We start from the raw sequence: 56,803 nt of genomic DNA, 5'->3' as shown, positions 1-56,803 counted from the left end.
TAACGTAAATCGCTAACCTGGGTAGGAACGAAGAGGGGAAGGCAGGAGAGTGAAGAAACGCCCCGGGCGGGGCGTCTAAGGCAAAATACTAGCCGATGTGACCGTGGTTAATTTTAGTTAACGGTTCATTGATATCGAAGATTTTGAACGTCACGTCTTCCACACCCAGATGCTTCAGACGGGCGGTATGCTTTTTGATATAGGCCTGAGCGGTGTCTTCGTCCCGGAACAGGTAGATGCCACCCGCTTCGTGATTTGCTTCGTTCTCGGTCCAGATTTTCCAGATAAACCCCGGCTCCTGGTTGATTGATTCGGCCAGTTCAACGAGCTGACTCGACATCTCAGCCCCAAACGGACCATGAAAATCAAAGTGTATCTGCACGAGTTTGTTCGACATAAATCCTCCATGGATTGGTTATTTCGGGTAAGGCTGCTAGCGCAGCAGCACTTTACCGGTCAGATAAGTTATTGCCTGTCCACTGATATAAACACGCGTTCCTGCTAACTGACAGCGTAAATCCCCGCCGCGCTCAGAGACCTGGCGCGCCAGCATCTGTGTTTTATTCAGTTTTGCAGCCCAGTAAGGGATCAGCATGCTATGTGCCGAGCCTGTGACCGGGTCTTCAGCGACGGCTTCACCCGGGCAGAAGAAACGGCTGACAAAATCGTATTCCCCGTCACCCGGCGCGGTGATGCACACCATTTTCCCCAGCGGAAGCATGGCGTGGATGTTTGGGCGAACAGCCTCAACCTGCTGTTGATTTTCCAACACCACCATGTAATCGCGTGCCACGCGCATCTCCTTGTATTCGGTGATGCCTAATGTTTCCAGCAGTAAAGTGGGCGGCATGGCAGATTCGCTTTGCCAGGCTGGAAAATCGAGCGTCAGCCATTCACCGCTGCGCGTGACCGTCAGCGGTCCCACAAAGCGGGTAGCAAAATGGATTTTTGTATCCGGGTAATCCAGATGTTCAAAGATGACATGCGCGGCGGCAAGCGTGGCATGCCCACACAGATTGATTTCACCCTGAGTGGTAAACCAACGCAGCTCAAAACCATTCTCATTGGCGACAAAAAAAGCGGTTTCTGACTGGTTATGCTGCTGCGCCATCTTTAATAATGTTTCATCGGGCAACCAGTCCGTGAGCGAACAGACTGCTGCGGCATTACCGCCAAACGTCGTGGTGGTAAAAGCATCCACCATGTAAAAATCGATTTGTTGCACAGAATAACCCTCTCATCGCACTCAGGATAAATCACACTCTACCATGCCAGCCATTGGGTCAGCGCTCCGATTCGCCACTGCGGTGAAAATTCGTTATCATCCGTCCCCACACCTCATTCTGGCCGCCTGATGTCTACGATCCTCGATACCTTTATTGCCCCGCCTTGTCATGACGAGATAGAGATCCTCTATCGGGACGAGCATCTGGTGCTAATCAATAAACCCAGCGGGTTACTTAGCTTGTCGGGCAAAAATCCGCAGAATCTCGATTCGGTACATCATCGGCTGGTACAGATTTACCCTGGCTGCACGCTGGTACATCGGCTTGATTTCGGCACTTCTGGACTGATGGTGGTCGCCCGTAACAAGGCTATCAACGCTGCGCTTTGCCAGCAGTTCAACCAGCGTACGGTCACTAAGGTGTACAGCGCACTGTTATGCGGGCATCTGGAAAACGACGAAGGAGTTATCGATGCAGCGATTGCCAAAGACCCGGCGCTGTTTCCATTAATGTCAATTTGTGCTCTCAACGGCAAACCCGCACGTTCGCGCTATCAGGTTGTCGAGCGCTTTTATCATCGTCAGGAAAAGGGGGCGTTGCTCCCCTTGACGCGGGTACAACTAATGCCTGAAACCGGGCGAACCCACCAACTGCGGATCCACTGTCAGCTGTTGGGACATCCGATTTTAGGCTGTGATTTGTATGGCGGGCGTCTGCTGCCTGGCACTGAAAGGGTGCCGCGACTGATGCTGCATGCCAGTGAACTGCATTTCAGGCATCCCACTAGTGAAGCGTGGATGAACGCCCAAAACGCCAGCCCGTTCTGAGGATGTAAAAAAAGCCGCCAGACGGCGGCTATTTGGGCATTATCGTGCAGCTCGTTGCAATATAACCGCTGACGGCTGGCGTTGCAGAAAGCGCATCCGCAGCATCATCAGCACCGCCGCAGAGGTCAGGCCGATAATAAAGCCCATCCAGAATCCTGCTGGCCCCATTCGGTCAACCACCAGATCGGTCAGCGCCAGAATATAGCCGCTCGGCAGACCCAGCACCCAGTAGGCTGTAAAGGTTATAAAGAAAATGGAACGCGTATCTTTATAACCACGCAGGATCCCGCTGCCAATAACCTGGATAGAGTCCGATATTTGATACACTGCGGCCAGTAACATGAGCTGCGCGGCCAGGGCGACGACTTCCGGATTATTGTTGTAGAGCAGGGCAATATGCTCGCGGAATGTCACGGTGAAAATCGCCGTTACGACCGCCATGCAGACACCGACACCCAGACCCGTTCTGGCTGCAGTTTGTGCATCCAGCGTGGAGCCCTGGCCCAGACGATAACCGACACGAATGGTGACGGCAGCAGCCAGAGACATCGGCAGGACGAACATTAACGAACTGAAGTTCAGTGCGATCTGGTGTCCGGCCACGTCGACAATCCCCAGCGGGGAAACCAGCAGAGCGACCACCGCAAACAGCGTTACCTCGAAAAATAACGCCAGCGCGATAGGTAAACCCAGTTGCACCAGACGCTTCATTACTGCGGTGTCAGGTTTCTGGAAACCACGCTCATTACGGATATCGCGCATTGAGCGCGCACGTTTGATGTAAGAGAGCATGGCGATAAACATCACCCAGTAAACAGCCGCCGTAGCCACGCCGCAGCCTACGCCGCCCAGTTCCGGCATGCCTAAATGTCCATAAATGAATACGTAGTTCACCGGAATGTTCACCAGCAGGCCGAGAAAGCCCATCACCATCGCTGGTTTAGTTTTGGCTAATCCTTCGCACTGGTTACGGGCTACCTGGAAGAACAAATACCCCGGAGCGCCCCACAGCAAGGCACGCAGGTAGCCAACGGCTTTATCCGCCAGCGCCGGGTCAATGTTATGCATAGAGCGAATAATGTACCCTGCGTTCCATAGCACAACCATAATCAGCACGGAGACGCTGCCCGCCAGCCAGAATCCCTGACGTATTTGATGGGCGATACGGTCGCGGCGTCCGGAACCATTGAGTTGCGCAATGACAGGCGTCAAAGCCAGCAGTAGTCCATGACCAAACAGAATGGCAGGTAACCAGATGGAGGTACCAATGGCGACTGCCGCCATATCAGTAGCGCTGTATCCGCCCGCCATGACGGTATCAACGAATCCCATTGCGGTTTGAGCGATTTGCGCAAGAATCACCGGTATTGCCAGAGCTAATAACTGACGCGCTTCACTTACATACTTTTGCACGTGTACACCACTATATTGTTGTTATTTGAGAGACTAAAAAAGCCGCCTTATATGGCAGCAAGGAGAAAAAGCAGGGGAAATTTCAGTCTATTGTAGCGAGGAATACGTAATTCTCCAGTGAAAAAACAGGCGCTGGTGGCGCATTGCTGGCAACCTGAATTTCCACCTGCTATTGTGCTGTGCAGAGATGTCTTAATTGAGTTCAGGAGTAGGAAGTATGTTTACGGGTATTGTGCAGGGCACCGCAAAATTGGTGTCCATTGATGAAAAACCAAATTTTCGTACGCATGTTGTGGAGTTGCCTGAATATATGCTGGATGCGCTGGAGACCGGCGCATCGGTTGCCCACAATGGGTGCTGCCTGACGGTCACCCAAATTAACGGTAACCAGATAAGCTTTGACCTGATGAAAGAAACGCTGCGTATCACCAATCTGGGCGATCTGAAGGTCGGTGATTTGGTTAACGTTGAGCGTGCGGCAAAATTCAGTGATGAGATTGGCGGACATTTAATGTCGGGCCATATTATGACCACTGCCGAAGTGTCGAAAATTCTTACCTCGGAGAATAACCGTCAGGTGTGGTTTAAAGTCCAGGACCCGTCGCTGATGAAATATATCCTGTACAAAGGATTTATTGGTATTGACGGTATCAGTCTGACGGTCGGTGAAGTGACGCCGACGCGTTTCTGTGTGCACTTGATCCCGGAAACGCTGGAGCGTACGACGCTTGGCAAGAAAAAGCTGGGCGCAAGGGTTAATATCGAAATCGATCCCCAAACGCAGGCGGTGGTTGATACTGTTGAGCGTGTACTGGCGGCGCGTGAAAGCGCCATCAGCAACATAACGGGCGAAGCGGGAGCCTAAGCCTGAGAGTTAAGCCCTCGTTGATACGGGGGCGATAACGATTAACGGGGAACGCGCAGGCCGTGTTCAACGCCGCGAGAAAATACCACCTGCCATAACTGAATATCGCGAGCTCGAAACGCTCCGGCACAAGCGTTCAGATAATAGCTGAACATCCGTTTGAAACGTTCGGTATAGTTATCGGCGATTTCAGGCCAGGAGTTAATGAAACGTTCGTGCCAGGCCATCAGCGTCGTGTCGTAATCCGCGCCAAAATTATGCCAGTCTTCCATTACAAAATGTGGCTCGCTGGCGTTGGCAATCTGGCGAACTGATGGTAAACAGCCGTTCGGGAAGATATATTTATTGATCCACGGATCAACGTTATTGTCGGTCTTTTTGGAGCCGATGCTATGCAGTAAAAAGAGACCATCCGGTTTTAAATTGCGATCGACCACGTCAAAATAGGTGGCGTAGTTTTTCGGCCCTACATGCTCAAACATGCCGACGGAAACAATACGATCGAATTTGTCATTCAGGTCACGATAATCCTGCAGCAAAATTGTGACATCAAGCCCCGCACACCGTGACTGCGCCATTTTCTGCTGTTCTGCCGAAATGGTTACACCCACCACGCTTACGCCATATTGCGATGCCATAAACTGGGATAAGCCGCCCCAGCCGCAGCCTATATCGAGCACCCGCATCCCTGGCTTCAACTGCAATTTTTCAGCAATCATTTTTAGCTTCGCCTGCTGGGCAGATTCCAGGGTGTCGGCATCTTTCCAGTAGGCGCAGGAATACTGCATATAGGGGTCCAACATGCGAGTAAAGAGATCGTTGCCTAAATCGTAATGTTCTTTGCCGACAACCCATGCACGCTTTTTGGTCTGCAAATTGAACAAGCGAGCAGCGGCAATTCGTAACGTATCTTTGAAGTGGCGGGGGAGTTGGTTTTCAAGACCGGCGCGCAGGACTTTACTAAAAAACATATCCAGCCGGTCACATTCCCACCAGCCATCCATATAACTTTCACCCAACCCTAACGATCCTTCCTGCAATACTCGTTTGAAAAAATCGGGGTTCTTTACGCGAATATCCGCCGGTGCCGGACCATTAATGGTAATGCCTGCACGGCTCAATAATTCATTGGTGATGCGGTACCAGTCATCATCCGGTACGCTGACGTCTTCTATACACGATGAACTCATAGCTTCTCCATCACTGGTCGGTGATCAGAACCTTAAAACAGCGTAGACGCTTTTTTGGGCTTTGTGAGAAATCTCACGGAATTAATCCGTGAATCTATAATCCGACGTAGAACAGAGGAAGGGAGGAACCCTTGCCGAAAAGACCATCCGTGGGAATACGGGAACATTCTTGTCCCCGTTAACACATAAAAATTATCGTTTTTTTAACATCCGGAAATCAGTATAGGCCTGAATTTTTGACGATTCAACCGATAATTCTTAGCGGGCTAATTAATTGCCCGCGACAATTATTAGTGAGACTCTCCGTGGGCAATTTGCGCGCGGTCATCTGTTTGCGGGGCGTCAGTTTTCTGCGATTGCATTTTGTAACCCACAGCAGCCAGCAATACCGTGGTCAGCATAACGCTGGTAGTGGTGAGCAGCGGGGTAGCAATCAACCAGGAAACGACAAGGCTTGCCAGGAAGCATAAACCCAGTTGCAGCGTATTCTGCAATGCGGCAGCGCGTCCAGTGGCCTGTGGGAAAGGGCGTAATGCCTGCGCGACAACGATAGGGTAGATTGCGCCGTTCGCAATCGCCATAACGCAGAATGGGATCAGGATTTCAGCCAATGCGACATGATGAATAAAGCCGGTCGCCCAGGTGCCCACAACGCTGAAGGCATACAGAATGAGTAACCAGGGCAGCAGCTGACGACCCTGCCATTTTTGCAGCGCAGCACGACAGCCGTAACCACCGATTAAAAAGGCGATAGTTTGCGGAACATAGCTCAGACCAATTACCGCTGGGCTATAACCCATTTCGCTAAGGATGAACGGGGAACCCGTCAGCCATGCAAAAAAGCTCGCGGAGCAGGCGGCATAAATCAGCACGTTTCCACGGTAAGTTTTCGAGCGCAGCAAGGTGGCGAAAGTCAGTTTATCCTGGCTGTCATCGCGTGCTTTAGCTGTAGGCTTTAAACGCAGCGCCGGAAGCATCAGAATCAGAGTAATGGCGAACAGGGTGGCAAAAATGGCCTGCCAGGAAAAATGTACCAGGATCCAACTACCTAATAACGGGGCGAGGGCAGGTGATAACCCGACCAGCGGCATAATGGTGGCAAAGATGCGGTTTACTTTTTGTGAAGGATAATAGTCGGTAACCAGCGCTTGCCAGATAACCGATGCTGCACAGACGCCAACGGCCTGAACAAATCGCAGTACCAGCAGGCCTGTGGCGTTTTCAACCCACAGCATGCCCAGACTGCCCAGTGCGAAGATAGATAAACCCAGCAGCAAAATAGGCTTGCGACCATAGTGGTCAGAGAGCGGTCCCCACAGCAGTTGTGCGACGGCAAAACCGGCTAAGAACAAGCTCAGGCTAGCGCTGACGGCAGATGCAGGCGTTTGCAGATCGGACTGAATTGCGGCGAAGGCGGGCAGATACATATCTGTTGCCAGAAAGCCGAGCACGCTAAGGCCCGCCAGCCAGACTAAAAACCCTTTCCCAGGTTGCATCATCATTTCTCTTTTTTTAGCAGTAGAACAATGCCGCTGAGTGTAGTGAGTGTAATTCTCGCTGTGAAACGCTAATATTTGCTTACTGATTTCAAAATTTTTGCAGGCAGAATATGTGGTCGGAATATTCACTTGAAGTGGTTGATGCGGTTGCGCGTAACGGTAGCTTTAGTTCGGCCGCGCAGGAGTTACACCGTGTACCTTCGGCGGTAAGCTACACTGTGCGCCAACTGGAAGAGTGGCTGGCGGTACCACTTTTTGAGCGACGCCATCGGGATGTGGAATTAACGCCTGCCGGGGCATGGTTTTTAAAAGAAGGTCGCTCTGTTATCAAAAAAATGCAGATCACGCGCCAGCAATGCCAGCAAATTGCCAACGGCTGGCGCGGGCAGCTGGCGATCGCAGTCGATAACATTGTCCGCCCGGATCGTACCCGACAGATGATCGTGGATTTCTACCGTCACTTTGATGATGTGGAGTTGTTAGTTTTTCAGGAAGTGTTTAACGGCGTATGGGACGCGCTGTCCGATGGACGCGTGGAGCTGGCCATCGGCGCCACACAGGCGATTCCGGTAGGGGGACGCTATACCTTCCGCGATATGGGAATGCTGAGCTGGAGTTGCGTGGTAGCCAGCCATCATCCACTGGCATCAATGCCCGGACCGCTAAGTGATGATACGTTGCGCAACTGGCCGTCACTGGTACGCGAAGATACCTCCCGTACGCTGCCAAAGCGTATTACCTGGCTGCTGGATAACCAAAAACGCGTCGTCGTGCCCGACTGGGAATCTTCTGCGACCTGTTTGTCCGCGGGATTATGCGTGGGCATGGTACCGACGCATTTTGCCAAGCCGTGGATCGATAGCGGCAAGTGGGTTGCGCTGCAACTGGAGAACCCCTTTCCTGATGCTGCATGCTGTCTGACATGGCAGCAGAACGATACGTCACCGGCATTGAGTTGGCTGCTGGACTATTTAGGGGATAGTGAAACGTTGAACAAGGAATGGCTGCGGGAGCCAGATGAGACTCCCGCACAACAGGCTTAACGGCGGTAATCGCGGAACGGACCGTCGGCAACGGAGCGACGCTCAACCAGACGTGGATGCACCTCGATAGACTGTGACTCTTCACGTTTATTCACGATACGGTCTAACAGCATGTTGAAGGCCGTTTCACCTAGTGAATCCTTCGGCTGGTGAATGGTCGTTAAGGCCGGCGTGAAGAAGCGGGCGTTGCGCACGTTGTCGTAGCCGATGAGTGAGACATCCTGTGGTACGCGCAGACCCATTTCGTCAGCGGCGCACAGCGCACCCATCGCCATAATATCGCCACCGCAGAATACAGCGGTCGGACGATGCGATTGCGAAAGAATTTGCTGCATGGCGCGATAGCCGGACTCAGGCTCGAAATCGCCCTGGACAATCCAGTTATCAGGCACTTTAATCAGCGCTTCTTCCATCGCTTTCATAAAGCCCGCCAGACGCCCGGCCCCGGTGTTACGTTCCATTGGACCTGGGATCACGCCAATTTCACGATGACCGCGTTCTACCAGATACCGACCCGCCATGTAACCACCTTCGAAGGCGTTATCAATGACCGTATCGGTAAAGTCGGCTTTAGCTTCGCCCCAGTCCATGACGACCATCGGAATATGGCGATACTCTTCGAGCATTGAAAGCAGCGACTCCGGATACTCAGAACACATCACCAGCAGACCATCAACGCGCTTTTGCGCCATCATCGACAGATAGGCCTGCTGCTTTTCGAGACTGTTCCATGCGTTACCCAGAATCAGCGTATAGCCTTTCTGGAAACAGTTTTTCTCCACGGCTTCGATAATTTCTGCGAAATAGGCCGCTTCGCTGCTGGTCGCCAGCAAGCCAATAGACTTGGTGTGATTCACCTTCAGGCTGCGGGCAACTGCGCTCGGAGAATAGTGCAGTTCTTTGATCGCTGCCCAGACAGCATTACGCGTTTCTTCCGCGACAAAGCGCGTCTTGTTAATTACGTGTGATACGGTTGTAGTGGAAACGTTTGCTCGCTTCGCTACATCTTTAATTGTTGCCATTACATCTCACTCCAGACCATATCCTAAGTTCCTGAGAATACTCCAGGTAAACGTTTGCCTTTACACACCCTTAGCGCAACGTAAGGGTTGCGGCACGCCGGGAAAACGACACGGAACGTCAGGAAGGGGTCAATGGCCGGTACGCTAATCAAGTAAGCGTGGAATTTTGTCTGATCTTAACGAAAAGGGGAAGAGTTAAAAGCAGTTATCAATATAAATCGTGAGAGATTTTTGCTTTCAAGTGTGTAAAAATGCGCAATATCACTTTTTGTGTGGGAATAAAAAGGAGAAAACTTGATGAGCACCGATCTGAAATTTTCGTTAGTGACTACCATTATTGTTCTGGGTTTGATCGTCGCGGGTGGCCTGACCGCAGCGCTGCATTGATTTCCCCGAGGGAGTTAGCTCTCCCTCACTCTTTCCGCTCGTCTATCTCTTCTATTGTTTGCGAATAAGCAAAAGTCTTTTGCAATTTTGTTAACTTTATTAATTTTGCGATCAATGTCATGCTTTTGACTCTTATTTTATGTCGCGCCACGGCTCGACGTTACGGAGTCGCAATATGAAACTCAATTATCCTTTACTGGCGCTGGCGATCGGAGCGTTTGGCATTGGCACCACCGAATTTTCGCCAATGGGATTATTGCCCGTCATAGCCAAAGGTGTGGATGTCTCGATTCCGGCGGCCGGCATGCTGATCAGCGCCTATGCGGTAGGTGTGATGATAGGTGCACCGCTGATGACATTGCTGCTGTCTCATCGCGCGCGACGTAATGCTTTGATATTCCTGATGGCAATTTTCACGCTGGGTAATGTGCTTTCGGCTATCTCGCCGGATTACACCACGCTAATGCTATCGCGTATTTTGACCAGTCTTAACCATGGCGCCTTTTTTGGTCTCGGTTCAGTGGTTGCTGCCAGTGTTGTACCCAAACATAAGCAGGCCAGCGCCGTAGCAACGATGTTTATGGGGTTAACCATCGCCAATATTGGCGGCGTTCCGGCGGCGACATGGCTTGGTGAAACCATCGGCTGGCGCATGTCATTTATGGCCACTGCGGGTCTGGGCGTCATTGCTATGGTCAGCCTGTTCTTCTCCTTACCCAAGGGTGGAGCCGGAGAGCGCCCGGATGTTCGCAGCGAACTGGCGGTACTTATGCGCCCACAGGTGTTGTCGGCATTACTGACTACCGTACTGGGTGCTGGGGCGATGTTCACGCTTTATACCTACATCTCGCCAGTTCTGCATACTATCACTCATGCCACTCCGGCATTTGTTACCGGGATGCTGGTGTTGATAGGCATTGGTTTCTCGATCGGTAACTACTTTGGTGGCAAGTTTGCTGACCGTTCAGTCAACGGTACGTTGAAAGGCTTTTTACTGCTGCTGATGGTTATTATGCTGGCCATTCCTTTCCTTGCGCGTAATGAGCTGGGTGCGGCGATCAGTATGGTGGTCTGGGGCGCGGCGACGTTCGCGGTCGTTCCACCGTTGCAGATGCGTGTGATGCGCGTTGCCAGTGAAGCGCCAGGATTATCATCGTCAGTCAATATTGGCGCGTTTAATCTGGGGAACGCTCTGGGTGCAGCGGCCGGTGGGGCGGTGATATCAGGCGGCCTGGGCTACAGTTTTGTACCAGTGATGGGGGCGATTGTGGCAGGTCTTGCGCTGCTGCTGGTGTTTATTTCCGCAAGAAGACAGTCAGAAGAGGCTTTCACGACCGCGAATTAATGCAAAAACGCAGAAGGAAGCCCTTCTGCGTTATCTTTTTTATGCTGCGAAGTTCTTCGCAACAAATTCCCAGTTCACCAGCGCCCAGAAATGTTCCAGGTAGCCAGGACGGGCATTGCGATAGTCGATGTAGTAGGCGTGTTCCCATACGTCAACGGTCATCAGCGGAGTCGCGTCGGTAGTCAGCGGAGTACCTGCGTTGGAGGTGGAGACGATAGCCAGTTTGCCATCAGTTCCTTTAACCAGCCAGGTCCAGCCAGAACCGAAGTTTTTGATAGCGGCATCGGTGAACTGCGCTTTGAAATCTGCAAAGCTGCCAAAGGAGGCGGCAATTGCATCGGCCAGTTTACCGGTTGGTTCGCCACCTGCGTTCGGTGCCAGGCAGTTCCAGTAGAACGTGTGGTTCCATACTTGTGCTGCGTTATTGAATACACCGCCTTCAGAGCTACGAACGATCTCTTCCAGTGATTTGCCTTCAAACGCCGTGCCTTTAATCAGATTGTTCAGATTGGTCACGTAGGTTTGATGGTGTTTGCCATAGTGATATTCCAGCGTTTCGGCAGAAATGTGCGGTGCCAGAGCATCTTTGGCATACGGTAATGCAGGTAATTCAAACGACATTGCTTCTCTCCTTATTATTTATATTGAGTACACACAATAGCCTCATTGTGAGTAAGGATAGGGTAGCAAATTGAAAGGTTATGCAAAAGAAGAACTTACCCTACAGCATGTTCTGTAGGGTAAGTTTTTAGCGAATTGTTTTTGGCGTCATTACCCGACGAGCGCCCACATAGTGGCGCTGCCAGTAATCTTCGCTCAGAGAGGTGATTTGAATTTCCTGCCCGCTACGCGGTGACTGAATAAACTTACCGTTTCCGACGTAGACGCCGACGTGATCGGCTGTTCCGCGACCCTGGGTACGAAAGAAGACCAGATCGCCATTTTTCAGTTCGCCACGTTCAATCGGTGCGGCATCACGCAGATGATACATTTCGTTCGCGGTACGCGGAATGCGGAACTTCACCAGATCTTTATAGGCGTAATAAACCAGACCGCTGCAGTCAAACCCGGTTCTTGGCGAGGAGCCGCCCCAACGATAAGGTTTACCGATTTGGTTCATCAAGGTGGACATAGCGGTTTTAGTCGCTTTCTGAACTTTCACTTTATGGGCGTCAGCAAGCGTAGTTGGTGCAGTGGTTTTCACCTTCACGCAGCGTGGTTTATGACCTTTGCGCGGTGTGCATTTTTCAGTCCAGGTAACGGCTGCGGTTTGTGCTACGGCAGTTTTACCACGACGATTTGCAGTTTTAGTCGACTTTGCCGGAGTGGCAGTGCGTTTTTTAGAAGAGGAAGCGGTTTTGGTGCTGGTTTTACTGGTGGTTTTTGTCGCCGTTTTCTTGCTGGTCTTTGTTGTTTTTTGGCTGGTTGTTGCGCTTTTCTTTTTATCTACCGTTTTGATGGTGTGAGAATTGGTAGGTGTCGTCCTGGCCTGCTTGGAAGCATGAGCCATAGGCGTAAAGGGCAGTGTAGTAAAAAGTAAAGCACAGAGCGTGATCGAGATTCGGTTTATCCGCGCCACTGAGCAGTCCTCTGGTAAGGCAGGTCTATCGTGCCTGCGTGTGATTTTCAAAACTTGACGATTCTAATCTATAGAAAGAGGGAAAGTTAATAGCTTTTTTTGTTTAAAACTATGTTTCGTAACCGACCGCAAAAAAAAACATCAATTAACGTTGGAGTTGGTGAACAGATAATCAAATCCACATGTTTGAAGGGGATAAATGAGATTATGAATGCAACTTTTAGCGTCAGGGGATAAAATAATAACGCGTAATGAAAATGTTATTTTCCGTTGCCTGTCTGACCCGTTACAATGTCAGACTACTGCCGTAAAAGAAGTTTAAGGAAGCAAGATAATGAGCACCACTATCGAAAAAATCCAGCGCCAGATCGCTGAAAACCCGATTCTCCTGTACATGAAAGGTTCTCCTAAACTGCCAAGCTGCGGTTTCTCCGCTCAGGCTGTGCAGGCGCTGTCAGCCTGTGGTGAACGCTTTGCTTACGTTGATATTCTGCAGAACCCGGATATTCGCGCCGAACTGCCGAAATACGCAAACTGGCCAACTTTCCCACAACTGTGGGTTGATGGTGAGCTGGTTGGCGGTTGTGACATTTTGATCGAAATGTACCAGCGCGGTGAGTTGCAGCAGCTGATTAAAGAAACAGCTGCGAAATACAAAACCGAAGAGCCGGACGCTGAGTAATATCAGCAGAAGTAAAAAAGCGACCTGAAATGGTCGCTTTTTTTATGTCGCCGTTACGCTTCTTCAGGCACGGGAAGAGGCCAACCACCGAGACGTTTCCATCGGTTAACGATTTCGCAAAACAGCACGGCCGTACGTTCGGTGTCATACAGTGCCGAGTGTGCCTGATTCCCGTCAAACTCCATTCCCGCCGCCAGGCACGCTTTTGACAACACCGTTTGCCCCAATGACAGACCGCTTAATGCCGCTGTATCAAAGGTTACAAATGGATGAAACGGATTCCGTTTCAGCGAGGCGCGTTCTGCTGCTGCCATCATGAAACTGTGGTCGAACGTAGCGTTATGCGCCACCATGATTGCCCGATTGCAGCCGCTGTCTTTAATGCCTTTACGCACCATTTTGAAGATGGCATGCAGAGCGTCATATTCGCTGACCGCGCCGCGTAGCGGATTGTTCGGATCAATACCGTTAAAGGCGAGGGCCTCCGGCTGCAGATTCGCGCCTTCAAACGGCTCTACGTGGAAATGTAACGTCGTGTCCGGCATCAGCCAGCCTTGTTCATCCATTTTCAGTGTGATGGCTGCAATCTCAAGCAGCGCATCGGTTTTGGCATTGAACCCTGCGGTTTCGACATCAATGACGACAGGATAAAAACCACGAAAACGGTCACACAGACCGGAAAGTTGAGCGTTATCGGACATCTGGGTCTCTTAATACGGGAAAATTGCAGCGCGTATTATGGCAAAATGATGAGTATAAAACTACGGGCACAGACGATCTGCGCCCGAGGGGAGGTTAGTCGCCCAGGCCGCGCCCGGCGTCTTTCTCTTCGATCAGCTCAATTTTATAGCCGTCCGGATCTTCAACGAACGCAATCACTGTGGTGCCGCCTTTTACCGGACCCGCTTCACGCGTTACGTTACCGCCATTCTGGCGAATACGTTCACAGGCTTCAGCCGCGTTGTCTACGCTCAGGGCGATATGGCCATAGGCAGTACCCAGCTCATACTTGTCGACACCCCAGTTATAGGTCAGTTCGATTACGGCTTCACTGGTTTCAGGACCGTAGCCGACAAAAGCCAGAGAGTACTTGTATTCAGGGTTTTCGCTGGTACGCAGCAGCTTCATGCCCAGCACGTTGGTATAAAACTCGATGGAACGCTGCAGGTCACCCACGCGCAGCATGGTATGGAGTAAACGCATCTTTTTCCCCTTCGAAAATGGCTAATACATTCAAAATGTTGTTTTAGTATAGCGGCGTTGTTACGCCGCTATCAATGGCAGAACGGAGATTGTGACGTTAGAGGGTAGGATAGTCGGTGTAACCTTCCGCGCCGCCGCCGTAGAAGCTCTCAGCACGTTGTGGATTCAGCTCCGCTTTGCGTTGCAGACGCGCCACCAGATCCGGGTTAGCAATATAGGCACGACCAAAAGCAACGGCGTCGATCAGACCTTTCTCGATCAGCGCTTCTGCCTTTTCAGGGGTGTAGGCACCAGCACCAATGATAGGACCGTGGAAGCGCGCGCGAACTTTTTCGCGGAACGCATCGGAATACGGCTCGCCACCGGCCCAGTCCGGCTCAGACATGTGCAGGTAAGCGATTCCACGCTTGCCCAATTGTTCAATCAGATACAGCGCATCGGCTTCTTCGTTCGGACCGTTGTCAACGTTCTGGAATGAGCCAATCGGGGAGACGCGAATACCAATACGATCGGCACCCCATTCTTTAATACCGGCATCAACCACTTCCAGCACAAGACGCGCACGATTTTCGACGCTACCGCCGTACTGATCGGTACGCTGATTAGAGGTTGGCGACAGGAACTGGTGCAGCAGGTAGCCGTGGGCAGAGTGCAGTTCAACCATGTCGAAACCCGCTTCGCGCGCGTTGGCTATCGCCTGACGGAAGTCATTAACGATGCCCGGAATCTCTTCGGTTTCCAGCGCACGTGGCATTGAGGTATCGGCACGCGTTGCCAAGCCGTTTTCATCGCGCAGCGAGGTGCGGGTTCCAGCACTAATCGCGGAAGGTGCAACTGGAGCTTGACCATTTGGCTGCAGACTGGCGTGAGAGATGCGTCCGGTGTGCCACAACTGGACAGCAATATGACCTTGCTCAGCGTGTACGGCAGCGGTGATTTTCTTCCATGCGGCAATTTGCGCTTCGCTGTGTAAGCCGGGTGCTCCGGCATAACCTTTCGCCTGTGCGGAAATCTGCGTCGCTTCGCTGATAATAAGACCCGCGCTGGCGCGTTGACGGTAATACTCGGCCATCAGCGGAGTAGGGATGTCGCCAGGCTCAATACTGCGCAGACGCGTCAGTGGCGCCATGAATACGCGGTTTGCTGCCGTAATGGCACCCACTTTCAGTGGGGAAAACAGTTTTTCAGATGACATGTGGTACTCCTGAATAGACCGGTCGTCTAGTAATAAGGGAAATAAAAACGCCTGTTAAACGGCAGGCGTTGTGATGATGTTTTGAACGTGCGCCAGCGCATTTTCCAGCGGAGTGGCGCTACGAGAAATCTTGGCCTGCAGGTTGGCGCCAAGCCACAGCGCATACAGTACCTGCGCCTGCTGTAACGGCTCGCCAACAAAGGACAGACAATGGCTGGCCTGACCTTTCTCCAGTGCCTGCGCTAACAGCACAATAATGTGCCGCGCGCCTTTATCCATCGCTGTGCGCATATCTTCTGACAGATCGCACACTTCGGCAGACAGTTTTACAGTTAAACAGCCGCTAATAATGCCGTGCTGGCTAAACTGGTTCAGGGTTTCCTGATAGTAGGCCAGAATGCGGTCGCGGTAGTTTCCCGCTCCCGTATCAAAGTGCGTAGCCAGTCGCCGATGATAGGCCGCATAGTGGCGTTCCAGCATCGCGACACCGAACGCTTCTTTAGAGCGAAAGTAATGATAAAACGAACCTTTGGGTACTTCAGCGGTTTTCAGTAGTTCGCTTAAACCCATGCCGGTGAAGCCGCGCTGCATACACAGCAGTTCGCCAGTCGCCAGCAGATGTTCGCGTGTATCGTGTTCAGTGATTTTGTTCATGAAAAGGAGTGTAATAGACCAGTCGGTCTAATGCAATAGCGCTTGCGAGAAATTCAGTTAACGTCTTCAATAAGTATATCAATCTTACTAAAGGAGGGGATGTGGCCGAACAGCTGGAGTTTTTCCCCGTCCAGAGCCCATGCCGTGGAATATGTCAGTCTGACGAACGCGGATTTTGCCGTGGCTGTTTTCGCAGTCGGGATGAACGTTTTAACTGGCAAAAGATGAGCGATGCCCAAAAGCAGGAAGTGCTACGGCTTTGTCGTCAGCGCCTGATGCGTAAATTACGAGCGAACAAAGCCAACCCTTCGGAAGAACCGCAACAACCTTCACTCTTTTAAAAGCGTAATTGCGTATACTCGAGGCACATTCACTTAAAAGGAAGCTGCTATGGTTCAGCGTATTACTATTGCGCCGCAAGGCCCGGAATTTTCTCGCTTTGTGATGGGGTACTGGCGCCTGATGGACTGGAATATGTCCGCGCGCCAGCTAGTCAGCTTTATTGAAGAGCATCTGGATCTGGGCGTGACCACCGTCGATCACGCCGATATCTACGGTGGATACCAGTGTGAAGCGGCGTTTGGTGAGGCAATAAAACTGGCTCCGCATTTGCGTGAAAAAATGCAGATTGTGACCAAATGCGGGATCGCGACGACGGCGCGCGCGGAAAATGCGCTGGGCCATTACATCACCGACAGCGCGCATATTATTGCCAGTGCGGAAGAATCGCTGAAGCTGCTGGCGACCGATCATATTGATCTGTTGCTCATCCACCGTCCCGATCCGCTTATGGATGCTGACGACGTCGCCGACGCTTTCAAAAAATTGCACCACAGTGGCAAAGTGCGTCACTTTGGTGTCTCTAATTTCACCCCGGCACAGTTCTCATTGTTGCAATCGCGTCTGCCGTTTACGCTGGCGACCAACCAGGTTGAAATCTCTCCGGTACATCAGCCGCTCCTGCTGGATGGCACTTTAGATCAACTGCAACAGTTGCGTATTCGTCCAATGGCCTGGTCCTGCCTCGGCGGCGGTCGCTTGTTTAATGACGATGCGTTCCAGCCATTACGAAATGAACTTGCCGCGATCGCAGAAGAGTTAAACGCGCAGTCTATTGAGCAGGTGGTGTACGCCTGGATTTTACGTTTGCCGTCTCAGCCGCTGCCGATTATTGGCTCAGGAAAAATAGAGCGCGTACGCGCCGCCATTGAGTCTGAGACGCTGAACATGTCTCGCCAGCAATGGTTCCGCATTCGTAAAGCTGCACTGGGTTACGACGTACCTTAATCGTGTTTTTGGTGCATCTCCGTTCAAAATTGCGTCACTGGTTTACACTTAACAATCAGACACCTTTTGGACGGAGGTCTTATGAAGCGTTTGAGTTTGGCCATCATCACTCTACTCGCCTGTGCAGGTGCGCAGGCTGCCATTGAAGAAAAAGTGACGATGAATCTGGTCACGTCGCAAGGCGTTGGCCAGGCGATTGGTACGGTCACTATTGCTGAAACCGCAAAGGGGCTGGAGTTTTCGCCCGATCTGAAAGCGTTGCCGCCGGGAGAACATGGCTTCCATGTGCATATGAACGGCAGCTGCCAACCGGCGATTAAAGAAGGGAAAGCCTCAGCCGCGGAATCGGCTGGAGGCCATTATGATCCGCACCAAACCGGCAAACACGAAGGCCCGGAAGGCGCAGGTCATATGGGTGACCTGCCGCTGCTGGTGGTGAATAACGACGGAAACGCCACAACACCGGTCATTGCGCCGCGCCTCAAAACCCTCGATGAGGTTAAAGGCAAAGCGCTGATGATCCATGTGGGCGGCGATAATATGTCCGATCAACCGAAACCGCTTGGCGGTGGCGGAGCGCGCTACGCCTGTGGTGTTATCAAATAATCAACTACTGAGAGTGCCCGGCGGTGGCGCCTGTTCGAGTTGTGAAAGCGAGCAGTGTAGCCGCCAGACCAATGCCGATAACTCCTGTGCAGCAGGTTGATGATGGTGGGCAAGCGTATCGCAGATGCGTTGTAGCTCACTCAGCGTGGCATTCAGTGGTCGTTGCTGGACGCCACGTTCGCTCATTACATCGCGCAGCAGAGAGATACACACGTCCCTGACGCGAGCCAGCGGATCCGAACGCGCCTCCCAGGTGCGCAGTTGCCACACCACGTGCGAGCAGTTCAGCAATACGACCCCCCAACGTAATAACCAGCGTCGAGCCAGCGCATCCTGACTGCTGCTGAGTTGGCTGACGTGATGATAGGTCAGCGATTCAAATTCGTTTTCACTGAGTGATGGGTGTCGGCTGAGCTGATCGACAAAATCCCGGCGCAGGGCGCGAATATGGCGGCGACTTTTCCGTGCATCCGATCCGGGCCGCAGAATGGCGAAGGCCAGCCATGACAGCGCCACACCAGTTATTTTCGCCATATTGTCATTCAGGAAATCAGCAAAATCATATACCGGCGGATTGGTCACCGCGATAAACGAACCCATAAATACAATCAGTTGCCCCCAAAGACCTGCCAGGGCTGGCATTTGCAGCTTTAACAGTTGCATGGTGGCGAGTAGCGGGAAGAGAAAAAGAATGAATTGCCAGAGGTCGGAAATTTGCACCATCAGGCCAAACTTAACCACAAAGCTAAACAGCGACAGCAGAACCAGTGTGCGCATCAGCAAAGAAAGCGACTTGAACGGCGTGGCAACGGCGGAATACAGCACGCTGCTGATGGCGGCGAGCGTGAGGGCGCCAGAGCCTGATTCCCATTGTGCGCCAATGCTCCATGCGCCGATAAGCATCAAAGTGCAGAACGTACGTAACCCGCTCCAGATAGCTTCCGCATTATCGGTATGACGGGCAAGCCCCGGCGTGCGGACGATATTAATACGCTCGGCGGTAACGCCATTTTCCAGTAAATGCAGATAATGACTGCTGCGCAGGTAGAGCCGACAAAAATAACGCAGTCGTTGCCAGAAGGCGACGTGTCGATAGTCGCGTGCATCGACACGTCGCAGTGGGGCAATAATACGTGCGACGGTGTAGCTATTAGCATTGGATTTTATCAGTTCGCTGAGCAACTGCTCGATAATTTCCCGGGTATTGGACGGGGGATTAGGCCAGTTCAGCAGCATCCTGCGCAGACTGGAAATCACGCTGGTCATCCTTAACTGCTGATGCAACAGTGAATTGAGCAAAGCATTTTGTCGGCGAAAACGGTAGTGGCTCCAGAACGCCTGAATACGCAGCAGGTTCATGGTAAGAATCTGACCGATAACACCTTCATGGGCTGTGCGAATGGCGTCCGTGGTTTCTGGTTGCCAGAGTAGGCTGGCATGTTCCAGTAAACGTGAATGCATGTTTTTCAAAGCAGTCAGTAACGTGATGCCATCGGAGGTGCTGGGCAGGATCATCATCATCACACCGCCACACAAGATACCGACGATGACTTCACACACGCGTGCCTGCGCGATATCCCATAACTGCGTAATTTCCACGGTATTGACCATGGGAAACGCAATGATCGCCGCCGTATAACCTGCCAGTTGAAAGGCGTAGGCAACGTTATTGGTGAAATGCGCACAGGCCCAGGTACAAAAACCGATCCACACCGACATGCTCAGCAAGAACAACCACGGCTCATTAAGGGTATGACCGGCAATAATCAATGCGGCGGTGGCACCCAGTAAGCTACCCGCCACGCGACCCAGACTTTTGCTGATAACCCCGCCAACGGTGGGAAAACTGACTACCGCCGCTGAGGTCATCGCCCAATAGGGTTCGTCCAGATTCAGATAATAAGCAAAAGTTAACGCCAGACACATCGCAATGGTGTTACGCAGCGCATAACGCCACTGTGCCGCCGTGGCTTTAAACCACGGCAAATTGCCAGGTGTCAGGCGAGGTAGTTTCATTTACGCTGGCCGATGGATACGCTGCAGGTTGTACCTGATACCAGCGTGACATCCCGCGGCAGGGCGTCGAATTCGATGCGTACCGGGATACGCTGCGCCAGACGCACCCACGGCACGTTGGGCTTGATATCTGGAATCAGGCCGGAATCACTTTCCACACTTTGATCGTAGATAGCACGACCAATACTGGAAACGTGACCCTGTAACTTTATATCACCGCTGTAGAGCGTGATGAGGGCTGGTGCACCTTCGCGAATGTGGCGCAACTTAGTTTCTTCAAAATACCCCATCACATAAAAAGAGTGACTGTCGACGAGAGCAAACAGAGGCTTCCCGGTTGAAGCGTAGTCTCCGGTACGGGTTGAAAGATTGGTGACCCAGCCCGCTACGGGGGCTTTGACCACCGTTTGCGTCAATTGCCACTGTGCCTGGCGCAGACTGGCCTCTGCTGCTTCAACACTCGCCTGCATGACTTTCACGTTGAGATTTGCGGTATCCAGATCCTCGGCTGAGATGTAATTTTGCGATAAATGACGGCGACGGTTGGCTTCGTTATTGGCTTTCGCCAGGTCAGACTGCGCTTTTGCGAGTTGCGCTTGCGCATTCAGTTCAGCAATGTGAAATGGCGTCTTGTCGATAATAAAAAGGACATCGCCTTTATTCACAAACTGGTTATCTTTTATATAGAGTTCGCTAATGCTACCTGACACCTGTGGCGTAATGCTGACCTGCTCAGCTCGCACTTTGCCATCACGTGTCCAGGGCGATTGCATATAGTAATTCCACATCCACCATCCGGCGAAAACTGCGATTGCAGCGACTATAATAGTGGAGAAGTATTTAACGGTTTTAAGCGACATAATCACCACGCTATCAGCATAACAAAGGCCAGACATACGCAAAGCGTAAAGAGTGACAGATCCATTAACAAGGGATGCCAGATTTCGCCAGAGTAAATCCAGTCGCGCAGTAGGCGATGAACAACCAACCAGAGAATAAAGCCTGCTACAATCGCCTTGAAAACAGGAGGGAAGTAGACAGATGCGCCGATCATTAAATCTTGTAGGGGCAATCCTGTTGCATTAAACATAAACTTCACGGGCAAAATCCTTGGCGGAAGAGAGCATTGCTATAGGTTTAGCAAAAAAGAGACAATGAGTCTCCGTAACGCATGATGTCTGAAAAAATGTCAGCCGGGAAGCAAATTTGGCAATACATTTGTTTTGGGAATACAAATGCTGCACACTATTCTAAAATCAGCACAATAACTTAGCAAGCTAATTATAAGGAGATGAAATTGGAATCGCCATTAGGTTCTGATCTGGCACGGTTGGTGCGCATTTGGCGTGCTCTGATTGACCATCGCCTGAAACCTCTGGAGTTGACGCAGACGCATTGGGTTACGCTGCACAACATTCATCAGTTGCCGCCGGATCAATCGCAGATTCAGTTGGCTAAAGCGATTGGCATCGAGCAACCTTCGTTGGTACGTACGCTTGACCAGTTAGAGGAAAAGGGACTCATTTCACGACAGACTTGCGCCAGCGATCGTCGGGCAAAGAGAATTAAACTGACAGAAAAAGCAGAGCCGCTGATCGCTGATATGGAAGCGGTTATCAACAAGACGCGTGGAGAAATTTTGGAAGGGATTTCAGCTGAGGAAATTGATCTGCTGATTAAACTGGTCGCCAGGCTGGAACACAATATTATTGAGCTGCAGTCACAGGGCTGAAGCAACAAATGACGTGTGGCCAGAGTCTGACCACACGTGAATTTGATTAGCGTGGAGACACGGTAACCTGGCTGCCGTTGTTAGCCATAACAACGCGCTGGCCGGCTGAAAACTTGGTCGCACCCTGTTTCTGAACCACCATGATGGTATTACCATCATCCTTACGGATTTCCAGTTCCACACCCTGGGTTTTATTCATCGCACCTTGTACGCCTTGACCCGCTACGCCACCGGCAACTGCGCCTGCAGCCGTCGCTAATGAACGACCCGTACCGCCGCCGACGGTGTTACCGAGGAACCCGCCGAGTACCGCACCACCAATAGCACCAATCACGTTTGCGTCATCGCCACCCTGGATTTGCACCGGACGAACATGAACAATCGTACCGTAGGTAACGTTCTGAACTTGTTTCGCTTCGGATGCGGTATACACGTCACCTGAAAGGCTATCATTGTTAACGCAACCCGCTAAAGATACGCCCATTAATGAAACAATCAGCACACGTTTAATCATTTACAAATCTCCTTTGTCACCACGAAACGCTAATAAAGCACCCTTCATGGTTAAATTATATGGCATTTGTGAGCCTAAGATCACATGTTCTACTGGAACAATATGAAAATCTTAACCGAAATCGGATCAACCGAGTATAAACGAATCATTCATGTAATTGATGTAATTAAACGATCATTGTAATGATTAGCCACCAAAAATCATTAAGGAAGCATGGCATTAGTCGACACTTTATGGTTGAGTGTCAAGGCTAATTTGCTTAAAAGGATGACCTATGAAATCGGGCCGTTTTATCGGTGTAATGTCTGGAACCAGCCTTGATGGCGTCGATGTTGTGCTGGCGACAATAGATGAAACGATGGTTGCGCAGCAGGCGAGTCTGACCTGGCCCATCCCCATTCATGTTAAACAAGCGATTCTGGATATCTGCCAGGGGCAGCAGCTTACACTTTCTCAGTTTGGTCAGTTGGACGCACAGCTCGGTTATTTATTTGCTGAGGCGGTGAATGCGTTATTGGCGCAAGAAAAATTGAAACCGCAGGATATCGTTGCGATTGGTTGCCACGGGCAAACCGTGTGGCATGAACCGAACGGTGCTGCGCCACACACGCTGCAAATTGGCGATAACAACCAGATTGTTGCGCGTACAGGGATAACCGTAGTCGGCGATTTTCGTCGACGTGATATTGCACTTGGCGGGCAGGGTGCACCGCTCGTTCCCGCGTTTCATCAGGCACTGCTGGCACATCCAACGGAACGGCGGATGGTGTTAAACATCGGCGGGATTGCCAATCTGTCTCTGCTTATTCCGCAACAACCGGTTCGCGGATACGACACCGGGCCGGGCAATATGCTGATGGATGCCTGGATCTGGCGGCAATGCGGTCAACCTTACGACAAAGATGCGCAGTGGGCCATTTCGGGAATGGTTATCCTGCCGTTACTGCAAAATATGCTTAACGACCCTTATTTCTCCGCGCCTGCGCCGAAAAGCACTGGTCGTGAGTATTTTAATTATGGCTGGATAGAACGTCATCTGGTGCAGTTCCCGGGGATTAGTCCGCGGGATGTGCAGGCGACGCTTGCCGAACTGACCGCGGTGACCATTTCAGAGCAGGTCTTGCTAAGCGGCGGCTGTGAACGGCTCATGGTCTGCGGTGGAGGAAGCCGTAATCCGCTGCTGATGATGCGTCTGGCGGCACTATTGCCGGGAACAGAGGTCACCTCAACGGATGAAGCCGGGATCAGCGGCGATGATATGGAAGCGTTAGCCTTTGCCTGGCTGGCGTGGCGGACACTGGCCGGATTACCTGGAAATCTGCCTTCTGTGACTGGCGCATCAGAGCCGAGCGTTTTAGGGGCGATTTATCCTGCTAACCCACGAACTCAGAGTTAACTGAAATTATTCAGCACCGTATGCCGGTAAACTAGGGATATTAGGGAGGGTGCCATTACCCTCCGGGACCAGGAAAGTCTTCAGGATATGGCTATGAAAAAACTATTGTTAGTGTGTCTGCCGGTACTCCTTAGCGGGTGTAGCGTGTACAACCAATTTGTTGAGCGTATGCAAACGGATACGCTCGAATACCGCTGCGACGAAAAACCGCTTACCGTCAAGCTGAACAATACCCGCCAGACGGCAAGCTTTGTTTATGATAATCAGCTATTGAACCTCAAACAGGGCGTGTCGGCATCAGGTGCGCGCTATACCGATGGGATCTACGTTTTCTGGTCTAAAGGCGACGAGGCAACGGTCTATAAACGAGACAGAATTGTGCTAAATAACTGTCAGTTACAGAACCCGAAGCGTTGAGATTTTCACCTGGGCGGCGCACAATAGCGTCACCCACTGACAATCCGTAGCCCAACATCATGTCTGATAACGACGAATTGCAGCAAATCGCGCATCTGCGCCGTGAATACACGAAAGGCGGTCTTCGCCGCCGCGATCTTCCCGCCGAACCCCTTGCGCTGTTTGAGCGCTGGCTGGGGCAAGCCTGTGACGCCAAACTGGCCGATCCCACCGCGATGGTCGTTGCGACCGTCGATGAAAATGGCCAGCCGTATCAGCGTATCGTGTTACTCAAACATTATGATGACAAAGGGCTGGTGTTCTATACCAACCTTGGCAGCCGTAAGGCGCATCAGATCGAGAAAAATCCACGCATCAGCCTTTTATTTCCCTGGCATACGCTGGAACGGCAGGTGATGGTGATCGGCAAGGCTGAGCGTCTCTCCACGTTAGAAGTAGTGAAATACTTCCACAGTCGCCCACGCGACAGCCAGATTGGCGCCTGGGTCTCTAAGCAATCCAGCAGGATCTCTGCTCGTGGTATTCTCGAAAGTAAATTTCTCGAACTGAAGCAGAAGTTTCAACAAGGAGAAGTTCCACTGCCCAGTTTCTGGGGCGGCTTTCGCGTGAGTATTGAGCAAATGGAGTTCTGGCAAGGTGGTGAAAACCGCTTACACGATCGTTTTTTATACCAACGCGAAGATAACGCGTGGAAAATTGATCGCCTGGCCCCCTAAAGATGCAAATTTCTTGTTTTAAGCGCTGGTGCTGATCAATCCGGCGCTTTATTCTATGTTTCTTTCGCATCAGGCGAAAAGTCGTGTACCGGCAAAGGTGCAGTCGTTTTATACATGGAGATTTTGATGGCAAGCAGTAACTTGATTAAACAATTGCAAGAGCGGGGGCTGGTGGCCCAGGTGACGGACGAGGAAGCGTTAGCAGAGCGACTGGCGCAAGGCCCGATCGCGCTCTATTGCGGCTTCGATCCTACCGCTGACAGCTTGCATTTGGGGCATCTGGTTCCATTGTTATGCCTGAAACGCTTCCAGCAGGCAGGCCATAAGCCTGTCGCACTGGTAGGTGGCGCAACCGGTCTGATTGGTGACCCGAGCTTTAAAGCCGCCGAGCGTAAACTGAATACCGAAGACACTGTGCAGGAGTGGGTGGATAAAATCCGCAAACAGGTTGCACCGTTCCTCGATTTCGACTGTGGCGACAACTCGGCGATTGCTGCGAACAACTACGACTGGTTTGGCAGTATGAACGTACTGACTTTCCTGCGTGATATCGGCAAACACTTCTCCGTCAACCAGATGATCAACAAAGAAGCGGTTAAGCAGCGTCTGAACCGTGACGATCAGGGGATCTCCTTTACTGAGTTTTCTTACAACCTGCTGCAGGGTTATGACTTTGCCTGCCTGAATAAACTACACGGCGTGGCGCTGCAGATTGGTGGTTCTGACCAGTGGGGTAACATTACTTCGGGTATCGATTTGACCCGTCGTCTGCATCAGAATCAGGTGTTTGGTCTGACCGTTCCGCTGATTACTAAAGCTGATGGCACCAAGTTCGGTAAGACGGAAGGCGGCGCAGTGTGGCTGGATCCGAAGAAAACCAGTCCGTATAAATTCTACCAGTTCTGGATTAACACCGCCGATGCGGACGTTTATCGCTTCCTGAAATTCTTCACTTTCATGGACATTGAAGAGATCAATGCGCTGGAAGAAGAAGATAAAAACAGCGGTAAAGCGCCGCGTGCCCAGTATGTTCTGGCCGAACAGGTTACGCGTCTGGTTCACGGTGAAGAAGGTCTGGTCGCGGCAAAACGCATTACCGAAAGCTTGTTCAATGGCAATCTCAGCGATTTGAGTGAAGCAGATTTCGAACAGCTGGCGCAGGATGGCGTGCCGATGATCGAGATGGACAAAGGTGCCGATTTGATGCAGGCGCTGGTGGACTCCGAGCTGCAACCTTCTCGCGGTCAGGCCCGTAAGACCATTGCGTCTAACGCAGTGACCATCAACGGTGAGAAGCAGTCCGATCCGGAATATTTCTTCCAGGAGAGTGATATCCTGTTCGGGCGCTATACCTTACTGCGCCGTGGCAAGAAGAACTATTGTCTGATTTGCTGGAAGTAAGATTGCGTTAGCAGGGGCGTGGGAAACTACGCCCCTTTATTTTTTCAGGGTTGTGGTAAGTAAAATGAAGAATATCCTCGCCATCCAGTCCCACGTTGTTTTTGGCCATGCGGGCAACAGTGCAGCAGAATTTCCGATGCGTCGTCTTGGCGCAAACGTCTGGCCGTTGAATACCGTCCAGTTTTCAAACCACACGCAGTATGGCAAATGGACCGGTTGTGTTATGCTGCCGAGCCACCTGACTGAAATTGTCCAGGGCATTGCTGATATTGATAAACTCCAGACCTGTGACGCAGTACTAAGCGGCTATCTTGGCTCAGCTGAACAGGGCGAGCATATTCTGGGTATTGTACGTAAAGTAAAAGCGGCCAACCCGCAGGCAAAATACTTTTGCGATCCGGTGATGGGACACCCTGAAAAGGGATGTATCGTAGCTCCGGGTGTGGCGGAATTTCATGTACGTCATGCGCTTCCGGCTAGTGACATTATTGCTCCGAATTTGGTTGAGCTCGAAATTCTGTGCGAGCATGCGGTGAACAATGTCGATGAGGCCGTTGCGGCGGCGCGTGAACTGATCGCTCAGGGACCTGAAATTGTACTGGTGAAGCATCTGGCACGCGCAGGTATTAGCACCGACCGTTTCGAGATGCTGCTGGTCACCGCTGAACAGGCGTGGCATATCAGTCGCCCGCTGGTCGATTTTGGCGCACGTCAACCGGTGGGTGTGGGTGATGTTACCAGTGGCTTGTTGCTGGTGAAACTGTTACAGGGCGCGTCTTTACAGCAGGCGCTTGAGCATGTGACTGCGGCAGTGTACGAAGTGATGATCGCCACTAAAGAGATGCACGAGTATGAGTTGCAAGTGGTGGCCGCGCAGGATCGCATCGCGAAGCCTGAACACTACTTCAGCGCAACGCAGCTGTAATCAATGCCCGATGGCGTTCACGCTTATCGGGCATATTTTTAGCTGTAGGCCGGGCAAGCGCAAGCACCACCCGGCAACAACAATTAATTTAACCCTTCTGCTTTAAGCGCCGCGGCAACCGCCGGGCGTTCAGCCATACGCGCCATATACGCGTCAATATGGCTTAATCCTGCCATATTCAGCTTAACCGCATAGGCCCAACGCAGTACGGTAAACAGGTAGGCATCGGCGATGCTGAAGCGCGGGCCGCAGATCCATTGGTTATCTTTTAGCGAGTCGTTCACATACTGCATTTTTTTCTCCAGCAGCGCGCGAACGGTTGGCTTGAAGTCTTCCGGCGTATCGGGACGGAAAAGTGGCGTAAAGCCTTTATGCAGTTCTGTCGCAATGTAGTTAAGCCATTCGATGGTTTTGTAACGGGAGAGGCTGCTGGTAGGGGCAAGGAGCTGACGGTCTGGCACGCTGTCCGCCAGGTATTGCATGATGGCGACACCTTCGGTAAGTAGCGTACCGTCATCCAGCAGCAGTGCGGGAACTTGCCCTTTTGGGTTTACCGCGAAAAAATCATCGCCATTTTCCAGACGTTTCTTCATCAGATCAACACCATCCAGCGTGAAATCTTTACCGCTCTCACGAAGTGTGATGTGGGAAGCGAGAGAACAAGCGCCCGGTTTGTAGAACAGTTTCATCGGTAACTCCTTTTGGCTGAGGTATATCGTATGGTAGTGCTACCTCATGCAAAAAAAAAGCCGCTAACAACCGTTAGCGGCCTGAAAATGAGTTTCCCTGAGAATTACGCTGTCGCGGCCTTAGCGGCTTTCTCATCGGCTTCGTCATCCTGAGTCATACGGTTCAGTTTCGGAGCCGTCAGCAGCATCAGAACAGCGATAACAGCCGTCGCAACACCAATCTGCAGGAACACACGACCGTAGACTTCAAGGGACATCAGCGGGTCAGTCACGTTCTCTGGTACAGCCATCATGTTAGCGACGTAGCCACCGATGATGTTTGCACCGGCAGTGGTCAGGAACCAGCTACCCATGATGAAGCCCATCAGGCGTTGCGGAACCAGCTGTGCCACCATTGCCAGACCCAGACCGGAGATCATCAGCTCACCGATACTTTGCAGGCCATAGCAGATAATCAGCCAGTTAACGGAAACGATGCCCGCATCGGTAGCGAATTTCGCGCCCAGCGGCAGGATCAGGAATGCACCGGAACACAGCACCATACCAATCGCAAACTTGGTCGGCATCGGCAGGGTATCGCCCATCTTGTTATAGATAGCGGCGAGGATTGGGCTACCAATGATGATCCAGAAGGGGTTCAGCGCCTGGTACTGTTCAGGTTCGAAAGCAATGCCAAGAATAGAGTGCTCAACGTTACGAATCGCAAAGAAGTTCAGTGAGGTTGGCATCTGGCTGTACAGCACGAAGAAGATAATCGCTTCCAGCATCAGAATGAAGGCGACGATCATTTTACGACGTGCAGCGCCTTTCATGGTGAAGGCTTCTTTACCGAAGATAAACACGATACCGATAGCAATTACACCCAGAACCATACGTGCGATCTGCTGGTTGTGCAGCAGCCAGGTCGCAATCGCGATCAGAACCACAACGCCAACGATAGTCAGCAGCAGGTTACGGAAGTTGATTGGTTCAAAGTCAGGTTTAGAACCGTATTGTTTAACCCAGCGCTGACAGAATGCGAAGTTAACAACGGTAATCAGCATACCCACGACGCTCAGCGCGAACGCAGTGCTCCAGCCGTAACGCGCAGCTAACCATGGCGTTGCCAGCATAGAGAAGAATGAACCGATGTTGACGGACATGTAGTACATGGTAAATGCACCATCAAGACGCGGGTCATCTTTGGCATAGCAGGTAGAGAGCAGGGAGGATGGGTTTGCTTTAAACAGGCCGTTACCGACCGCGATAGCCGCCATGCCCATATAAACGATACCCGCATCGTGACCGGACCATGCTACCAACGCATAACCGATGGCCAGGACAACGGCACCCAGCATAATGACACGTTTTGTTCCCAGAACTTTATCACCTAACCAGCCGCCAATGGCAACCAGACCGTACACCAGGGCGCTAAAGGACGAGAAAAGGGTGATGGAATCCGCTTCTGACATACCCAGCTGTTTAACCAGGTAGACGGCCATAATCCCTTGCAGGCCGTAATAACCAAAACGTTCCCACAGCTCAATAGAGAAAATGAGATAGAACGCTTTTGGTTGTTTGAAGGCGTTTAAACTTACGCTTTCTGTTGGTTTATTGTTTGCAGTAGACACTTTTACCTCTTTTTTTACATCCCATATCAACGGGGGTGTTCAGGTACGTGATGAGTCAAGTTCATCCGTCCGATTGTTATAGTGGGAGGGGAAACGGCAAGTAATGTTCACTATCTTGACCATTCAGACAAGTGGTTTGTAATAATCTGTTACATATATCATGGCTGGTGAAATCGTCGGGGCTGAGAAATGTTATCTAGCGTTAAATTTCTTCATTTGTAAAATGGCAGATTTTTACACTGTTTAATCACCGCTAAAACCGCAATGTGGCGATATGTTCTGCTATTTAAGGTTGAATCCAGTGATATAGGCCATTATCTGAAAAATAGGCAGTGTAATGTTTTGTTTATAAACTGTGCAGTTAGGTCATCCAATTGTCACCTTAACTAAAAAATAAAAAATTATTAACATTGTGTTAGCTGGATGATCTGGATCACGTATAGATAGAAATTTCTTTTGCTAAAAAAACGATTAACCTGTTCAGGTGTTAATTAACAAGAATATTGCATTAGATTTGAGCAATTGAATGGCATCATTGTCGGGAAAAGAAACTTTAGGGAGTGCATAACTAAACGTTATGTATGTATGGGGCAAAGAGGATGCCCCGGCAGCATTAGATATCGACTTTCTCTTTGAATTCGCAGAGATCTTCGATGATACAGGAACCACAACGTGGCTTTCTGGCTATACAGGTGTAGCGGCCATGAAGAATTAACCAGTGGTGGCAATCGACTTTAAATTCACTGGGTACAACTTTCAGTAGCTTTTCTTCTACCTGCTCGACGTTTTTACCTGGGGCGAATTGTGTCCGGTTACATACCCGGAAAATGTGGGTATCTACGGCAATAGTGGGCCAGCCAAAGGCGGTATTTAACACCACATTAGCCGTCTTGCGCCCAACGCCGGGGAGAGCTTCTAACGCAGCACGGTCTTCAGGCACTTCACCATTATGTTGTTCCAGCAGAATGCGGCAGGTTTTAATTACGTTTTCCGCTTTGCTGTTAAACAAACCGATTGTCTTGATGTAGGACTTAACACCTTCAACTCCGAGCTCCAGCATCGCAGCAGGCGTATTGGCGACGGGGTATAGTTTAGCCGTCGCTTTATTGACGCTGACATCGGTGGCCTGAGCGGAAAGCAAGACCGAAATCAGCAGTTCAAACGGCGATGTAAAATTAAGCTCGGTTGTCGGATGCGGGTTGTTATCCCGCAGGCGAGTCAGTATTTCCAGACGTTTTGCTTTGTTCATGAGACATTCCCTGTTTCACCAGTTGGACTGTCCGCGACAGCCGCTTCGGCACGACGTTTCTTCATTCTCTCATCAATCAGGTACTTAACTGCCAGCATCAAGCCCAGACCAATAAACGCGCCTGGTGGCAGCATGGCCAGCAGAAACGGCGTATCAGTATGGAAGATCTCAACGCGCAATACTTTGGCCCAGCTACCCAACAAACCGTCTGCGCCATCAAACAGTGTACCGTTACCAATTATTTCGCGCAGCGAGCCCAGAACAAACATGGCGCCGGTCGCCCCCATACCGATGGAAAAACCATCGAGTGCGGATAATGCAGGGCCTTTTTTGGCGGCGAAGGCCTCTGCGCGGCCAACAACAATACAGTTGGTCACAATCAGCGGGATAAAGATGCCCAGAGACTGATACAGGCCAAAGGCATAGGCATTGATCAGCATCTGCACCGCACTCACCACGGAGGCGATGATCATGACATAAATTGGAATACGGATTTCAGGCGGAGTCCAGCGACGAAGGGCCGAAATCGTCAGGTTGGTCAGCGTCAGAACGAGCGTCGTCGCGAGCCCCAGCCCCAGCGCGTTAGTGGCGGTAGAGGTAACGGCCAACAGCGGACACATCCCGAGTAGCTGCACAAGCGCGGAGTTATTTTTCCATAACCCCTGGACAATAACGTCTTTAATTTCGCTCATGGTTTATTCTCCACAGGCGCTAAGTTGAGGAAGCTGCGCGGGTAGCGTCTGCGCATACAAACCGGCGCGTTTTACTGCGTTCACTACCGCCCGCGGCGTAATGGTTGCGCCAGTAAACTGGTCAAAGTCGCCGCCGTCTTTTTTCACAGCCCAGTGGGCATCGTTACCCGTAGCGATCGTTTTGCCGCTAAAGTGGGTGATCCAGTCGGACAGTCGCAGTTCGATTTTATCGCCCAGTCCCGGGGTTTCATGATGCTCGGTTACCCGCGTACCCAACACGGTACCCGTAAAATCGACACCGACCAGCAGTTGAATCGCCCCGGAATACCCATCTGGTGCTGTAGCTTCAAGAATTGCTGCAACGGGACGGTCGTCCTGGCGGGCAATATACACGCGGTGAGTACCTTTGCCCAATGCCTGCGCATTGACCAGATAACAGCTCTCAGACAAGTTATTATTGTAGCGATCGCCAGGTAGCACCTGATCGAACAGTGCTCTTTGCTGCAGCGCGGCCTGTTCATCAATGGTGGACTTGGTTAATTGATTGATTGCCGCGGTTAATCCCGTTGAACCAGCAGCAAACAGTGCCAGCGTAATACCGTGTTTACGAATCGTTTTCAGCATTGGGAGTCCTTAGCGATGTCCGTACACGCGAGGGCGGGTGTAATAATCAATCAGGGGAACCGTGATATTTGCCAGTAATACAGCAAAGGCTACACCGTCAGGATAACCGCCAAAACTGCGAATCAACCATACTAACAACCCCGCAAGAGCGCCAAAAATCAGGCGGCCGCGGTTAGTTGTCGAGGCCGTAACGGGGTCGGTAAGAATAAAAAATGCACCCAGCATGGTTGCGCCGGAAAGCAGGTGTAACTGAGGAGACGCGAGTGACTCAGGTGAGAACAACCATCCCAGAGTGGCGCAAACTGCGAGCGACAGCAGGAAGCTAACCGGGATATGCCAGCGAATCGCCCCCTGCCATAACAGAACGATACCACCCGCCAGCCAGGCAAGATTAACCCACTGCCAGCCCGCGCCTGCCAGCACACCGCTGTAAATCGGGTATTGCATCACCTGTTCAACGGTATGCCCGGCATGCAGTGATGTCTTAAAGGTATCGAGAGGCGTTGCCTGACTGATACCATCAATGCCCATACGCAGTGTATTCATATCCCCACCGCTGACTGTATGGCCGCTAAGGATAACGTTCAGCGCGTCAAAGAACCCAGGCACTGTAGCCGCAATTTCGTGCGGCGGCAGCCAACTGGTCATCTGTACTGGAAATGAGATTAGCAGCACGACATAACCAATCATGGCAGGGTTAAACGGGTTCTGACCGAGACCGCCATACAGCTGTTTCGCAATGATAACCGCGAATACCGTGCCCAATACCACCATCCACCAGGGGGCGAGCGGGGGAATACTCACGGCCAGCAGCAACCCGGTGAGTAACGCAGAGTTGTCTTTTAAAATCGGCACAATGGGTTGTTTACGCAGTTTAAGCACGCCCGCTTCGGCTGCGATAGCGCTGATGGCGGCCAGAATTATCTGGAACAACGTACCCCAGCCGAAGAACCACAGCTGTGCGGCGATCCCCGGCAATGCCGCAAGTAACACCAACATCATGATACGTGATGTCTGGCGCTGGTTATGGGTATAAGGGGAGCTTGCTATTCTGAATACCATTTATTCCTCGTTAACAACCTGCTGCTGTGCGGCTTTCTTTGCCTGAGCGCGTGCGATAGCGGCCGCGACGGCGGCTTTGCGTGGATCAGCCGGTTCGGCTGTTTCCGGTACCGCCTGCTGCTCGAGCTTGCGGGCCTTAGCGCGGGCGATTGCCGCTTCCACGGCGGCTTTACGTGGATCAACCGGTTCGGCTGTTTCCGGTACCACCTGCTGCTCGAGCTTGCGGGCCTTAGCGCGGGCGATTGCCGCTTCCACGGCGGCTTTGCGTGGATCAGCCGGTTCGGCTGTTTCCGGTACCACCTGCTGCTCGAGCTTGCGGGCCTTAGCGCGGGCGATGGCCGCTTCCACGGCGGCTTTGCGTGGATCAACCGGTTCGGCTGTTTCCGGTACCGCCTGCTGCTCGAGCTTGCGGGCTTTGGCGCGAGCAATTGCCGCTTCGACGGCAGCTTTACGCGGATCTGTACCCGTGCTGCTGCCTTCACTTTGCGGCGAATTTTCCTTACGGGAAGCACGAGCTTGCGCCTTACGCGCCTCGCGTGCGGCAATCACTGCGCTATTGTCAGGTTTTTCACCTGCCTGAATTACTACCGGCTGCAGCGCCTGAGCCTGTTTCTCTTTTACGCGAGCCAGCGCGGCGGCAATAGCATCATGGTCTTTGGCCGCCGGTTGAGCAGCGGCGCTCTTATGGCGTTCAAGACGCGCTGCTTTTTCACGTTCAAGGCGCGCCTGTCGGGCTTCAAACCGTGCTTTCGCTTCAGCGGCTCGTTTTTCTTCCTGGCTAATGGCGTAAATCTCGGCTTTTTCCTGGCGGAAATACTGCACCAGCGGAATATTGCTTGGGCATACCCAGGCGCAGGCACCGCATTCAATGCAGTCGGCGATATTGTGGGCCGTTGCTTTGTCGTGCTGTTGCCCTTTACTGAACCAATAAAGCTGTTGTGGCAGGAGATCCGCCGGACAGGCATCGGCGCATGCGCTACAGCGAATGCAGCCTTTCTCTTCCGGCGTTTCACCCATTTCACTGGCAGAGGGGGCCAGAAGACAGTTGGTAATCTTCACCACCGGGACTTCCAGCCATGGCAGCGTAAACCCCATCAGCGGTCCGCCCATAATCACCATCTGGTCGGCGGAAGGGCAGAAGCCCGCGTCGTTGAGCAGATGACGAACCGGCGTGCCCAAACGCGCCCAGACGTTGCCCGGACGGCTGACGGCCTCACCGGTAAGCGTCACGACACGTTCGGTGATCGGCTCACCGTCAATTACTGCACGTTTAATTGCATAGGCGGTTCCGACGTTTTGCATCAATACGCCGATATCTGAGGAGCGTCCACCGTGGGGAACCTGCTTGCCAGTCAGGATTTGTGTTAACTGTTTAGCCCCGCCGGAAGGGTACTTGGTGGGGATCACGCGCAAACTGATGTCGTGTGAATCAGCCAGCACCGCGCGCAGCATAGATATTGCCTGCGGCTTGTTATCTTCTATGCCGAGGAGGATCTCGCGTGGCTGAAGAATGTGCGCCAGGATGCGGATCCCTTCAACGACCTGCGCCGCACAGTCCTGCATCAGGCGGTCATCTGCTGTAATGTACGGCTCGCATTCAGCGGCGTTAATGATCAGCGTTTCAATTTTATCTCCGCCGCCCTGCAGTTTAACGCCGGTGGGAAAACCTGCGCCACCCAGCCCGGCGACGCCGAACTGATGAATACGCGCAATCAGCTCTTCCCGGCTGTGGGAGCGGTAATCGGTCCAGCCGTCTCGCTCAATCCAGCGGTCTTCGCCATCGGCGTCTATGATAACGCTCAACTCAGCCAGTGCCGAAGGATGTGCGGTGGAGTGCGGGGCAATGGCAACCACGGTACCTGATGTTGGCGCATGGACTGGAAGCATTTTGCCACGCCCGCGGGTTAATGCCTGACCACGCAGCACGGTGTCACCCACGTTTACGCACAGTTCACCCTCCGCACCAATATGTTGTTTCAGCGGAATAACGAAACGCGGTGCCAGCGGAACCTGTCGCAACGGTGTTCCGTTTGACTGGGTTTTCATTTCTGGTGGATGAATGCCACCATCAAAGTCCCAGATTTTATTTTTTCTGAATGCAGAGAATAACTTAAACATGTTGTTCCACGGGAATGATGCGCACAGGGATGGTGTTTAAATCCCATTTCCAGCTATCGGGTGTCTCGGCTACCGGGCGTAATTCAATGCATTGCGTCGGACACGGGTCAACACACAGGTTGCACCCAGTGCAGAGATCGCTCATTACCGTGTGCATGGCGCGGGTCGCGCCCACGATCGCATCGACCGGGCAGGCCTGAATACACTTAGTGCACCCGATACAGTTATTTTCATCAATGACCGCCAGCATACGCACCGGCGTAACGTCTTGTTCATCACCATCAATAGGCTGCGGATCGACGTTCAGCAGGGCGGCAATTTTTAACATCACCGCTTCGCCACCGGGGGCGCAACGGTTAATTTTTTCACCCTGAGAGCCGATCGCTTCAGCGTAAGGATGACAGCCCGGATAGCCGCACTGCCCACACTGGCTTTGCGGGAGAATTTCATCAATTTTCTCCACGACCGGATCATCTTCAACGGCAAAACGTCGTGAGGCGTACCCCAAAATAGCGCCGAACGCCAGACCCAGTACACTCACTGCGGCAACGGCAATCCAGATAGCATTCATTACAACTTCACCAAACCACTAAAGCCCATAAAGGCCAATGACATTAAACCAGCGGTAATCAGCGCAATCGCATTCCCGCGAAACGGCGCCGGGACGTCCGCCACGGCGAGGCGTTCGCGGATCGCGGCGAACAGTACCATCACCAGCGAGAAGCCGACGGCGGCGGAAAAACCGTATAGCGCCGACTGTAAAAAGTTATGGCCGAGGTTGATGTTCAGCAGCGCCACACCTAACACTGCGCAGTTAGTCGTGATCAGCGGTAGGAAGATCCCCAGCAGGCGGTACAGCGCAGGGCTGGTTTTGCGCACAACCATTTCGGTAAACTGCACGACGACGGCGATAACCAGAATAAAAGCCAGCGTGCGCAGATAGATGAGATTGAGCGGGATTAGGATCCAGGTATCAATCAGCCATGCGCAGATGGATGCCAGTGTCATGACAAACGTCGTGGCAAGGCCCATACCCATTGCGGTTTCCAGTTTTTTGGAAACGCCCATAAACGGGCAGAGGCCCAGAAACTTGACCAGTACAAAGTTATTGACCAGTACAGTTCCGACAAACAGCAGCAGGTAATCAGTCATTTTTCGGCCTGAAATAAAAAAGCCGCCTATTATCTGACAATCTACAACAGGCGACAACAGGTTAACTGTAGGGTTATTACGGGTTCACAAACGTCGATTTAACGCGCTGCGATCGCTTGAAGTAGGGCACCAACAGTGCTGCGGCCAGTAATGGGAACAGCAGTTGGCGCACCGCAAAAGCGTCTGGGACAGGTGAAAACGCAAACGCTTTAATCGCCAGCAACACGGAGATCAGCAGCCACAGAATGTAATGCTTGGGCACACAGGCTCTGCGTTTGAAAAACGCAATTGTCAGCCACAGTGTGTAATACCACATGGCGATCGTGGTAACAAAGGAGACGCCCCATAACAGCAAATTTGCTGTACTTTGCTCACCCAGCGTTTTGAAGGTTTGCGGTGTTGCCAGCGCAGTGACATAAAGTAATAACGCCAGCGAAGCGCTCAACAACGCGACTAACAGCCAGGCCAGTGGCCCAAGTAGCCAGCCTCCGATACGTTGTGCCGGTGTGGTAGTCATCTCTTCTCCAGTTTTACGCGCGCAATCAATCATGCCATTCATTTTGGGGCAATTATTATAAAGCTTTTAACGTTGAGCGCTACTTTCTTCTCTATTGCACGTAATGCCAGACTGATTTAGGTACCTGACCAACATCAAACAGACGGCCTCCGGATATAAGCTCCGCACGGCGATGGTCTGCGGCACGGTACATATTGATCATGTCGCTATCGTCGGTGAGCGTGTAGTTTAAATGGTCGAAAAGTTTTTCCAGACTTTCGAGTGAGCTGATTTTGCGGAATTTTAATAAGTAATCCTGAACAGTCATAAATGCAGATCCATATTAATAAAATAATACCAACGGAGTAGAAAATATAAAAATAAACAACGTGCACAGGTAAAAGCGGATTTACGTGCAAATGTAAGAAGAGTGTTCATACCTGTGAAAAAGCAGGCGCTATGAGCGTCTTCGGCAAGGGTAACGCGCATAGCGATCGCTGGCAATATGCAGCGGAACGGGATGCGGCATAATTCGCTTTTTTTGACAGAAAGCGATCTTTTACCGGCAAACCCTGCAACTACCAATGTTAATTGCCGGGCAATAAAAGGTTGCGGATGCTTATTTCTTCTGCACTGCCGCAACGGGCTCTGGTGGCTGGTAATTGTCAATATGATTGGCAACACCCAGCAGGATCACGGAGACGGCGAGAACAATCCAACCTGTTAATTCAATAAGACGATTCATTACTGATGACATTTGCTTTGATTTATCCATAAACACAGGCTGCAAATGTTACTAATCTCTCATTAATACAGCAAGATGGTTGGGAACGATTTCTCCCTCTTTTTCGCTGCAAGTTAAGCATAAGTGGCATATGTTTGACTTAAGTTAAAAACAACCTTTGTAGCGCGAAGGTTATTAAACTATTGAGACGTTGCAAGGTATGGTGTGAAATAGGTCAGTCCTGAATTGAGAGGCAATAACATGAGTGACAACATCCGCGTTGGGCTAATTGGCTATGGTTATGCCAGTAAAACCTTCCATGCCCCCCTGATTGTGGGCACGCCGGGCCTGGAACTGGTTGCAGTTTCCAGTAGTGATGAAGCAAAAGTGAAGGCAGACTGGCCTACGGTGGCGGTTGTTGCTGAGCCTAAGCATCTTTTTAACGATCCAAATATCGACCTGATTGTGATCCCCACGCCTAATGACACACACTTTCCATTAGCGAAAGCTGCGCTGGAAGCGGGCAAACATGTGGTTGTTGATAAGCCTTTTACTGTGACACTGTCACAAGCTCGTGAGCTGGATACGCTGGCGCGCAGCCTCGGGCGCGTGCTGTCTGTGTTCCATAACCGTCGCTGGGACAGTGATTTTCTGACGCTGAAAGCTCTGCTGGCGGATGGTGTTTTGGGAGAGGTGGCGTATTTCGAATCCCATTTCGATCGTTTCCGCCCGCAGGTTCGTGACCGTTGGCGTGAACAGGGCGGTCCGGGAAGCGGTATCTGGTACGATTTAGCACCGCATCTTTTGGATCAGGCGATTAATCTGTTTGGTTTGCCCGTCAGCCTGACGGTAGACCTGGCCCAGTTGCGTCCGGGCGCGCAGGCGACGGATTACTTCCATGCCATCCTGACGTATCCGCAGCGTCGTGTGATCCTGCATGGCACCATGCTCGCTGCCGCAGAATCGGCCCGTTATATTGTGCACGGATCGCGTGGCAGCTATGTGAAGTATGGTCTTGACCCGCAGGAAGAGCGCCTGAAAAATGGCGAGCGACTGCCACAGGAAGACTGGGGTTATGATATGCGTGATGGCGTTTTGACGCGAATAGAAGGCGAAGAGCAGGTTGAAGAAACCTGGCTTACTGTACCAGGCAACTATCCGACGTACTATGCTGGCATTCGTGATGCGTTAAACGGTAACGGTGAAAACCCGGTACCGGCGAGACAGGCTATCCAAATTATGGAGCTGATTGAGCTGGGTATCGAATCTGCGAAACATCGTTCGACGCTGTGCCTTGCTTGATTGGACTAATGCCGGATGGAGATGCTCAGGCATTTTATCCGGCCTACAATGAAAACCAACGTAGGCCGGATAAGCGTTAGCGCCATTCAGCACTTTACCCGTTACGCTGCGCCGACTTTCTCGCGCAAGGCTCGTTTTTCTTCGTTACTCAGGAATGCCATTTCCAGACCGTTGATTTGCGCCTGGCGGATCTGTTCGCGCGTTAGGCCTGCAGCTGGTGCGGCAATGGTGTACTCGTGAATAATATCCACACCCTGAACAGCCGGGTCGTCCGTATTCAAACTGGCAATAACGCCATGCTCAAGGAACGTTTTCAGCGGATGGTTCGCTAGTGAGGCAACGGTGCTGGTCTGAATGTTTGATGTCAGGCAGGATTCGATGCCGATACGATGCTCGGCGAGGTAATCCATCAACGCACGATCTTCAACGGCTTTAACGCCGTGACCAATACGCTCAGCGCCCAGCTCTTTAATAGCCTGCCAGATGCTTTCTGGTCCCGCGGCTTCGCCCGCATGCACGGTAATATGCCAGCCGGCGTCGCGTGCCTGGTTGAAATGGGACAGGAACAGACTGCCAGGGAATCCCAGTTCGTCACCGGCTAGATCCAGTGCCGTAATATGATCTCGGTGGGCTAACAGCGCATCCAGTTCCTGCAGACAGGCGGCTTCGCCAAAAGTACGGCTCATAATGCCAATTAAGCGTGCTTCGACGCCAAAGGTCTTGCAGCCCTCGCGCACGCCTGCGATGACGGCTTCAACCACACCTGCCACCGGGAGTTGATGCGCCATCGCCATATAGCCTGGTGAAAAACGTAATTCTACATAGTGCAGACTGTTACGTGCTGCATCCTCAATATTTTCAAATGCCACGCGGCGACAGGCATCCAGCGAGGCCAGTACCTTCACGCCCCAGTCGAGCTTGGATAAAAAACTCACTAAATCTGGCTCAGTGGATGTCACTTGCACATGAGGGATCAGCGTTTCCAACGTTTGTGCCGGGAGCGTTAAATTGAACTGACGACCCAGATCCAGAATCGTTTGGGCACGGATGTTACCATCAAGGTGGCGATGGACGTCGGTCAAGGGGAGGGAAGTATCAATCATGGTCGCACTCGTGTATTTAGGTAAAGTGCGTCGTATTATAAGAAAAAATCGGGATAAAAATCTATGTTGCGCAATGAATAATTTCATTGCGCAAACTTTATTAGCGTACAGAACGTATGCCGTTAATCAACCCCTGAACGCCTTTTTCAAGTTTGGATCGTGGACATCCGGCATTCAGGCGCACAAAACCGCGTCCTTCTTCGCCGTATGTGTATCCGGGCATGATGGCGACTTTCTGCTGGTGGATGAGCGCTTCCTGCAATGCGTGGTCATCAATGTTGAGCGGACGCAGGTCAATCCATGCCAGATAGGTGGATTGCGGAACCTGCCAGTTCAGTTCGGGGAATGCGGCATTAAGCTCGCGGGCGACGTAATGCAAATTGCTGGTAAGGTAATCCCGCAGCGCATCAAGCCAGCTTGCTCCCTGATGATAGGCGGCAATATGTGCGCTCAGCGCGAGCACTGCTGGTGAGGAAAGACCATCGCGACCTTTTAATGCGCAGAGATAATCGTTACGGCTTTGAGCGTCTTCAATAATTCCGTAAGCCCCGGTCAGTGCCGGAATATTAAAACTTTTTGAACCGGAAGTGAGCAGCGCCCAGCTGTCACGCGCGACATTACTCCAGGGGATATGTGGGTGATCCCCCCAGACCATATCCATATGGATCTCATCGGAAATAACTTTTACACCATGGCGCTGACACAGTTCTGCCATGGTTTCCAGCTCATCACGCGTCCACACTTTGCCCGTCGGATTTTGTGGGCTACAGAGCAGAAGAATTTTGCTCTCTGGACGAGACAGGGCATTCTCCAGCGCGGCCATGTCGCAGTACCAACAGTCAGTGCGTTTTTCCAGTTCGACAGCGCGCACCACGCGCTGATTACCTTCAATTGCTTTGTAAAACGCGTCGTACGCCGGCGTATGAATCACCACCGCATCACCCGCAGAAGACCACTGGCGGATCAGCTCCGATACCATATAGATAACCGAGGGGCCATAAACCAGCGACTGAGGATCGATTTGGGTATTATGACGCGATAGAAACCAGTGACTAATCGCCGCAAGAAATTCATCATTTTTCCAGCGACTGTAACCCAACACGCCATGTGACAGGCGCTGAGTCAGCGCCTCCAGAATACAGGGTGCGGTGGCAAAATCCATATCGGAGATGGTGAATGGCAGCAGGTCGGCTGAACCAAAACGGTCGGCAACGTAATCCCACTGAGTACACCAGGTACCATGCCTGTCCACAACCTTTGAAAAATCAAACATGTCATTGTCCTTAAGCTTGTACGGTGTTCATCAGAACTGCGATCTCGTCTTTCACTGACTGGACCTGTGGGCCAATAACGACCTGAAGATTATGCTGATTGAGTTGCACTACGCCAATGGCGCGATTGTCCTTCAGTGCCTGTACATTCACAAGAGACATATCCTTCACTGACAAACGCAGACGGGTAATACAGTTATCCAAGCTAACGATGTTTTCCGCACCGCCAAGCGCCGACAGAATGGCAGGGACGTTGTAACCGGATTTACCCGGCGCTCCAGCCATTACTTTTTCGATATTGCTGGCAATTTCGACGTCTCGACCTGGTGTCTTCAAATTGAAGCGTGTGATGGCGAAACGGAAGATGACGTAGTACACCGCGAACCAGATCGCCGCCACAACAGGGACCAGATACCACTTGGTAGAGAGTCCATGCAGGATGCCGAACACCACGAAGTCAATCAGGTTACCGTCGGTGTTACCGATGGTGACGCCAAGCACTGCCATCACAGTGAAGCCAAGACCGGTCAGCAGGGCGTGGATCACATACAGAACTGGGGCAACGAACAGGAATAAGAACTCAAGGGGCTCGGTGGTACCGCCGATCACACAGGCAATAAGACCGGAAATTAATAACCCTTTAATTTTATGACGATTTTCAGGGCGAGCACAGTGGTACATAGCGAGCGCTGCCCCCGGTAAACCACCAAGGAACGCAGGCATTTTGCCCTGCGACAGGAAGCGGGTTGCGCTTTCAGAGAAACCTTGTGTTGTCGGGCAGCTCAGTTGGGCCTGGAAAATAGTCAGTGCGCCGCTCACGCTGTGACCGCAGACTTCTTGCGTGCCGCCAGCCTCGGTGAAGCGAATGAGCGCCACCAGAATATGATGCAGACCAAACGGCAGCAGCAGACGTTCGCCGGTACCAAACAGCATTGGGCCAAATTCTCCCGCGCTGTTGATGATGTGGCCGAGCCCGGTAATGCCCATAGCGAAAACCGGCCAGATCAGGGGAATTACCAGCCCGACCAGCCCCATCACCACCGAGGAGATGATAGGCACAAAGCGGGTGCCGCCGAAGAAAGCCAGCGCATCCGGCAGACGAATGTTGTGGAAACGTTCATGCAGCATCCAGACGATGATCCCGGCAATAACAGCACCGAGGATCCCAGTATCGATCGACTGGATCCCCAGGATATTCTGCACGTTGTTGGCCTTCAGGATCGCGGCATCCGTGGTAGGTAAGATACCTTTCGCGGTTAACCAGAAGTTGACGGCAAGGTTCATGACCGCATAACCAACAAAACCGGCAAATGCCGCTACGCCTTTGTTCTCGCGAGCAAGGCCGAGAGGTATGGCAATACAGAACATCACCGGTAAGAAACTAAACGCAAATGAGCCTACTTTGCTCATCCAGGTAAAGATGGCCTGCAGTACCGGATTACCCAATGCCGGGATCAGTGTTAAGACATCATGGCTGCTTAACGAGCTGCCGATCCCCAACATGATCCCGCAAAATGAGAGTAGCGCTACGGGGAGCATGAAGGTTTTGCCCAACTGCTGGAAAAATTCCCATAACGTTATTTTTGGTGTAGTTCTCGTCGTCATCAAACGACTCCTCGTAAAAGCTAGCTGACTAATGATGGCGAGAAGATAAAACGTTTTACCTAATTTTAGTGCGGTATAAATCACATTATCGAACGATAATAGGGCGTATAAATATAAGTGATTGATAAAACGTTTTATCCGTCACGTTATCAGGGAGTTTTCCGTTTTTATGGCTATAGCCAAAAAAATAACCATCCATGATGTTGCGCTGGCCGCGGGCGTTTCGGTCAGTACTGTCTCATTGGTGCTTAGTGGAAAAGGTCGTATTTCATCCGCGACAGGCGAACGCGTGAATGCCGCTATTGAGCAACTCGGGTTTGTGCGTAATCGCCAGGCATCGGCGCTGCGTGGCGGGCAGAGCGGGGTAATTGGTTTGATTGTGCGCGATCTTTCTACGCCGTTTTACGCCGAGTTGACGGCGGGACTGACGGAAGCATTAGAAACGCAGGGGCGCATGGTCTTTTTATTACATGGTGGCAAAGATGGCGAACAGCTCGCGCAGCGTTTCGCTATGTTGCTAAATCAAGGGGTTGATGGTGTGGTGATCGCCGGGGCTGCCGGCAGTAGCGACGACCTACAACAACTGGCCGCCGATAAGGGGATACCGGTGGTGTTTGCTTCTCGGGCAGGCTACCTGGATGATGTCGACACCGTCAGACCTGACAACATGCAGGCTTCGCAATTGCTGGTTGAACATCTTATCCGCCACGGGCATCAGCGAATAGCGTGGTTGGGGGGGCAGAGTTCCTCATTGACTCGCGCAGAGCGTGTCGGCGGCTATTGTACGACGTTGCTAAAGTATGGTTTACCGTTTCATAGCGACTGGGTGCTGGAGTGTTCATCCAGCCAGAAGCAGGCCGCAGAGGAGGTAACCGCGCTGTTACGTCGTAACCCAACGATCAGCGCAGTGGTGTGCTACAACGAAACCATTGCCGTTGGCGCCTGGTTTGGCCTGATGAGAGCGGGGCGTCAGAGTGGTGAAATTGGCGTAGATCGCTATTTCGAACAGCAGATCTCCTTAGCGGGATTTGCCGATGTAGCGGAAAATGCACTGGACGATATCCCCATTATTTGGGCCTGCACGCCTGCGCGTGAAATGGGATATACCCTTGCTGAGCGCATGCTGCAGCGCATTGGGCACGATGATGGTCATTCGCGTAACCTGACGCTTTCCGCTCGTCTGGTGGTGGCCAAATAAAAAAGGCCCGATAAACACACGGTTATCGGGCCTTTTGTCACGCGTATTTACTGTTGCGGGATAGCCGGGGCATCCGGTTCGCCGAGAGAAGGCATACCGAACATGCCAACAAACTCATCCAGCGGCATTTTTTGTCCGTTTAACGTAACCTGTCCGTTTGCGTATTGCAGGCTGGAGCCGATGACGTTGTCCTGCATCGTTGTAATTCGGAACATCTGACCCATTGCCGCCAGGCCATTCACCTGTTGCTTCGCAAGATCGGCCGCTTGCTCCTGCTGATAGCCTTCAATTTTGGCGATCTGCGTCATGAACTCAGTCGCCATATCGACCGGAATCGTCAGCTTGGCATCCAGTGATTTGACCGAACGATCCACTTCCTGAGCCAGCGTTTGTGGTTCCTCAGTATTTGCTGTCGGATCTTTTAGCAGCAGTGACAGATTAAATGCGGTTTCACCTTTCGCATTTTTCCAGCTCAGCGGGGCAATGGTGATAACCGGCTCGCCTTTCATCAGTATCGGCAGCGCATTGAAGAAAGCTTCGGTGACTTTTTGCTGATAAAGCTCAGGATTTTGTACCACATCGATCTGCGCCATCAGCGCCTTGGTTTGGGCGCTATACTGCTGGCTGAACTGATGCAGGGCTTCACCGTCAATCTGGGCAACTTTCAGCGTCAGCTTACCGCTACCCATATCCTGGCCCTGTAATTTAAGGCTGTTCAGCGTGTAATCCAGCTGGCTGTTGACAGTTTTACCGTCGTTAACCAGATCTGATTTGCCATCGATACCCATGCCCTCCAGAACCGCCAACTCTTTACCCTCGACCGAGATCGACAGTTTTTCGAGTGACAATTTCTGGTCGCCGATGCGCTCACCAAAGCTGGCAATACTGCTGGAACCCTCAGTCTTCAGATTATTGAAAGTCATTTGTACTTTCTGGTCATACTCGTTGACAGCATTGACCACGCCGCTTTGCGCATTGCCTGTCAGCGAGACAGCGTTACCTTCTTTGTCTGCTGTAAACTGGAATTCCCCGCCGCTGAAGGCTACTTTTTCGTCGCCTTTCTCGTAGTTCAGTGGTTTAAGGGAAAGATCGGAACGGGTATCGCCGCTGTAGCTGATACGGGAGTTAATGACAAATGGCGACTCACCCTTGGCAATATCAAACAGCGGTTTGGTAACGTCGTTATTCACCAGCGTCGTTTTCACGGAGGCCATAGCCGGAACCAGATTCAGTGACTTCAGTTGGGCCAGTGGGAAGGGGCCGTGATCCACCGTTTCATCCAGGACAATACTTTGCCCCGGTTTCAGCCAGGAATCTGCCTGCCCGGCTATTGGTTTCACCACCAATTGCAGTTGGCTATTGAACACCCCGCGCTGGTAGTTTTGATAACTCAGTTCAATACCCGCCTCAGGGGAGAAACGTTTTAACTGATCGTTTGCCTGCGTCACCATCTCGGCGAGATGCGTTTCGAGTTTCTTTCCTGTGTACCAGGCGCCGCCCGTCCAGACGATACCCAGCGCAACCACCACACCCGCAGCTACCAGCGATTTTTTCATTTTGATATCCATAAAATAAAACCAGGCGTTTGAAGACGCCTGGAGGAGTGACATGTCTTTAACTTACTACAGCTTAGCAAGAGTTGTTAAAAATATCAGTATCTTGCTAAAGCTTGTTATAAACCCGGGCTAAACGACCTGCGCCACTGATGTTAACCGGAGATTCATTCGCGCCAATAAAGGCCGATTCACCCGGTCGCAGAACCAGACGTTGCTCGCCTTTGCTCAGTACAGCTTCACCTTCTATGCAGAACAAAATGGCCGCACTTTGCTGGCTGATATCTGCGCCACTGGTAGTAAGCTCATGCAGGGAGAACGCAAAATCGTCAACCGGGATCGGGAAATCCAGTTCGCCATCAGACTTAACCGGCGTGGTCAGTAACTGGTTTGCTGGCTTGGCGACAAACTGCACGTTGGCGACCAGTTCCGGGATATCAATATATTTTGGCGTCAGTCCGGCACGCAGCACGTTGTCCGAGTTAGCCATCACCTCAAGCGCCACACCTTGCAGGTAAGCATGCGGGGTTTCGGCAAATAAGAACATAGCTTCGCCTGGATTGAGTTTCACCACATTGAGCAGCAGCGGGGAGAAGAGCCCACTGTCGTTCGGGTAGACGTCGGCGATCAGACGGATGGTTTGCCAGGGTTCACCCTGCTGGCTGTTCAGCGCTGATTTCAGGATCGCCAACGCATGGGATTTCTCCTCATCCTGCATATTCAGCAAGCTGGCGAAAAGATAGCTCAGACGTTCTGCACTCGGCTCTTCCAGGAAATGCGCAATAGCCGGATGTGCGGCGGAGACGGGTTGTAACAATGCAACAATGTCAGAGAACTCGCGGAATGCGTTCATCGCCAGGAAAGGCGTCAAAGCAAAAACCAGTTCCGGTTTGTGGTTAGGATCTTTGTAGTTGCGCTCAGCCGCATCCATCGGGATCCCTGCGGCGTTTTCTTTGGCAAATCCAATTTCAGAGTTGTGCTTGTTAGGATGAACCTGAATCGAAAGCGGTTGTGCAGCGCAGAGCACTTTAAACAGGAAGGGCAGCTCACCAAAACGCTGCGCAACGGCATCGCCCAGCAGTGCGGATTTATCGTGCTCGATAACGTCGCGCAGAGCAACCGTCTGGCCGTCAGCGCCCAGAACCTGCGAACTGCTTTTCGGATGCGCACCCATCCACAGCTCAGCCATTGGTTGCTGAGTGGGGTTGGCAATGCCATAGAGTTCCGTTAACGCCGTTTTACTTCCCCAGGCGTAGTTTTGCACTGAGTTGATGAGTTTTTGCATTATCAAGCCCTGTTTCAATGTGGAATTTTCTACGGCTATTAAACCAAGAAACCCTGAGGGAAGTAACCTGCACATGTAAAAAGTCGTACTTGTCTCAGTTTTTGTTAAAAAAATGTGTAGGATATGGAGACTCGCTTTTAATACCCTGAGTGATTCCGGTTGCAGACAGCCCTTCCTTCTACAACCGGATCTGCGGCAGGGAAGCAGGGCAACGGAACATCTGCCCAGAGAATAACCAGACCGAGCAGTAAGTGAGAGCACAATGTCAAACAAACCCTTTCATTATCAGCATCCTTTCCCCCTCAAAAAGGATGATACCGAATACTATCTGCTGACCAGCGACTATGTCTCTGTTGCCGAATTTGAAGGGCAGGAGATTGTTAAAGTCGCGCCACAAGCTTTAACCCTGCTAGCTCGTCAGGCCTTTCATGATGCGTCGTTTATGCTGCGTCCCGCACATCAACAGCAGGTAGCCGATATTCTGCGCGACCCGGAGGCCAGCGAAAACGACAAGTATGTGGCCCTGCAATTTCTGCGTAACTCTGACATCGCGGCAAAAGGCATTTTGCCGACCTGTCAGGACACCGGAACCGCAATTATCGTGGGTAAAAAAGGTCAGCGTGTCTGGACCGGTGGTGGCGATGAGGAGGCGCTGGCTCGAGGCGTCTATAACACCTACATCGAAGACAACCTGCGCTATTCACAAAACGCAGCGCTGGATATGTATAAAGAGGTGAACACCGGCACCAACCTGCCAGCACAGATTGATTTGTATACCGTCGACGGCGATGAATACAAATTCCTGTGTATTGCCAAAGGTGGCGGTTCGGCGAACAAAACCTATCTGTACCAGGAAACCAAAGCACTGCTCACGCCGGGCAAATTAAAAAATTACCTGGTTGAAAAGATGCGTACGCTGGGTACTGCGGCTTGTCCGCCGTATCACATTGCGTTTGTGATCGGCGGAACGTCAGCGGAAGCTACGCTGAAAACGGTGAAACTGGCTTCGGCTAAATACTACGATGAGCTGCCGACCGAAGGTAACGAACATGGGCAGGCATTCCGTGATGTGGAGCTGGAAAAAGAGCTGCTGATTGAAGCGCAGAATTTGGGGCTGGGCGCGCAGTTTGGCGGGAAGTACTTCGCGCATGATATCCGCGTGATCCGCCTGCCGCGTCACGGCGCGTCGTGTCCGGTTGGTATGGGCGTCTCTTGTTCTGCTGACCGTAATATCAAAGCCAAAATCAACCGTGAAGGTATCTGGATCGAAAAACTGGAACATAATCCCGGTAAGTACATTCCAGAAGAGTTGCGTCAGGCGGGAGAGGGCGAAGCGGTACGCGTTGACCTCAATCGTCCGATGAAAGAGATCCTGGCTCAGCTGTCGCAGTATCCGGTCTCTACGCGTTTGTCACTCAACGGTACAATCATCGTTGGCCGAGATATTGCGCATGCGAAACTGAAAGAACGTCTGGATAACGGTGAAAGTTTGCCGCAGTATGTTAAAGATCACCCGATCTATTACGCCGGTCCGGCAAAAACACCGGAAGGTTACGCTTCGGGTTCGCTTGGCCCAACCACGGCCGGACGTATGGACTCGTATGTTGACCAGCTTCAGTCTGCAGGCGGGAGCATGATTATGTTGGCGAAAGGCAACCGTAGCCAGCAGGTGACCGATGCTTGCCATAAACATGGCGGCTTCTATTTAGGCAGTATTGGCGGCCCTGCCGCGGTGCTGGCCCAGGGCAGTATCAAGAGTCTGGAGTGCGTGGAATACCCGGAACTCGGGATGGAAGCCATCTGGAAAATTGAAGTGGAAGATTTCCCGGCGTTTATCCTGGTGGATGACAAAGGCAATGATTTCTTCCAGCAAATTCAGACGTCGCAGTGCGCACGCTGCGTTAAGTAACGTCAACCGCCCTTCGGGGCGGTTTTTTTTACCGCACGAACCACCAAACGACAGTTTTATCCTCGTTAATACTCATAAGACCAACGCAAGTGGGCAATGTCGAAACATAACCTAATCAATTGTTAATGTAAGGAGCAGGTAATGGTAACGGTACGCCGCGAGAATGATTCAATGGGGGCGATTGATGTTCCTGCCGATAAGCTTTGGGGCGCGCAAACCCAACGTTCACTGGAACATTTTCGTATCTCTACGGAGAAAATGCCGGTCTCGTTGATCCATGCGCTGGCGCTGACGAAACGCGCCGCAGCAAAGGTTAACCAGGATCTTGGGCTGCTGGCTGAGGATAAAGCCAGGGCTATTATGCAGGCTGCAGATGAGGTGTTGGCAGATAAACACCGCGATGAGTTCCCGCTGGCCATCTGGCAAACTGGGTCCGGCACGCAAAGCAATATGAACATGAACGAGGTGTTGGCAAACCGGGCCAGCGAGTTGCTGGGCGGCGTGCGGGGGATGGAGCGAAAAGTACACCCCAACGATGATGTCAATAAAAGCCAAAGCTCGAACGATGTCTTCCCGACCGCAATGCACGTTGCCGCACTGCTGGCGCTGCGTAAATCACTGATCCCTCAATTAAATGTGTTGACCAAAACGCTCAGTGATAAGTCCCACGCTTTCGCCGATATCGTTAAAATTGGTCGTACACATCTGCAAGATGCAACTCCACTTACGCTTGGCCAGGAGATTTCCGGCTGGGTAGCAATGCTAGAACATAACCTCAGACACATTGAAAACAGCTTACCGCACGTGGCAGAGCTGGCGTTGGGGGGAACCGCGGTAGGTACCGGACTGAACACTCATCCCGAATACGCCCGCCGGGTTGCGGATGAACTGCGGGTCATCACCTGTGCGCCGTTCGTTACCGCACCGAATAAATTTGAAGCGCTCGCCACCTGCGATGCCCTGGTTCATGCTCACGGCGCGCTAAAAGGACTGGCAGCGTCGCTGATGAAAATCGCCAACGATGTACGCTGGCTGGCATCCGGTCCCCGGTGTGGTATTGGCGAAATTTCAATTCCGGAAAACGAACCGGGCAGCTCGATCATGCCGGGCAAGGTCAATCCAACCCAGTGTGAAGCGCTGACTATGCTTTGCTGCCAGGTGATGGGCAACGATGTTGCCATCAACATGGGCGGGGCGTCAGGTAACTTTGAGCTCAACGTTTATCGACCAATGGTCATCCACAACTTCCTGCAATCGGTACGCCTGCTGGCGGACGGTATGGAAAGCTTCAATGAACATTGCGCGACGGGGATTGAGCCTAATCGTGAACGAATCGATCAACTGCTCAACGAGTCGCTAATGCTGGTGACCGCGCTCAATACCCATATCGGTTACGATAAAGCGGCTGAAATTGCCAAAAAAGCCCATAAAGAAGGGTTGACCTTAAAAGCCTCCGCTCTGGCGCTGGGATATCTAACCGAAGCGGAGTTCGACAGCTGGGTACGCCCGGAGCTGATGGTTGGCAGCATGCGGCCAGGCAGTTAATCCGCAACGTACAGGTGCAGCCGGGGAATAATCAATCTCAACGGCTGCGCCTGAGGTTTAAAACGATGCTGAACGTTTTCGGCATCGTAATTAAGTAACTCGCCGATATCCGGTACGGTCATACCGTTGTCGTTATTAAGCAAAGCAATCAGCGGCGTCGGGCAGGCATATTGCACCTGTTTTTGCTCTCCTTTGTACCAGACACGGGCTATAGGCTGCACTTTTACCGGCCTTTTGATCTTCAGGCGGGCCTGCTGCGGTAAGGCGGCGATATCCTGATATTCGCGTTCAAGCTTCGCCTGCCATTCTTCACGTGTCCAGGGATGTACGCTGCGCGGTGACGTCAGGCTTTTTTCCAGTTGCTGCAGTACTTCATCGCGTTTCAGGTTTTTAATGATGTGCTTATTAGCCCAGCCAAATCGTAGGGTGGCAGGATCGCGGACTACGGTTAGCGTGCGATAGGCATTCAGAGTAATCAGCCCCGGCAGATGACGATGCACCCATTCGAAACGTGCTGCCGGCGCCAGCCCTGATTCCACTGTAACAATGCGCTCGAAGGTGGTTTTCAACTGGTTTATACGCTGGATTTGTTCTTCCAGAGTACATTGCGCCGCGTTATCAACCTGATAGCACAATACACCCGGTAGGCGGACGGCCGCTTTGCTGCTGCGGTTTTCGGACTGCTGCTGAATAAACAGGTGACGGTAATGGAGCAGTGCCAGCGCTTCAGCCTCTTTGCCTAAATGCTGCTTAACATTAATGCTCTGCAGAGGGGCATGCTCTGCCTCTTTAACCACTTCCGGTAACGAGAATACGCGCGCAATCAGCAGCGTCTGCTGCAACAGGTTTTCGTTCAAAAGTGCCAGTTCTTGTTCCATCTGGCGAAAGGTGCCGTTCAGGCGGTCAACAAGATCGTAACGGGCCATAGGTTTACCATTTTAGTTACAACATACTTTTTTATAGCACAACCTCCGCCGCCTGACCACCGAGCAGAAAAGGTCAGGCAGCTGAGATTTCGGGAATGTTATGCCAGACGGGCCAACGGAAAGTAAACCGGGCGCCGCCAAGTTCACTTTCATCACAGACGACCGTCCCCCCCATAGCCAAAGCAATTGAGTGGACGATGGCTAACCCAAGCCCACAACCCCCGGTTGCCCGGTCACGGCTGGGGTCAAGGCGTACAAACGGTTCAAAAACCTGTTCACGAGCGTCTGGTGCAATACCGGGACCGTCGTCTTCCACTACCAGCGTGGCTTGATTGCCGTTCAACAGCAGACTGGCTTGCACTGTAGACTGGCAATAGCGCAGGGCATTGTTCAGCAAATTATCCAGGACCCGCTCCATCAGGCGCATATCCAACGCGCCGTAGTCGCCAGTTTCGAGATGACGTAAGTGCACCGCACGGCCAGGATTCACGCTTTGCACATCCTCCAGATGGGTTGTCAACCAAACAGGCAGGTCAGGTACGCTGAGCTTCAGTTCATTTTGCGGGCGATCCAGGCGGGCGTAGGTCAGTAACTCTTCGATCAACGCTTCCAGTTGGCCGATATCACGATTAAGCGCCTGAGATTCCTGCCCGGTGAGGTTATCACTCATTTCCAGCCGGTAACGTAAACGTACCAGCGGAGTACGAAGCTCATGGGCAATACCATCGATGAGCTGTTTTTTACTGGCGATCAGCGCATTGATATTGTCGGCCATTTGGTTAAACGCTACGCCCAGGCGCTCAAAGCTGGAACCGTTGTCAAAATGAAGGCGTTCACTCAGATGTCCTTCACCAAAACGTTGTGCGGCGGATTCGAGTCTTAGCATTTCTTGCCAGTGTGGACGCATCCAGATCAGTACCGGGAAGGCCAGTGAGATAGCAATAAACGCCATCAGCGCGATATCCAGCAGGCGCATTTGATGAAGAAAATAGAGGTAAGGAACCGGGCCGACGGCCAGCACATAATGGCTGCGAGGAATGCGTTGAATAAAGGTGTATTGATCGTCAAGTGCCACAATATCGCCTTCGCGCAAACGCTGCATGGTTGGGGCATCTAGTGTGTACTTATTCAGCGGTTCAACACGCAGGTCAAATGAGAGGTTTAAGTCCATCTCCTTCAGCGTCTTACCCCAATCGCGTGGCGGGATTTCGCGTAGTTCACTGCGCATCAGGTACAACGAGCTTTTCATCAAATCGTCGAGCGACTGTCTGCCTGCGCGTTCTGCGGTGAATTTGTATACCAGGCCGACCAACAGGGTCATCACCAAAAAGCAGACAAACAGCAGGAGGTAAAACTGCACAAACAGTTTCTTCATAAAAATCACCGAACGCTCAATAAGTTAGCGAGTTCTCGTGTCCCTCAGGGGAAAAGGGGCACAGCAATATCCGCCGATGCGTGGGAGCAGAAAGGTTATCTGATCACCATCTGGCGTGTTTATCCAGGCAGAGTACACTGTATAACTCTTTTCTGCATTCTTATGGCCCCTACGGGGGCGAAATGACCTTTCGCTTGATAACGCATTGCTTTGTACGCGGCAAGTTAATCAAAATCGGGATGGGGTTGTTCTGGCGTATGTTACGACCGCACCTAAAAGGTTACTGCGTTTCTCAACGTAGATTGTGTTGTTATATTCGTAGTTACCTTCGGGATAGCAAATTCTGATGTTAGTCCCGAGATCCGGATCGTCAACATCAGCCCCCGAACAGCTTTTAGAACTTCCTGTAGAGTAGGTGTATGGAGCGGTATAGGACGAGGGGACACCTGGAATGAACCAGGTTATCACCATAACTGTGATCACTGAAAACAGCACCATAGCAATGCTGATGCTACCAAATAATTTCAGATAAGTTTGGAAGGGACTTTTTTTCATTATCCCATTACCTACCAGAAATAGGGTGATTAAAAATGACACTGCCAGAGAAATAAGCATGAGGTATTTTGATGTGAGCGGATAGAGAAAAGTTGCTCTGTATATCGTTACCTTCCACCAGTAAAAAAGAAAAATTGCGCCGAGAGATAATACGGTGACAAAAAACAAATATGGATATGAGTATTTTCTCATCCCTGCGACTCCAGAACAATTTCTCCATTTGGATTTAATAAATTACCATTTGTTCTGAATAATGAAAATGATTCTCTTGTTTGAATTGTTAGGTACGCCGCAGACCAGAGAATTTCCGCTATTTCTGGGGATGTAGGCATAATAATAAAAGGGGTATTCTCACCCATGGCAGGGATGACTGACCTTGCGTATAATGGGTGACGAAATTTCCTGAAAAGTGCTGTGACTGAAAATATGAACCTCAATCGCTGTTGTTATTTGCTACTCATTTTTGCAGCGATCGGCTGCATTTTCACCGCTCACCCTCTTGTCATATGGTTTCTACTCGCCAACATACTGACGTTGCTGTTATACGGCGTGGACAAAATGGCGGCACGCAAGGACTGGCGTAGAGTGCCGGAATCCACATTGCTGGTGTTTGGCGTTGTGGGCGGATGGGGTGGCGCGATAGCGGGTCAACAAATCTTTCGCCATAAAACACAAAAGCAGCCTTTCAAAACCTACTTCATTATCAGTGTGATAGTGAGTATTTCTGTGATGGGCGTGGTTTATCAGTTCTATCCATTTTTACCTTCCTGAGTCTGGTTGGTGAATAAACTGCCGGTTTATCTGAGGCAGGAAATATACTTTTCACCTGAACGCCGCACAATTTCATCGGCATTTTGCGTAATATCTTTTCCTGCAAATGCGCCGTAAAGTTGCTTAAATTTCACTGTACTCAGTCTCTGGGTAATGTTGCTGACCGTTGCAGCTGGCAACGGTAGCATATTAGGGTAGCTCCACATAAAGGAGACGGCATGCGCACCTGGCGTAACCTGGACGATGTCGCCGGAAAGCACCACGCCTTCGTCACGCGCCCAGTGCAGGACGCAGCCTCCAGCAAAGTGTCCGCCGAGACGTATCACCGTGACGTCACGGGTTAACTCAATGGTGTCGCCATCCCAGAATCTAATCCACGGGCTGTCGCGCATTACCCACCTTCTGTCGCTGGCATGAAGGTAAATAGGCGCGTTAAATTCTGCAGCCCAGTCCTGCATGGTGGTGTAGTAATGAGGATGCGATATCGCGATAGCCTTAAGCCCGCCAAGGGACGTTATTAGCGTTTTTGTGGCATCGTCGAGCGAGGCAATGCAGTCCCATAAAATATTGCCTTCAGAGGTACGCAGAATAAACGCGCGCTGATCAATTGCAAAATCAGGAACGGTGCGGATGCTGAGGAGAGTACTGTCGTGTTGCTTCCACTTATTTGTATGCGATGCACACAGGGCGGTAAAATCGACCCATTCCTGTCCGCTCGCAGGGACATACTGGCGTTCATCCTGGCAGATATCGCACTGTTCCGGATGGGCACCAGTTACCTCATAGGATGTTCCACAGGTTTTGCATAACGTGATCATCGTGTCCTCCTTATTTACCGAACACAGTCAGCATGGCACACAGATACACAAGGATGTGCCTGTTAGTGCTCTACCCGTTAAGTCAGTGATGACGGATGTGGGAGGTTGTAGCTCAACCAAAAGAAAACAGGAATAATGCCGACACGGATCCTTTTGGTTACCATCTTCCAGAGAAAAATGAGGATATTGTTTGGAAAATCGCCTGTTCAACACCTGGCTCAACCGTTGGGGACTCACTCCAGATGGTGAACCGGTTGAAACGCACACATCACAGCTTTTGCCTGTAGTGGTCATCAGGGACGGTCAGAAAGCCATACTTAAAATCACTGACGATAACAGTGAACGGATCGGCTGTGAACTCATGGTCTGGTGGAACGGAAATGGCGCAGCGAAAGTACTTGCTCATGCAGCAGGGACGATTCTGCTGGAACGTGCGACAGGGACAGGGTCTTTAGCGGACATGTCCTGGACTGGTAACGATGCGCAGGCTTGTCGCATTATTTGCCATGCTGCCAGTAGACTCCATTTCTCCCGGAACGCGTCTACGCCAGCGTTAACACCTCTGCACCATTGGTTTAGCGACCTGGCTCCCGCCGCGAAAAAGCATGGCGGTATCCTGACGCGTTGTGCAGCGGTGGCAAATGTACTGCTATCTTCACCCCATAATGAAGTCGTATTACACGGTGACCTACACCACGGCAATATTCTTGATTTCGGAACGAGAGGATGGCTTGCTATCGATCCCAAAGGGCTGCTAGGCGAGCGTGGCTTTGATTACGCCAATATTTTTACTAACCCTGATCTTGCCGAACCCACCAGACCTGTTGCCATTGAGCCGGAAACATTCACACAACGAGTCAACATTGTGTCTGAAATCGCAAGAATTGAACGGCAACGTTTGCTGATGTGGATTGTTGCCTGGTGTGGGTTGTCGTCCGTCTGGTTTCTGCAAGAGGGGGACAGCGCAACGGTACCTCTGCGTATCGCGGAGCTAGCGATGGCGGAACTTGCTTCAGGTGATAATCAACTTTGATCTACGACACTGGGTTAGTAATTCTTAAGAGTTATCATTAGCCTGATCAACGTTATATTAATTAATCAGTGAGTGGTGGTGTGTTGTTTAGCTCAAATTTAATTGGCGGGAAACAATGAACGCATTGTTTTCATTATTTAAAAAACGCCCGAATATTCTTTTGTTGATGGTCTTACTCATCGGGGCAAACATCGTGGCGTGGCTGTGGGCTTTCACCTCGTTTAGCAACAACACGTCATTGCTTGCACTGAGTCTGATTGCGTGGTGCTACGGTTTACGCCATGCTGTCGATGCCGATCATATCGCCGCGATAGACAGCGCTACACGTAAACTCATGCAGCAGAAAAAACGCGCCCTGACGACGGGAGCCTGGTTTTCTTTGGGGCACTCCACCATTGTGGTACTGGCAAGCATTGGCATTGCACTGACCACCAGCGTGTTTAAGCAACATATGGCATGGTTTCAGAATGTCGGCGGTCTGATAGGAACTTCGGTTTCTGCCGCGTTTTTGCTGATTCTGGCTACCATTAATCTCATTATTTTCTGCCAGGTCTGGAAGGCATTCCGCCATCTTAAACGCACCGGTACTTACGATGGCACCACGGAAGACATTACAGTTTCAGGTCCTCTGAACTGGCTTTTCCGCTCAGCGTTTCGGTTGGTAGGCAAAGACTGGCATATGTATTTTGTCGGTTTTCTTTTTGGTCTGGGTTTTGATACCGCCACTGAAATTTCTTTGCTGGGAATTTCTGCTTCAAGCGCGTCCAGTGGCATGTCGGTTTGGTCAATTCTCGTGTTCCCGGCGCTGTTTACCTGCGGTATGGCGTTAATTGATTGTCTCGACAGTATTCTGATGGTTGAGGCCTACGGATGGGCGTTCAATAAGCCGCAACGCAAGCTCTATTACAATATGACCATTACCGGGACTTCCGTGATTGTAGCGCTATTTATTGGCGGACTGGAGGCGCTGGGGCTTCTCTCTGACGCGTTTTCGCTCC

58 protein-coding genes and 1 pseudogene (1 of these 59 cut by a window edge) are annotated in these 56,803 nt (G+C 51.6%); 22 read left to right on the top strand and 37 right to left on the bottom strand.

Features of this window, described 5'->3' with window-relative positions; translation table 11 throughout:
• Positions 1-88: 88 nt before the first annotated feature.
• Both OGV98_RS10165 and OGV98_RS10160 read right to left on the bottom strand, forming a co-directional pair.
• The gene (locus tag OGV98_RS10165; protein ID WP_003836470.1) at positions 89-397 is read right to left on the bottom strand and encodes a monooxygenase; all 309 of its coding nucleotides are present in this window, start codon (positions 395-397) and stop codon (positions 89-91) included.
• A gap of 36 nt (positions 398-433) precedes the next feature.
• Positions 434-1,225 carry a PhzF family phenazine biosynthesis protein gene (locus tag OGV98_RS10160; protein ID WP_202580482.1) on the bottom strand — a complete coding sequence of 264 codons (792 nt, stop codon included), beginning with the start codon at positions 1,223-1,225 and terminating at the stop codon, positions 434-436.
• A gap of 129 nt (positions 1,226-1,354) precedes the next feature.
• On the opposite strand from OGV98_RS10160, the gene OGV98_RS10155 reads away from it, so the two are divergent.
• Complete coding sequence (locus tag OGV98_RS10155; protein ID WP_202580481.1) at positions 1,355-2,053, top strand: RluA family pseudouridine synthase; 699 nt, start codon at positions 1,355-1,357, stop codon at positions 2,051-2,053.
• A gap of 39 nt (positions 2,054-2,092) precedes the next feature.
• Here OGV98_RS10155 and mdtK read toward each other — a convergent pair whose 3' ends face one another.
• Complete coding sequence (gene mdtK / locus OGV98_RS10150) at positions 2,093-3,466, bottom strand: multidrug efflux MATE transporter MdtK (protein ID WP_003836464.1); 1,374 nt, start codon at positions 3,464-3,466, stop codon at positions 2,093-2,095.
• A 217-nt stretch (positions 3,467-3,683) separates the two neighbouring features.
• Between mdtK and OGV98_RS10145 the strand changes: the two genes are divergently transcribed.
• The gene (locus OGV98_RS10145) at positions 3,684-4,331 is read left to right on the top strand and encodes a riboflavin synthase subunit alpha (RefSeq protein WP_088902346.1); all 648 of its coding nucleotides are present in this window, start codon (positions 3,684-3,686) and stop codon (positions 4,329-4,331) included.
• Positions 4,332-4,372: 41 nt separating this feature from the next.
• Here the strand turns inward: OGV98_RS10145 and cfa are convergent, their stop codons facing one another.
• Positions 4,373-5,521, bottom strand: a complete 1,149-nt coding sequence (cfa, locus tag OGV98_RS10140; protein WP_044699909.1) for a cyclopropane fatty acyl phospholipid synthase — start codon at positions 5,519-5,521, stop codon at positions 4,373-4,375.
• Positions 5,522-5,811: 290 nt separating this feature from the next.
• On the bottom strand, positions 5,812-7,017 hold the full coding sequence (gene punC / locus OGV98_RS10135) for a purine nucleoside transporter PunC (RefSeq protein ID WP_003843529.1): 1,206 nt from the start codon (positions 7,015-7,017) through the stop codon (positions 5,812-5,814).
• 113 nt (positions 7,018-7,130) lie between these two features.
• On the opposite strand from punC, the gene punR reads away from it, so the two are divergent.
• Entirely contained in the window at positions 7,131-8,063 is a 933-nt protein-coding gene (punR, locus tag OGV98_RS10130) for a DNA-binding transcriptional activator PunR (protein WP_003029215.1), read from the top strand.
• Here the strand turns inward: punR and purR are convergent.
• Complete coding sequence (purR, locus tag OGV98_RS10125) at positions 8,060-9,085, bottom strand: HTH-type transcriptional repressor PurR (RefSeq protein ID WP_003029211.1); 1,026 nt, start codon at positions 9,083-9,085, stop codon at positions 8,060-8,062. The two genes, punR and purR, sit on opposite strands and share 4 nt — an antisense overlap.
• Before the next feature lie 297 nt (positions 9,086-9,382).
• On the opposite strand from purR, the gene cydH reads away from it, so the two are divergent.
• Complete coding sequence (gene cydH / locus OGV98_RS10120; RefSeq protein WP_003029209.1) at positions 9,383-9,472, top strand: cytochrome bd-I accessory subunit CydH; 90 nt, start codon at positions 9,383-9,385, stop codon at positions 9,470-9,472.
• Between the two features lie 175 nt (positions 9,473-9,647).
• The gene (locus OGV98_RS10115; RefSeq protein ID WP_049002800.1) at positions 9,648-10,817 is read left to right on the top strand and encodes an MFS transporter; all 1,170 of its coding nucleotides are present in this window, start codon (positions 9,648-9,650) and stop codon (positions 10,815-10,817) included.
• 39 nt (positions 10,818-10,856) lie between these two features.
• On the opposite strand, the gene sodB is transcribed toward OGV98_RS10115, so the two are convergent.
• Both sodB and OGV98_RS10105 read right to left on the bottom strand, forming a co-directional pair.
• Positions 10,857-11,438, bottom strand: coding sequence for a superoxide dismutase [Fe] (gene sodB, locus OGV98_RS10110; protein ID WP_003029205.1), 582 nt, complete (start codon positions 11,436-11,438; stop codon positions 10,857-10,859).
• A gap of 127 nt (positions 11,439-11,565) precedes the next feature.
• Positions 11,566-12,396, bottom strand: a complete 831-nt coding sequence (locus tag OGV98_RS10105) for a C40 family peptidase (protein ID WP_032935840.1) — start codon at positions 12,394-12,396, stop codon at positions 11,566-11,568.
• 334 nt (positions 12,397-12,730) lie between these two features.
• Between OGV98_RS10105 and grxD the strand changes: the two genes are divergently transcribed.
• Positions 12,731-13,078, top strand: coding sequence for a monothiol glutaredoxin 4 (gene grxD / locus OGV98_RS10100; protein ID WP_003832760.1), 348 nt, complete (start codon positions 12,731-12,733; stop codon positions 13,076-13,078).
• 53 nt (positions 13,079-13,131) lie between these two features.
• Here grxD and rnt read toward each other — a convergent pair whose 3' ends face one another.
• The 4 genes from rnt to OGV98_RS10080 all read right to left on the bottom strand — a co-directional run bounded on the left by rnt (position 13,132) and on the right by OGV98_RS10080 (position 16,130).
• Positions 13,132-13,779 (bottom strand): ribonuclease T, encoded by a 648-nt coding sequence (gene rnt / locus OGV98_RS10095; protein WP_003029200.1) that lies wholly within the window; start codon positions 13,777-13,779, stop codon positions 13,132-13,134.
• A 94-nt stretch (positions 13,780-13,873) separates the two neighbouring features.
• Positions 13,874-14,281 (bottom strand): lactoylglutathione lyase, encoded by a 408-nt coding sequence (gloA, locus tag OGV98_RS10090; protein ID WP_003029198.1) that lies wholly within the window; start codon positions 14,279-14,281, stop codon positions 13,874-13,876.
• A gap of 97 nt (positions 14,282-14,378) precedes the next feature.
• Positions 14,379-15,476 (bottom strand): alkene reductase, encoded by a 1,098-nt coding sequence (locus OGV98_RS10085; RefSeq protein WP_003029197.1) that lies wholly within the window; start codon positions 15,474-15,476, stop codon positions 14,379-14,381.
• 54 nt (positions 15,477-15,530) lie between these two features.
• Complete coding sequence (locus OGV98_RS10080) at positions 15,531-16,130, bottom strand: TetR/AcrR family transcriptional regulator (RefSeq protein WP_057101521.1); 600 nt, start codon at positions 16,128-16,130, stop codon at positions 15,531-15,533.
• A 101-nt stretch (positions 16,131-16,231) separates the two neighbouring features.
• On the opposite strand from OGV98_RS10080, the gene OGV98_RS10075 reads away from it, so the two are divergent.
• From OGV98_RS10075 to sodC, 3 genes are all read left to right on the top strand, one after another.
• Complete coding sequence (locus tag OGV98_RS10075; RefSeq protein ID WP_003029191.1) at positions 16,232-16,471, top strand: DUF1289 domain-containing protein; 240 nt, start codon at positions 16,232-16,234, stop codon at positions 16,469-16,471.
• A 49-nt stretch (positions 16,472-16,520) separates the two neighbouring features.
• The gene (locus OGV98_RS10070) at positions 16,521-17,417 is read left to right on the top strand and encodes an aldo/keto reductase (protein WP_003836445.1); all 897 of its coding nucleotides are present in this window, start codon (positions 16,521-16,523) and stop codon (positions 17,415-17,417) included.
• A gap of 81 nt (positions 17,418-17,498) precedes the next feature.
• A complete protein-coding gene (gene sodC / locus OGV98_RS10065) occupies positions 17,499-18,023 on the top strand; it encodes a superoxide dismutase [Cu-Zn] SodC (protein WP_003029187.1) in 525 nt (174 codons plus the stop codon).
• Here sodC and OGV98_RS10060 read toward each other — a convergent pair.
• The 3 genes and pseudogenes from OGV98_RS10060 to OGV98_RS10050 all read right to left on the bottom strand — a co-directional run bounded on the left by OGV98_RS10060 (position 17,999) and on the right by OGV98_RS10050 (position 21,138).
• A pseudogene (locus OGV98_RS10060) lies at positions 17,999-20,039 on the bottom strand (FUSC family protein). The gene sodC and the pseudogene OGV98_RS10060 sit on opposite strands and share 25 nt — an antisense overlap.
• Complete coding sequence (locus tag OGV98_RS10055) at positions 20,036-20,899, bottom strand: efflux RND transporter periplasmic adaptor subunit (protein WP_286551375.1); 864 nt, start codon at positions 20,897-20,899, stop codon at positions 20,036-20,038. The pseudogene OGV98_RS10060 and the gene OGV98_RS10055 overlap by 4 nt, the downstream one beginning before the upstream one ends.
• A 2-nt stretch (positions 20,900-20,901) precedes the next feature.
• On the bottom strand, positions 20,902-21,138 hold the full coding sequence (locus tag OGV98_RS10050; protein WP_003029180.1) for a DUF1656 domain-containing protein: 237 nt from the start codon (positions 21,136-21,138) through the stop codon (positions 20,902-20,904).
• Positions 21,139-21,330: 192 nt separating this feature from the next.
• Between OGV98_RS10050 and slyA the strand changes: the two genes are divergently transcribed.
• A complete protein-coding gene (gene slyA, locus OGV98_RS10045) occupies positions 21,331-21,771 on the top strand; it encodes a transcriptional regulator SlyA (RefSeq protein ID WP_019076732.1) in 441 nt (146 codons plus the stop codon).
• 46 nt (positions 21,772-21,817) lie between these two features.
• On the opposite strand, the gene slyB is transcribed toward slyA, so the two are convergent.
• Entirely contained in the window at positions 21,818-22,285 is a 468-nt protein-coding gene (slyB, locus tag OGV98_RS10040; RefSeq protein WP_003029175.1) for an outer membrane lipoprotein SlyB, read from the bottom strand.
• Between the two features lie 274 nt (positions 22,286-22,559).
• Between slyB and anmK the strand changes: the two genes are divergently transcribed.
• From anmK to pdxY, 5 genes are all read left to right on the top strand, one after another.
• A complete protein-coding gene (anmK, locus tag OGV98_RS10035) occupies positions 22,560-23,681 on the top strand; it encodes an anhydro-N-acetylmuramic acid kinase (RefSeq protein ID WP_003029171.1) in 1,122 nt (373 codons plus the stop codon).
• Between the two features lie 87 nt (positions 23,682-23,768).
• On the top strand, positions 23,769-24,098 hold the full coding sequence (mliC, locus tag OGV98_RS10030; protein ID WP_003029170.1) for a C-type lysozyme inhibitor: 330 nt from the start codon (positions 23,769-23,771) through the stop codon (positions 24,096-24,098).
• Between the two features lie 59 nt (positions 24,099-24,157).
• Positions 24,158-24,814 carry a pyridoxamine 5'-phosphate oxidase gene (gene pdxH / locus OGV98_RS10025; protein ID WP_003029169.1) on the top strand — a complete coding sequence of 219 codons (657 nt, stop codon included), beginning with the start codon at positions 24,158-24,160 and terminating at the stop codon, positions 24,812-24,814.
• 126 nt (positions 24,815-24,940) lie between these two features.
• Complete coding sequence (gene tyrS, locus OGV98_RS10020) at positions 24,941-26,215, top strand: tyrosine--tRNA ligase (protein ID WP_003836431.1); 1,275 nt, start codon at positions 24,941-24,943, stop codon at positions 26,213-26,215.
• Positions 26,216-26,279: 64 nt separating this feature from the next.
• Entirely contained in the window at positions 26,280-27,140 is an 861-nt protein-coding gene (pdxY, locus tag OGV98_RS10015) for a pyridoxal kinase PdxY (RefSeq protein WP_044699898.1), read from the top strand.
• A gap of 83 nt (positions 27,141-27,223) precedes the next feature.
• Here the strand turns inward: pdxY and gstA are convergent, their stop codons facing one another.
• The 12 genes from gstA to blr form a co-directional block, all read right to left on the bottom strand.
• A complete protein-coding gene (gene gstA, locus OGV98_RS10010; protein WP_003029164.1) occupies positions 27,224-27,829 on the bottom strand; it encodes a glutathione transferase GstA in 606 nt (201 codons plus the stop codon).
• 104 nt (positions 27,830-27,933) lie between these two features.
• Complete coding sequence (gene dtpA, locus OGV98_RS10005) at positions 27,934-29,439, bottom strand: dipeptide/tripeptide permease DtpA (RefSeq protein WP_003029162.1); 1,506 nt, start codon at positions 29,437-29,439, stop codon at positions 27,934-27,936.
• A 613-nt stretch (positions 29,440-30,052) separates the two neighbouring features.
• Entirely contained in the window at positions 30,053-30,688 is a 636-nt protein-coding gene (gene nth, locus OGV98_RS10000) for an endonuclease III (RefSeq protein ID WP_003029161.1), read from the bottom strand.
• Positions 30,685-31,380, bottom strand: coding sequence for an electron transport complex subunit E (locus tag OGV98_RS09995; protein WP_003843545.1), 696 nt, complete (start codon positions 31,378-31,380; stop codon positions 30,685-30,687). The genes nth and OGV98_RS09995 overlap by 4 nt, the downstream gene beginning before the upstream one ends.
• 3 nt (positions 31,381-31,383) lie before the next feature.
• Positions 31,384-32,004 (bottom strand): electron transport complex subunit RsxG, encoded by a 621-nt coding sequence (gene rsxG / locus OGV98_RS09990; protein WP_202580479.1) that lies wholly within the window; start codon positions 32,002-32,004, stop codon positions 31,384-31,386.
• A 9-nt stretch (positions 32,005-32,013) separates the two neighbouring features.
• Positions 32,014-33,066: an electron transport complex subunit RsxD gene (gene rsxD, locus OGV98_RS09985; protein ID WP_003836424.1), complete on the bottom strand. Its 1,053-nt coding sequence runs from the start codon at positions 33,064-33,066 to the stop codon at positions 32,014-32,016.
• A complete protein-coding gene (gene rsxC / locus OGV98_RS09980) occupies positions 33,067-35,184 on the bottom strand; it encodes an electron transport complex subunit RsxC (RefSeq protein ID WP_202580478.1) in 2,118 nt (705 codons plus the stop codon). It lies immediately after the preceding gene.
• Positions 35,177-35,755, bottom strand: a complete 579-nt coding sequence (gene rsxB / locus OGV98_RS09975) for an electron transport complex subunit RsxB (protein WP_003029148.1) — start codon at positions 35,753-35,755, stop codon at positions 35,177-35,179. The genes rsxC and rsxB overlap by 8 nt, the downstream gene beginning before the upstream one ends.
• Positions 35,755-36,336, bottom strand: coding sequence for an electron transport complex subunit RsxA (gene rsxA, locus OGV98_RS09970; RefSeq protein WP_003029144.1), 582 nt, complete (start codon positions 36,334-36,336; stop codon positions 35,755-35,757). Before rsxA ends, rsxB begins: the two co-directional genes overlap by 1 nt.
• A 76-nt stretch (positions 36,337-36,412) precedes the next feature.
• On the bottom strand, positions 36,413-36,853 hold the full coding sequence (locus OGV98_RS09965; protein ID WP_286551371.1) for a DUF2569 domain-containing protein: 441 nt from the start codon (positions 36,851-36,853) through the stop codon (positions 36,413-36,415).
• Between the two features lie 91 nt (positions 36,854-36,944).
• Positions 36,945-37,160 (bottom strand): transcription modulator YdgT, encoded by a 216-nt coding sequence (gene ydgT / locus OGV98_RS09960; RefSeq protein ID WP_003029138.1) that lies wholly within the window; start codon positions 37,158-37,160, stop codon positions 36,945-36,947.
• A gap of 291 nt (positions 37,161-37,451) precedes the next feature.
• Positions 37,452-37,577: a division septum protein Blr gene (gene blr / locus OGV98_RS09955; protein WP_003029134.1), complete on the bottom strand. Its 126-nt coding sequence runs from the start codon at positions 37,575-37,577 to the stop codon at positions 37,452-37,454.
• A gap of 240 nt (positions 37,578-37,817) precedes the next feature.
• On the opposite strand from blr, the gene OGV98_RS09950 reads away from it, so the two are divergent.
• Positions 37,818-38,858 (top strand): oxidoreductase, encoded by a 1,041-nt coding sequence (locus tag OGV98_RS09950; protein ID WP_286551370.1) that lies wholly within the window; start codon positions 37,818-37,820, stop codon positions 38,856-38,858.
• Between the two features lie 101 nt (positions 38,859-38,959).
• Here OGV98_RS09950 and add read toward each other — a convergent pair whose 3' ends face one another.
• From add to malX, 3 genes are all read right to left on the bottom strand, one after another.
• Entirely contained in the window at positions 38,960-39,961 is a 1,002-nt protein-coding gene (gene add, locus OGV98_RS09945) for an adenosine deaminase (protein WP_044699889.1), read from the bottom strand.
• 100 nt (positions 39,962-40,061) lie between these two features.
• Positions 40,062-41,234: a MalY/PatB family protein gene (locus OGV98_RS09940; protein ID WP_202580475.1), complete on the bottom strand. Its 1,173-nt coding sequence runs from the start codon at positions 41,232-41,234 to the stop codon at positions 40,062-40,064.
• 10 nt (positions 41,235-41,244) lie between these two features.
• Positions 41,245-42,837, bottom strand: coding sequence for a maltose/glucose-specific PTS transporter subunit IIBC (gene malX / locus OGV98_RS09935; protein WP_003836411.1), 1,593 nt, complete (start codon positions 42,835-42,837; stop codon positions 41,245-41,247).
• Positions 42,838-43,006: 169 nt separating this feature from the next.
• On the opposite strand from malX, the gene OGV98_RS09930 reads away from it, so the two are divergent.
• Positions 43,007-44,035, top strand: coding sequence for a Mal regulon transcriptional regulator MalI (locus OGV98_RS09930; protein WP_202580474.1), 1,029 nt, complete (start codon positions 43,007-43,009; stop codon positions 44,033-44,035).
• A 47-nt stretch (positions 44,036-44,082) separates the two neighbouring features.
• On the opposite strand, the gene OGV98_RS09925 is transcribed toward OGV98_RS09930, so the two are convergent.
• Both OGV98_RS09925 and manA read right to left on the bottom strand, forming a co-directional pair.
• Entirely contained in the window at positions 44,083-45,591 is a 1,509-nt protein-coding gene (locus OGV98_RS09925; protein ID WP_003028973.1) for a YdgA family protein, read from the bottom strand.
• A 106-nt stretch (positions 45,592-45,697) separates the two neighbouring features.
• Entirely contained in the window at positions 45,698-46,873 is a 1,176-nt protein-coding gene (gene manA / locus OGV98_RS09920) for a mannose-6-phosphate isomerase (protein ID WP_032949235.1), read from the bottom strand.
• A gap of 262 nt (positions 46,874-47,135) precedes the next feature.
• On the opposite strand from manA, the gene fumB reads away from it, so the two are divergent.
• Together fumB and fumC are read left to right on the top strand one after the other, a co-directional pair.
• Positions 47,136-48,782 carry a class I fumarate hydratase gene (gene fumB, locus OGV98_RS09915; RefSeq protein ID WP_044699883.1) on the top strand — a complete coding sequence of 549 codons (1,647 nt, stop codon included), beginning with the start codon at positions 47,136-47,138 and terminating at the stop codon, positions 48,780-48,782.
• 141 nt (positions 48,783-48,923) lie between these two features.
• Positions 48,924-50,327, top strand: a complete 1,404-nt coding sequence (gene fumC / locus OGV98_RS09910) for a class II fumarate hydratase (protein WP_003028966.1) — start codon at positions 48,924-48,926, stop codon at positions 50,325-50,327.
• On the opposite strand, the gene tus is transcribed toward fumC, so the two are convergent.
• The 3 genes from tus to OGV98_RS09895 all read right to left on the bottom strand — a co-directional run bounded on the left by tus (position 50,324) and on the right by OGV98_RS09895 (position 53,375).
• A complete protein-coding gene (tus, locus tag OGV98_RS09905) occupies positions 50,324-51,253 on the bottom strand; it encodes a DNA replication terminus site-binding protein (RefSeq protein WP_044699878.1) in 930 nt (309 codons plus the stop codon). The genes fumC and tus overlap by 4 nt on opposite strands.
• A gap of 73 nt (positions 51,254-51,326) precedes the next feature.
• A complete protein-coding gene (gene rstB / locus OGV98_RS09900) occupies positions 51,327-52,628 on the bottom strand; it encodes a two-component system sensor histidine kinase RstB (protein ID WP_048241640.1) in 1,302 nt (433 codons plus the stop codon).
• 228 nt (positions 52,629-52,856) lie between these two features.
• Positions 52,857-53,375, bottom strand: a complete 519-nt coding sequence (locus OGV98_RS09895) for a hypothetical protein (protein ID WP_210943578.1) — start codon at positions 53,373-53,375, stop codon at positions 52,857-52,859.
• Between the two features lie 234 nt (positions 53,376-53,609).
• Here OGV98_RS09895 and OGV98_RS09890 point away from each other — a divergent pair, with 234 nt between their 5' ends.
• On the top strand, positions 53,610-53,954 hold the full coding sequence (locus tag OGV98_RS09890) for a DUF1294 domain-containing protein (RefSeq protein ID WP_003836397.1): 345 nt from the start codon (positions 53,610-53,612) through the stop codon (positions 53,952-53,954).
• Positions 53,955-53,980: 26 nt separating this feature from the next.
• Here the strand turns inward: OGV98_RS09890 and OGV98_RS09885 are convergent, their stop codons facing one another.
• Positions 53,981-54,772 (bottom strand): MBL fold metallo-hydrolase, encoded by a 792-nt coding sequence (locus tag OGV98_RS09885; protein ID WP_003028958.1) that lies wholly within the window; start codon positions 54,770-54,772, stop codon positions 53,981-53,983.
• 190 nt (positions 54,773-54,962) lie between these two features.
• Between OGV98_RS09885 and OGV98_RS09880 the strand changes: the two genes are divergently transcribed.
• Together OGV98_RS09880 and OGV98_RS09875 are read left to right on the top strand one after the other, a co-directional pair.
• The gene (locus OGV98_RS09880) at positions 54,963-55,805 is read left to right on the top strand and encodes an aminoglycoside phosphotransferase family protein (protein WP_202580472.1); all 843 of its coding nucleotides are present in this window, start codon (positions 54,963-54,965) and stop codon (positions 55,803-55,805) included.
• A gap of 115 nt (positions 55,806-55,920) precedes the next feature.
• Positions 55,921-56,803, top strand: partial view of a HoxN/HupN/NixA family nickel/cobalt transporter gene (locus OGV98_RS09875; protein ID WP_061549078.1) — the 5' portion only. The gene runs 146 nt beyond the window's last position; the window shows 883 of its 1,029 coding nt (coding positions 1-883); its start codon is at positions 55,921-55,923; its stop codon lies beyond the right edge, outside the window.

It is taken from the genome of Citrobacter sp. Cf136 (assembly GCF_030333815.1).
Classification (GTDB): Bacteria; Pseudomonadota; Gammaproteobacteria; order Enterobacterales; family Enterobacteriaceae; genus Citrobacter; species Citrobacter freundii.
This window is presented reverse-complemented; position numbering and strand designations above follow the sequence as displayed.

Bases quoted from the DNA above. Each gene is read 5' to 3' on its own strand.
- OGV98_RS10165 (WP_003836470.1), bottom strand. From the start codon at position 397: ATGTCGAACAAACTCGTGCAGATACACTTTGATTTTCATGGTCCGTTT.
- OGV98_RS10155 (WP_202580481.1), top strand. From the start codon at position 1,355: ATGTCTACGATCCTCGATACCTTTATTGCCCCGCCTTGTCATGACGAG.
- OGV98_RS10145 (WP_088902346.1), top strand. From the start codon at position 3,684: ATGTTTACGGGTATTGTGCAGGGCACCGCAAAATTGGTGTCCATTGAT.
- cfa (WP_044699909.1), bottom strand. From the start codon at position 5,521: ATGAGTTCATCGTGTATAGAAGACGTCAGCGTACCGGATGATGACTGG.
- punC (WP_003843529.1), bottom strand. From the start codon at position 7,017: ATGCAACCTGGGAAAGGGTTTTTAGTCTGGCTGGCGGGCCTTAGCGTG.
- punR (WP_003029215.1), top strand. From the start codon at position 7,131: ATGTGGTCGGAATATTCACTTGAAGTGGTTGATGCGGTTGCGCGTAAC.
- purR (WP_003029211.1), bottom strand. From the start codon at position 9,085: ATGGCAACAATTAAAGATGTAGCGAAGCGAGCAAACGTTTCCACTACA.
- cydH (WP_003029209.1), top strand. From the start codon at position 9,383: ATGAGCACCGATCTGAAATTTTCGTTAGTGACTACCATTATTGTTCTG.
- OGV98_RS10115 (WP_049002800.1), top strand. From the start codon at position 9,648: ATGAAACTCAATTATCCTTTACTGGCGCTGGCGATCGGAGCGTTTGGC.
- sodB (WP_003029205.1), bottom strand. From the start codon at position 11,438: ATGTCGTTTGAATTACCTGCATTACCGTATGCCAAAGATGCTCTGGCA.
- grxD (WP_003832760.1), top strand. From the start codon at position 12,731: ATGAGCACCACTATCGAAAAAATCCAGCGCCAGATCGCTGAAAACCCG.
- rnt (WP_003029200.1), bottom strand. From the start codon at position 13,779: ATGTCCGATAACGCTCAACTTTCCGGTCTGTGTGACCGTTTTCGTGGT.
- gloA (WP_003029198.1), bottom strand. From the start codon at position 14,281: ATGCGTTTACTCCATACCATGCTGCGCGTGGGTGACCTGCAGCGTTCC.
- OGV98_RS10085 (WP_003029197.1), bottom strand. From the start codon at position 15,476: ATGTCATCTGAAAAACTGTTTTCCCCACTGAAAGTGGGTGCCATTACG.
- OGV98_RS10080 (WP_057101521.1), bottom strand. From the start codon at position 16,130: ATGAACAAAATCACTGAACACGATACACGCGAACATCTGCTGGCGACT.
- OGV98_RS10070 (WP_003836445.1), top strand. From the start codon at position 16,521: ATGGTTCAGCGTATTACTATTGCGCCGCAAGGCCCGGAATTTTCTCGC.
- sodC (WP_003029187.1), top strand. From the start codon at position 17,499: ATGAAGCGTTTGAGTTTGGCCATCATCACTCTACTCGCCTGTGCAGGT.
- OGV98_RS10055 (WP_286551375.1), bottom strand. From the start codon at position 20,899: ATGTCGCTTAAAACCGTTAAATACTTCTCCACTATTATAGTCGCTGCA.
- slyA (WP_019076732.1), top strand. From the start codon at position 21,331: ATGAAATTGGAATCGCCATTAGGTTCTGATCTGGCACGGTTGGTGCGC.
- slyB (WP_003029175.1), bottom strand. From the start codon at position 22,285: ATGATTAAACGTGTGCTGATTGTTTCATTAATGGGCGTATCTTTAGCG.
- anmK (WP_003029171.1), top strand. From the start codon at position 22,560: ATGAAATCGGGCCGTTTTATCGGTGTAATGTCTGGAACCAGCCTTGAT.
- mliC (WP_003029170.1), top strand. From the start codon at position 23,769: ATGGCTATGAAAAAACTATTGTTAGTGTGTCTGCCGGTACTCCTTAGC.
- pdxH (WP_003029169.1), top strand. From the start codon at position 24,158: ATGTCTGATAACGACGAATTGCAGCAAATCGCGCATCTGCGCCGTGAA.
- tyrS (WP_003836431.1), top strand. From the start codon at position 24,941: ATGGCAAGCAGTAACTTGATTAAACAATTGCAAGAGCGGGGGCTGGTG.
- pdxY (WP_044699898.1), top strand. From the start codon at position 26,280: ATGAAGAATATCCTCGCCATCCAGTCCCACGTTGTTTTTGGCCATGCG.
- gstA (WP_003029164.1), bottom strand. From the start codon at position 27,829: ATGAAACTGTTCTACAAACCGGGCGCTTGTTCTCTCGCTTCCCACATC.
- nth (WP_003029161.1), bottom strand. From the start codon at position 30,688: ATGAACAAAGCAAAACGTCTGGAAATACTGACTCGCCTGCGGGATAAC.
- OGV98_RS09995 (WP_003843545.1), bottom strand. From the start codon at position 31,380: ATGAGCGAAATTAAAGACGTTATTGTCCAGGGGTTATGGAAAAATAAC.
- rsxG (WP_202580479.1), bottom strand. From the start codon at position 32,004: ATGCTGAAAACGATTCGTAAACACGGTATTACGCTGGCACTGTTTGCT.
- rsxD (WP_003836424.1), bottom strand. From the start codon at position 33,066: ATGGTATTCAGAATAGCAAGCTCCCCTTATACCCATAACCAGCGCCAG.
- rsxC (WP_202580478.1), bottom strand. From the start codon at position 35,184: ATGTTTAAGTTATTCTCTGCATTCAGAAAAAATAAAATCTGGGACTTT.
- rsxB (WP_003029148.1), bottom strand. From the start codon at position 35,755: ATGAATGCTATCTGGATTGCCGTTGCCGCAGTGAGTGTACTGGGTCTG.
- rsxA (WP_003029144.1), bottom strand. From the start codon at position 36,336: ATGACTGATTACCTGCTGCTGTTTGTCGGAACTGTACTGGTCAATAAC.
- OGV98_RS09965 (WP_286551371.1), bottom strand. From the start codon at position 36,853: ATGACTACCACACCGGCACAACGTATCGGAGGCTGGCTACTTGGGCCA.
- ydgT (WP_003029138.1), bottom strand. From the start codon at position 37,160: ATGACTGTTCAGGATTACTTATTAAAATTCCGCAAAATCAGCTCACTC.
- blr (WP_003029134.1), bottom strand. From the start codon at position 37,577: ATGAATCGTCTTATTGAATTAACAGGTTGGATTGTTCTCGCCGTCTCC.
- OGV98_RS09950 (WP_286551370.1), top strand. From the start codon at position 37,818: ATGAGTGACAACATCCGCGTTGGGCTAATTGGCTATGGTTATGCCAGT.
- add (WP_044699889.1), bottom strand. From the start codon at position 39,961: ATGATTGATACTTCCCTCCCCTTGACCGACGTCCATCGCCACCTTGAT.
- OGV98_RS09940 (WP_202580475.1), bottom strand. From the start codon at position 41,234: ATGTTTGATTTTTCAAAGGTTGTGGACAGGCATGGTACCTGGTGTACT.
- malX (WP_003836411.1), bottom strand. From the start codon at position 42,837: ATGACGACGAGAACTACACCAAAAATAACGTTATGGGAATTTTTCCAG.
- OGV98_RS09930 (WP_202580474.1), top strand. From the start codon at position 43,007: ATGGCTATAGCCAAAAAAATAACCATCCATGATGTTGCGCTGGCCGCG.
- OGV98_RS09925 (WP_003028973.1), bottom strand. From the start codon at position 45,591: ATGAAAAAATCGCTGGTAGCTGCGGGTGTGGTGGTTGCGCTGGGTATC.
- manA (WP_032949235.1), bottom strand. From the start codon at position 46,873: ATGCAAAAACTCATCAACTCAGTGCAAAACTACGCCTGGGGAAGTAAA.
- fumB (WP_044699883.1), top strand. From the start codon at position 47,136: ATGTCAAACAAACCCTTTCATTATCAGCATCCTTTCCCCCTCAAAAAG.
- fumC (WP_003028966.1), top strand. From the start codon at position 48,924: ATGGTAACGGTACGCCGCGAGAATGATTCAATGGGGGCGATTGATGTT.
- tus (WP_044699878.1), bottom strand. From the start codon at position 51,253: ATGGCCCGTTACGATCTTGTTGACCGCCTGAACGGCACCTTTCGCCAG.
- rstB (WP_048241640.1), bottom strand. From the start codon at position 52,628: ATGAAGAAACTGTTTGTGCAGTTTTACCTCCTGCTGTTTGTCTGCTTT.
- OGV98_RS09895 (WP_210943578.1), bottom strand. From the start codon at position 53,375: ATGAGAAAATACTCATATCCATATTTGTTTTTTGTCACCGTATTATCT.
- OGV98_RS09890 (WP_003836397.1), top strand. From the start codon at position 53,610: ATGAACCTCAATCGCTGTTGTTATTTGCTACTCATTTTTGCAGCGATC.
- OGV98_RS09885 (WP_003028958.1), bottom strand. From the start codon at position 54,772: ATGATCACGTTATGCAAAACCTGTGGAACATCCTATGAGGTAACTGGT.